The organism is Streptomyces sp. H39-C1 (assembly GCF_027158125.1).
In the GTDB taxonomy this organism is placed as follows: Bacteria; Actinomycetota; Actinomycetes; order Streptomycetales; family Streptomycetaceae; genus Actinacidiphila; species Actinacidiphila fildesensis.
This window is the reverse complement of record NZ_JAPVLS010000002.1, coordinates 217,597-270,299: the sequence shown is the minus strand read 5'-3', so window position 1 is coordinate 270,299 and position 52,703 is coordinate 217,597. Positions and strand designations below refer to the sequence as shown.

General features: G+C 69.8%; 50 protein-coding genes and 1 pseudogene (1 of these 51 running past the window's edge). 25 read left to right on the top strand and 26 right to left on the bottom strand.

Translation table 11 applies throughout. The features are described from left to right. Positions 1-185: 185 nt before the first annotated feature. The 5 genes from O3W51_RS02725 to mmsB all read left to right on the top strand — a co-directional run bounded on the left by O3W51_RS02725 (position 186) and on the right by mmsB (position 6,031). Complete coding sequence (locus tag O3W51_RS02725) at positions 186-710, top strand: SigE family RNA polymerase sigma factor (RefSeq protein ID WP_138351577.1); 525 nt, start codon at positions 186-188, stop codon at positions 708-710. Then, positions 710-1,555 (top strand): hypothetical protein, encoded by an 846-nt coding sequence (locus O3W51_RS02720; RefSeq protein WP_269283446.1) that lies wholly within the window; start codon positions 710-712, stop codon positions 1,553-1,555. Before O3W51_RS02725 ends, O3W51_RS02720 begins: the two co-directional genes overlap by 1 nt. Before the next feature lie 494 nt (positions 1,556-2,049). Then, the gene (gene chvE, locus O3W51_RS02715; RefSeq protein WP_443048235.1) at positions 2,050-3,147 is read left to right on the top strand and encodes a multiple monosaccharide ABC transporter substrate-binding protein; all 1,098 of its coding nucleotides are present in this window, start codon (positions 2,050-2,052) and stop codon (positions 3,145-3,147) included. A 79-nt stretch (positions 3,148-3,226) separates the two neighbouring features. Further along, positions 3,227-4,774, top strand: a complete 1,548-nt coding sequence (gene mmsA, locus O3W51_RS02710; RefSeq protein WP_164292544.1) for a multiple monosaccharide ABC transporter ATP-binding protein — start codon at positions 3,227-3,229, stop codon at positions 4,772-4,774. 3 nt (positions 4,775-4,777) lie between these two features. Next, complete coding sequence (gene mmsB / locus O3W51_RS02705) at positions 4,778-6,031, top strand: multiple monosaccharide ABC transporter permease (RefSeq protein WP_269283440.1); 1,254 nt, start codon at positions 4,778-4,780, stop codon at positions 6,029-6,031. A gap of 91 nt (positions 6,032-6,122) precedes the next feature. On the opposite strand, the gene O3W51_RS02700 is transcribed toward mmsB, so the two are convergent. Then, positions 6,123-7,178 carry a LacI family DNA-binding transcriptional regulator gene (locus O3W51_RS02700; protein ID WP_138351573.1) on the bottom strand — a complete coding sequence of 352 codons (1,056 nt, stop codon included), beginning with the start codon at positions 7,176-7,178 and terminating at the stop codon, positions 6,123-6,125. Positions 7,179-7,257: 79 nt separating this feature from the next. Between O3W51_RS02700 and O3W51_RS02695 the strand changes: the two genes are divergently transcribed. Next, on the top strand, positions 7,258-8,529 hold the full coding sequence (locus tag O3W51_RS02695) for an FAD-binding protein (RefSeq protein WP_138351572.1): 1,272 nt from the start codon (positions 7,258-7,260) through the stop codon (positions 8,527-8,529). A gap of 57 nt (positions 8,530-8,586) precedes the next feature. On the opposite strand, the gene O3W51_RS02690 is transcribed toward O3W51_RS02695, so the two are convergent. The 4 genes from O3W51_RS02690 to O3W51_RS02675 all read right to left on the bottom strand — a co-directional run bounded on the left by O3W51_RS02690 (position 8,587) and on the right by O3W51_RS02675 (position 12,454). Beyond that, the gene (locus O3W51_RS02690; RefSeq protein WP_232485352.1) at positions 8,587-9,603 is read right to left on the bottom strand and encodes a LacI family DNA-binding transcriptional regulator; all 1,017 of its coding nucleotides are present in this window, start codon (positions 9,601-9,603) and stop codon (positions 8,587-8,589) included. 175 nt (positions 9,604-9,778) lie between these two features. Next, positions 9,779-10,291, bottom strand: a complete 513-nt coding sequence (locus O3W51_RS02685; protein WP_269283435.1) for a DinB family protein — start codon at positions 10,289-10,291, stop codon at positions 9,779-9,781. A 320-nt stretch (positions 10,292-10,611) separates the two neighbouring features. Next, entirely contained in the window at positions 10,612-11,310 is a 699-nt protein-coding gene (locus tag O3W51_RS02680; RefSeq protein ID WP_138351570.1) for a hypothetical protein, read from the bottom strand. Next, positions 11,288-12,454 (bottom strand): hypothetical protein, encoded by a 1,167-nt coding sequence (locus O3W51_RS02675; RefSeq protein ID WP_138351569.1) that lies wholly within the window; start codon positions 12,452-12,454, stop codon positions 11,288-11,290. Before O3W51_RS02675 ends, O3W51_RS02680 begins: the two co-directional genes overlap by 23 nt. A 204-nt stretch (positions 12,455-12,658) precedes the next feature. On the opposite strand from O3W51_RS02675, the gene O3W51_RS02670 reads away from it, so the two are divergent. Continuing rightward, the gene (locus O3W51_RS02670) at positions 12,659-13,120 is read left to right on the top strand and encodes a hypothetical protein (protein WP_269283429.1); all 462 of its coding nucleotides are present in this window, start codon (positions 12,659-12,661) and stop codon (positions 13,118-13,120) included. Positions 13,121-13,279: 159 nt separating this feature from the next. Here O3W51_RS02670 and O3W51_RS02665 read toward each other — a convergent pair whose 3' ends face one another. Beyond that, a complete protein-coding gene (locus O3W51_RS02665; protein WP_198357848.1) occupies positions 13,280-14,704 on the bottom strand; it encodes a SufS family cysteine desulfurase in 1,425 nt (474 codons plus the stop codon). Further along, complete coding sequence (locus O3W51_RS02660; protein ID WP_138351566.1) at positions 14,691-16,073, bottom strand: family 2B encapsulin nanocompartment shell protein; 1,383 nt, start codon at positions 16,071-16,073, stop codon at positions 14,691-14,693. The genes O3W51_RS02665 and O3W51_RS02660 overlap by 14 nt, the downstream gene beginning before the upstream one ends. A gap of 365 nt (positions 16,074-16,438) precedes the next feature. Between O3W51_RS02660 and O3W51_RS02655 the strand changes: the two genes are divergently transcribed. After that, positions 16,439-16,714 carry a hypothetical protein gene (locus O3W51_RS02655; protein ID WP_138351565.1) on the top strand — a complete coding sequence of 92 codons (276 nt, stop codon included), beginning with the start codon at positions 16,439-16,441 and terminating at the stop codon, positions 16,712-16,714. Positions 16,715-16,992: 278 nt separating this feature from the next. On the opposite strand, the gene O3W51_RS02650 is transcribed toward O3W51_RS02655, so the two are convergent. Next, a complete protein-coding gene (locus O3W51_RS02650) occupies positions 16,993-17,175 on the bottom strand; it encodes a hypothetical protein (RefSeq protein ID WP_198357851.1) in 183 nt (60 codons plus the stop codon). A gap of 98 nt (positions 17,176-17,273) precedes the next feature. Continuing rightward, a complete protein-coding gene (locus tag O3W51_RS02645; RefSeq protein ID WP_138351564.1) occupies positions 17,274-17,711 on the bottom strand; it encodes a MarR family winged helix-turn-helix transcriptional regulator in 438 nt (145 codons plus the stop codon). Between the two features lie 323 nt (positions 17,712-18,034). Here O3W51_RS02645 and O3W51_RS02640 point away from each other — a divergent pair, with 323 nt between their 5' ends. Both O3W51_RS02640 and O3W51_RS02635 read left to right on the top strand, forming a co-directional pair. Beyond that, positions 18,035-20,125: a hypothetical protein gene (locus O3W51_RS02640; RefSeq protein WP_269283420.1), complete on the top strand. Its 2,091-nt coding sequence runs from the start codon at positions 18,035-18,037 to the stop codon at positions 20,123-20,125. Next, a complete protein-coding gene (locus O3W51_RS02635; protein WP_138351562.1) occupies positions 20,122-21,666 on the top strand; it encodes an ABC transporter substrate-binding protein in 1,545 nt (514 codons plus the stop codon). Before O3W51_RS02640 ends, O3W51_RS02635 begins: the two co-directional genes overlap by 4 nt. A gap of 56 nt (positions 21,667-21,722) precedes the next feature. Here the strand turns inward: O3W51_RS02635 and O3W51_RS02630 are convergent, their stop codons facing one another. Next, complete coding sequence (locus O3W51_RS02630; RefSeq protein WP_269283416.1) at positions 21,723-22,655, bottom strand: GNAT family N-acetyltransferase; 933 nt, start codon at positions 22,653-22,655, stop codon at positions 21,723-21,725. 155 nt (positions 22,656-22,810) lie between these two features. Here O3W51_RS02630 and O3W51_RS02625 point away from each other — a divergent pair, with 155 nt between their 5' ends. Together O3W51_RS02625 and O3W51_RS02620 are read left to right on the top strand one after the other, a co-directional pair. Then, complete coding sequence (locus O3W51_RS02625; RefSeq protein ID WP_138351560.1) at positions 22,811-23,278, top strand: PaaI family thioesterase; 468 nt, start codon at positions 22,811-22,813, stop codon at positions 23,276-23,278. A 9-nt stretch (positions 23,279-23,287) separates the two neighbouring features. Further along, positions 23,288-23,509: a hypothetical protein gene (locus tag O3W51_RS02620; protein ID WP_138351559.1), complete on the top strand. Its 222-nt coding sequence runs from the start codon at positions 23,288-23,290 to the stop codon at positions 23,507-23,509. 58 nt (positions 23,510-23,567) lie between these two features. Here O3W51_RS02620 and O3W51_RS02615 read toward each other — a convergent pair whose 3' ends face one another. The 3 genes from O3W51_RS02615 to O3W51_RS02605 all read right to left on the bottom strand — a co-directional run bounded on the left by O3W51_RS02615 (position 23,568) and on the right by O3W51_RS02605 (position 25,789). Continuing rightward, entirely contained in the window at positions 23,568-24,185 is a 618-nt protein-coding gene (locus O3W51_RS02615; protein ID WP_138351558.1) for a hypothetical protein, read from the bottom strand. Between the two features lie 69 nt (positions 24,186-24,254). Continuing rightward, positions 24,255-25,073, bottom strand: a complete 819-nt coding sequence (locus O3W51_RS02610; protein WP_138351629.1) for a PaaX family transcriptional regulator C-terminal domain-containing protein — start codon at positions 25,071-25,073, stop codon at positions 24,255-24,257. Positions 25,074-25,162: 89 nt separating this feature from the next. After that, on the bottom strand, positions 25,163-25,789 hold the full coding sequence (locus tag O3W51_RS02605) for a GNAT family N-acetyltransferase (RefSeq protein WP_138351557.1): 627 nt from the start codon (positions 25,787-25,789) through the stop codon (positions 25,163-25,165). 116 nt (positions 25,790-25,905) lie between these two features. Here O3W51_RS02605 and O3W51_RS02600 point away from each other — a divergent pair, with 116 nt between their 5' ends. Further along, complete coding sequence (locus O3W51_RS02600; RefSeq protein ID WP_138351556.1) at positions 25,906-26,967, top strand: alpha/beta hydrolase family protein; 1,062 nt, start codon at positions 25,906-25,908, stop codon at positions 26,965-26,967. Between the two features lie 30 nt (positions 26,968-26,997). Here O3W51_RS02600 and O3W51_RS02595 read toward each other — a convergent pair whose 3' ends face one another. Further along, positions 26,998-27,891 carry an MBL fold metallo-hydrolase gene (locus O3W51_RS02595; protein WP_138351555.1) on the bottom strand — a complete coding sequence of 298 codons (894 nt, stop codon included), beginning with the start codon at positions 27,889-27,891 and terminating at the stop codon, positions 26,998-27,000. A gap of 175 nt (positions 27,892-28,066) precedes the next feature. Between O3W51_RS02595 and O3W51_RS02590 the strand changes: the two genes are divergently transcribed. Next, positions 28,067-28,933, top strand: a complete 867-nt coding sequence (locus O3W51_RS02590; protein WP_138351554.1) for a LysR substrate-binding domain-containing protein — start codon at positions 28,067-28,069, stop codon at positions 28,931-28,933. 281 nt (positions 28,934-29,214) lie between these two features. Beyond that, entirely contained in the window at positions 29,215-29,580 is a 366-nt protein-coding gene (locus O3W51_RS02585) for a chaplin (RefSeq protein ID WP_138351553.1), read from the top strand. A gap of 195 nt (positions 29,581-29,775) precedes the next feature. Here the strand turns inward: O3W51_RS02585 and O3W51_RS02580 are convergent, their stop codons facing one another. Further along, positions 29,776-32,295, bottom strand: coding sequence for an FtsX-like permease family protein (locus O3W51_RS02580; protein ID WP_187144721.1), 2,520 nt, complete (start codon positions 32,293-32,295; stop codon positions 29,776-29,778). Positions 32,296-32,421: 126 nt separating this feature from the next. Next, complete coding sequence (locus O3W51_RS02575; protein ID WP_138351551.1) at positions 32,422-33,408, bottom strand: NAD-dependent epimerase/dehydratase family protein; 987 nt, start codon at positions 33,406-33,408, stop codon at positions 32,422-32,424. A gap of 266 nt (positions 33,409-33,674) precedes the next feature. Here O3W51_RS02575 and O3W51_RS02570 point away from each other — a divergent pair, with 266 nt between their 5' ends. Beyond that, on the top strand, positions 33,675-34,082 hold the full coding sequence (locus O3W51_RS02570) for a DUF2690 domain-containing protein (RefSeq protein WP_138351550.1): 408 nt from the start codon (positions 33,675-33,677) through the stop codon (positions 34,080-34,082). A 28-nt stretch (positions 34,083-34,110) separates the two neighbouring features. On the opposite strand, the gene O3W51_RS02565 is transcribed toward O3W51_RS02570, so the two are convergent. Continuing rightward, the gene (locus O3W51_RS02565; protein WP_138351549.1) at positions 34,111-35,145 is read right to left on the bottom strand and encodes a cation diffusion facilitator family transporter; all 1,035 of its coding nucleotides are present in this window, start codon (positions 35,143-35,145) and stop codon (positions 34,111-34,113) included. 124 nt (positions 35,146-35,269) lie between these two features. Beyond that, positions 35,270-36,514, bottom strand: coding sequence for a helix-turn-helix domain-containing protein (locus O3W51_RS02560; RefSeq protein WP_203218420.1), 1,245 nt, complete (start codon positions 36,512-36,514; stop codon positions 35,270-35,272). Positions 36,515-36,764: 250 nt separating this feature from the next. Here O3W51_RS02560 and O3W51_RS02555 point away from each other — a divergent pair, with 250 nt between their 5' ends. Continuing rightward, positions 36,765-38,021: a YncE family protein gene (locus O3W51_RS02555; protein WP_138351547.1), complete on the top strand. Its 1,257-nt coding sequence runs from the start codon at positions 36,765-36,767 to the stop codon at positions 38,019-38,021. Positions 38,022-38,065: 44 nt separating this feature from the next. On the opposite strand, the gene O3W51_RS02550 is transcribed toward O3W51_RS02555, so the two are convergent. Together O3W51_RS02550 and O3W51_RS02545 are read right to left on the bottom strand one after the other, a co-directional pair. Continuing rightward, positions 38,066-38,794 (bottom strand): DUF6585 family protein, encoded by a 729-nt coding sequence (locus O3W51_RS02550; RefSeq protein WP_138351546.1) that lies wholly within the window; start codon positions 38,792-38,794, stop codon positions 38,066-38,068. 26 nt (positions 38,795-38,820) lie between these two features. Next, positions 38,821-39,929, bottom strand: a pseudogene (locus O3W51_RS02545) (M20 family metallopeptidase). Between the two features lie 218 nt (positions 39,930-40,147). On the opposite strand from O3W51_RS02545, the gene O3W51_RS02540 reads away from it, so the two are divergent. Next, a complete protein-coding gene (locus tag O3W51_RS02540) occupies positions 40,148-41,047 on the top strand; it encodes a LysR family transcriptional regulator (protein WP_138351545.1) in 900 nt (299 codons plus the stop codon). Between the two features lie 45 nt (positions 41,048-41,092). Here O3W51_RS02540 and O3W51_RS02535 read toward each other — a convergent pair whose 3' ends face one another. Together O3W51_RS02535 and O3W51_RS02530 are read right to left on the bottom strand one after the other, a co-directional pair. Next, positions 41,093-42,181, bottom strand: coding sequence for a hypothetical protein (locus O3W51_RS02535; protein WP_244808962.1), 1,089 nt, complete (start codon positions 42,179-42,181; stop codon positions 41,093-41,095). Positions 42,182-42,336: 155 nt separating this feature from the next. Next, positions 42,337-43,137, bottom strand: a complete 801-nt coding sequence (locus O3W51_RS02530; protein ID WP_138351544.1) for a hypothetical protein — start codon at positions 43,135-43,137, stop codon at positions 42,337-42,339. A gap of 237 nt (positions 43,138-43,374) precedes the next feature. Here O3W51_RS02530 and O3W51_RS02525 point away from each other — a divergent pair, with 237 nt between their 5' ends. The 5 genes from O3W51_RS02525 (at position 43,375) to O3W51_RS02505 (ending at position 48,120) form a co-directional block, all read left to right on the top strand. Next, positions 43,375-44,190, top strand: a complete 816-nt coding sequence (locus tag O3W51_RS02525; protein WP_138351627.1) for an NPP1 family protein — start codon at positions 43,375-43,377, stop codon at positions 44,188-44,190. A gap of 357 nt (positions 44,191-44,547) precedes the next feature. After that, on the top strand, positions 44,548-45,132 hold the full coding sequence (locus O3W51_RS02520) for a TetR/AcrR family transcriptional regulator (RefSeq protein ID WP_244808963.1): 585 nt from the start codon (positions 44,548-44,550) through the stop codon (positions 45,130-45,132). Further along, positions 45,129-46,043 carry an SDR family oxidoreductase gene (locus O3W51_RS02515; RefSeq protein ID WP_138351542.1) on the top strand — a complete coding sequence of 305 codons (915 nt, stop codon included), beginning with the start codon at positions 45,129-45,131 and terminating at the stop codon, positions 46,041-46,043. Before O3W51_RS02520 ends, O3W51_RS02515 begins: the two co-directional genes overlap by 4 nt. Before the next feature lie 292 nt (positions 46,044-46,335). Continuing rightward, positions 46,336-47,112 carry a polysaccharide lyase family 7 protein gene (locus O3W51_RS02510; protein ID WP_138351541.1) on the top strand — a complete coding sequence of 259 codons (777 nt, stop codon included), beginning with the start codon at positions 46,336-46,338 and terminating at the stop codon, positions 47,110-47,112. Positions 47,113-47,307: 195 nt separating this feature from the next. Continuing rightward, positions 47,308-48,120: an RICIN domain-containing protein gene (locus O3W51_RS02505; protein WP_138351540.1), complete on the top strand. Its 813-nt coding sequence runs from the start codon at positions 47,308-47,310 to the stop codon at positions 48,118-48,120. 4 nt (positions 48,121-48,124) lie between these two features. On the opposite strand, the gene O3W51_RS02500 is transcribed toward O3W51_RS02505, so the two are convergent. Then, on the bottom strand, positions 48,125-48,994 hold the full coding sequence (locus O3W51_RS02500) for an LLM class flavin-dependent oxidoreductase (RefSeq protein WP_138351539.1): 870 nt from the start codon (positions 48,992-48,994) through the stop codon (positions 48,125-48,127). Positions 48,995-49,052: 58 nt separating this feature from the next. Next, positions 49,053-49,652, bottom strand: coding sequence for an isochorismatase family protein (locus O3W51_RS02495; protein ID WP_138351538.1), 600 nt, complete (start codon positions 49,650-49,652; stop codon positions 49,053-49,055). A 126-nt stretch (positions 49,653-49,778) separates the two neighbouring features. Here O3W51_RS02495 and O3W51_RS02490 point away from each other — a divergent pair, with 126 nt between their 5' ends. Continuing rightward, complete coding sequence (locus O3W51_RS02490; RefSeq protein ID WP_269283386.1) at positions 49,779-51,029, top strand: GDSL-type esterase/lipase family protein; 1,251 nt, start codon at positions 49,779-49,781, stop codon at positions 51,027-51,029. Between the two features lie 101 nt (positions 51,030-51,130). After that, on the top strand, positions 51,131-51,706 hold the full coding sequence (locus tag O3W51_RS02485; RefSeq protein ID WP_138351536.1) for a GNAT family N-acetyltransferase: 576 nt from the start codon (positions 51,131-51,133) through the stop codon (positions 51,704-51,706). Between the two features lie 96 nt (positions 51,707-51,802). Here the strand turns inward: O3W51_RS02485 and hypB are convergent, their stop codons facing one another. Together hypB and O3W51_RS02475 are read right to left on the bottom strand one after the other, a co-directional pair. After that, positions 51,803-52,453 (bottom strand): hydrogenase nickel incorporation protein HypB, encoded by a 651-nt coding sequence (hypB, locus tag O3W51_RS02480; protein WP_244808964.1) that lies wholly within the window; start codon positions 52,451-52,453, stop codon positions 51,803-51,805. A 63-nt stretch (positions 52,454-52,516) separates the two neighbouring features. Continuing rightward, on the bottom strand, positions 52,517-52,703 hold the 3' portion of the coding sequence (locus O3W51_RS02475) for a hydrogenase maturation nickel metallochaperone HypA/HybF (RefSeq protein WP_138351534.1). It continues 143 nt past the right edge of the window; 187 of the gene's 330 nt are visible here — the last part of the coding sequence; its start codon lies off the right edge, out of view — the gene reads right to left on this strand; its stop codon occupies positions 52,517-52,519.

Here is a 52,703-nt window from a genome sequence, read left to right as displayed (position 1 = left end):
CCCACGCCACCGAACTCGCGACAACCCAACTCAACGCCCGCGCCAAACCCTGGATCTGGGGCAGACCCGCCCCACCCACCCGACACCTACGCCGACGCTACGTCTACTGCCTTTGAGGAATTCAGCACTAAGCTGCCGCCTCCCTGTATGTGAACGCTCACATTCCTGGAGAGGTCGCAACGGACATGCTTCTCGAGGACGCATCTGCCGAGTTCCACGACTTCTTCGAGCGCCACTACGCCGAGCTCGCCCGCCTCGCCCATCTCCTGACGGGCGAGGCGGACGCGGCGGACGACCTCGCCGCGGACGCGCTGACCGCGCTCTGGCACCGCTGGGACCGCGTGCGACAGGCCGACCACCCCGTCGCCTACGCCCGGGGTGTGGTGTCGAACATGGCGCGCAACCGCATCCGCGGCGCGGTCCGTGAGCGCCGCCGCGTCGCGTTGTTCTGGAGCCGGCACGGCGACGGTGCGGAGGACCCGGACGTCGCGGCCGTCCTGGACGTCCGCACGGCGCTCGGCCGGCTCCCCTTCCGCAAACGCGCGTGCGTGGTGCTGCGGCACGCCTTCGACCTCTCGGAGAAGGACACCGCGCTCGCCCTGGGGATATCGGTCGGTACGGTGAAGAGCCAGACCTCCAAGGGCCTGGCGGAGCTGGAACGCACCCTCAGCGGACAGGCCGCCGAGGAACTCGCGGGGAGGAGGAACTGATGGACGACATAGGCAACCAGCTGCGGCGGGCCGCCGCTGCCCATCAACCGGATCGCGCGCGCATGCTCGCCCGCGTTCAGCGCGGCATGCTCTCCTCGTCCGCCACCGATACCGCCGACTTCGACTCTCCCGGTGCCCGCACCGCACGGCACCGCAACCGGATCGCCCAGTCCTGGCCGAAGGTCGTGCTCACCACACTCGCGACCGCCGCGACCCTGGCCGTCGGAGGGTTCGCCGTCGGTGCCGTCGTCCACGGTCATGAACCGCGGCAGGAGTCCGCCGCAGGCCCCGGGACAACGCTGGCACCCGGTTCCCCGTCCCCGCACGCCGCCGGCCCCGGTCAGCAGGACCCCACCACACCGCCGCCCGCCGGGACCGGCCGCCCATCGGCGCCGCCCACCACACCCGGACCCGGCCACACGTCCGCAACGCCGCCGAGCCGTCCGCACACCGAGGACGGACCCCTGTGGGCGGACGGATCCGTCGATCCCCACAGCAACAGCTTCTGGGCCCAGAGCAACGTCACCCTCAAGGCGCGGAAGCCCCTCACCGCGCTGAGCGTGGAGCTCCGCATCGCCCAGACCGGCGGTGTCCACAGCGCCGGCAGCTGGCAGACGCTGCCCGCCGCCGACTTCACCCTCTCCGTACGGGAGGAGGGCGACGCGCTCATCTACCGCTGGACCCTCAGAGCGGGCAGAACCGTCCCCGCGGGACAGCACGTCTTCGCCGGCCAGTACGACCACACCGCGGGGGGTCGGAACGCCAGGGCCGACAGCTACCGGGTGAACGCCGGCACGTCGGACGCGAAACCCGCGGTCTGGGGCGACTTCGCCCGCAGCACCTGAGCGGCAGCGGGAGGCAAGAGAGCCCGTCGGCGGGACGCCCGCCCTCGGGGCGGCATCCGCGCCTTAGAAGGCGCGGCAACCTTTTCGCCTGCGGTGGTGACTGGTGGGTGCGACAACCACCAACCGCCCCCAGGTAGATGAGGTCACGAAAACCACTCAGCACACAACACGCCACCGCCGGCGCCGGGGCGCCGTACAGGCGGCGGCCGCCCCCGCGGCGCCCTGCGATGCGAAACGGTGACCCTCGGGCCCTTGACGCCCATTCTGTTAGCGTTAACACTCTTGTAACGCCAGGCCAGCGACATGGTCGGGCCGGGCACCGGCGGGCTTGTCAGCAGCCACCGGGCCCCTGTCGGCCGAGCCCGATCCGTGCGCGACCCCCGCGCCGTCATCGCACCCCGCCATCCACGGGGACTCGACCGGTCCGAGGACACCGGGGTCACGCGGAGGCCGTACGCGAATCTCGCTGACCGCGGCACATCACTGGAGGAAGTGTGCGGAAAATATCGACAGGCCTCGCCCTGGTTGCGCTAACAATGGTGTTGGCCGCCTGCGGACAAGCCGCCAACGGCGTCGGCCCCCACGCAAAACACGCTGATGCCAAGGGCGGCCTGGTGGGTATCGCGATGCCCACCAAATCCTCGGAACGCTGGATCAACGACGGCGCCAACATGGTGAAGCAGTTCCAGGCCAAGGGGTACAAGACCGATCTCCAGTACGGCGACAACGTCGTGGAGAACCAGGTGTCCCAGATCGAGAACATGATCACCAAGGGCGCCCGGCTGCTGGTCATCGCCGCGGTCGACGGCTCGTCGCTCACCGATGTGCTGCAGAAGGCCGCCGACGCCGACATCCCGGTGATCTCCTACGACCGGCTCATCCTCGGCACCAAGAACGTCGACTACTACGCGACCTTCGACAACTACAAGGTCGGTGTCCTCCAGGGCACCTATATCGCCGACAAGCTCGGCCTCAAGGACGGCAAGGGGCCGTTCAACGTCGAGCTGTTCGGCGGCTCACCGGACGACAACAACTCCCCGTTCTTCTTCCAGGGCGCGATGAGTGTGCTCAAGCCGTACATGGCCGACAAGAAGCTCGTCGTCCGCAGCGGCCAGACCAACTTCAACCAGGTCGCCACCCTGCGCTGGGACGGCGGACTCGCGCAGTCCCGGATGGACAACCTGCTCAGCAAGTCCTACACGACGGCCCGGGTCGACGCTGTGCTCTCCCCCTACGACGGCATCTCGATCGGTATCCTCTCCTCGCTCAAGGGCGTCGGTTACGGCGAGCCGGGTAAGGAACTGCCCATCGTCACCGGGCAGGACGCCGAGCTGGCGTCGGTGAAGTCCATCCTGGCCGGCGAGCAGACCCAGACCGTGTCCAAGGACACCCGCGCCCTCGCCAAGGTGGCCGTGCAGATGGGCGACGCGCTGCTCAGCGGCGGCAAGCCCCAGGTCAACGACACCAAGCAGTACAACAACGGCGCCAAGGTCGTGCCGGCCTTCCTGCTGCAGCCGGTCAGTGTCGACAAGGACAACTACCGCAAGGTGCTGGTCGACAGCGGGCAGCTTTCCGCCGCTCAGCTCAAGTAGGGCGCCCTGGGCCGCTGTTTCCCACCGGCCGCCGAACTTCCCCGACCCGACCCGTCCCCGACCCGAACGGATGCCCATCATGGCCGGACCCGTCCTGGAGATGCGTTCGATCAGCAAGTCCTTCCCCGGCGTCAAAGCGCTCTCCGACGTCAATCTGAGCGTCGCACCCGGCGAAGTCCACGCCGTCTGCGGCGAGAACGGCGCCGGCAAGTCCACTCTGATGAAGGTGCTCAGCGGGGTGTACCCGCACGGCACGTACGAGGGCGACATCCTCTTCGAGGGTGAGCCGTGCGCGTTCAAGGACATCCGGGCGAGCGAGCAGCACGGCATCGTGATCATCCACCAGGAACTCGCCCTGGTGCCCTACCTCTCCATCGCGGAGAACATCTTCCTCGGCAACGAGCACGCCTCGCGCGGCATCATCAGCTGGCACCGCACCCTCACCCACGCGAAGAAGCTCCTCCAGCGGGTCGGTCTGCACGAGAACCCGCAGACCCGGATCGCGGACATCGGGGTGGGCAAACAGCAGTTGGTCGAAATCGCGAAGGCGCTCGCCAAGGAGGTGAAACTGCTGATCCTGGACGAGCCGACGGCCGCGCTGAACGACGAGGACAGCCGCAAGCTGCTCGACCTCATCCTCGAACTCAAGGCGCAGGGAATCTCCTGCATCATCATCTCGCACAAGCTCAACGAGATCGCCCGCGTCGCCGACTCCGTCACCATCCTGCGGGACGGCCGGACCATCGAGACCGTCGCCGTCGGCACCGAGGGCATCTCCGAGGACCGCATCATCCGGGGCATGGTCGGCCGCGACCTCGACCACCGCTACCCTGAGCGCACTCCCGACATCGGCGACGTCGCCTTCGCCATCGAGGACTGGACCGTCCTCCATCCGATCGACCACCAGCGCAAGGTGGTCGACGACGTCTCGGTTCATGTGCGGCGCGGCGAGATCGTGGGCGTCGCCGGCCTGATGGGCGCAGGCCGCACCGAGCTCGCGATGAGCGTCTTCGGCCGCTCCTACGGCCGCTACACCGGCGGCCGGGTGCTGTTGAACGGGGTGGAGATCAGGACGCGTACGGTTCCGGAGGCTATCGGGCACGGCCTCGCGTACGTCACCGAGGACCGCAAGCAGCTCGGGCTCAACCTGACCGAGGACATCAGCCGCAACATCTCGCTGAGCGCGCTCGGCAAGGTCTCCCGGCACGGCTGGGTCAACGAGCACGAGGAGATGCGGGTCGCGGAGAAGTTCCGCGCGTCGATGAACATCAAGGCGCCCTCGGTCTTCGCGGAGACCGGCAAGCTCAGCGGCGGCAACCAGCAGAAGGTCGTCCTCAGCAAGTGGATCTTCTCCGAGCCCGACGTGCTGATCCTCGACGAGCCCACCCGCGGCATCGACGTCGGCGCGAAGGCCGAGATCTACTCGGTGATCGCCGAGCTGGCCGCTCAGGGCAAGGCGGTGCTGGTCATCTCCTCGGAACTGCCCGAGCTGCTCGGCCTGTGCGACCGCATCTACACGATGGCCGAGGGCCGGCTCACCGGCGAGGTGGACCGCACCGACGCCACCCAGGAATCACTCATGCGCCTCATGACCGTGAGCGCGGCAACCCAGAACGAGCAGGTGTGACGCATGGCCCAGACACAGACCTCCGGTATCGAGGCGAGCACACCCACCGACGGTAAGCCGAGCGGCCCCACGGGCTCCGGCGGCGGGGTGGGACAGCAGCTGGTCCAGGCTCTGCGCGGCAACATCCGCCAGTACGGCATGCTGGTCGCGCTGGCGCTGATCATCCTGCTCTTCCAGATCTGGACCGACGGCACGCTCCTCAAGCCGCTCAACGTCACCAACCTGATCCAGCAGAACAGCTACATCCTGATCCTGGCCATCGGCATGATGATCGTCATCATCGCGGGCCACATCGACCTGTCGGTCGGCTCGCTCGCCGCCTTCGTCGGCGCGGCGGCCGCGGTGATGATGGTCAAACACCAGGTGCCCTGGCCGGTGGCGCTCGTCGCCGCACTGCTGATCGGCGCGGTCGCCGGCGCCTGGCAGGGGTTCTGGATCGCCTACGTGGGCATCCCGTCCTTCATCGTCACGCTGGCAGGCATGCTGCTGTTCCGCGGCGGCACGCAGATCCTGCTCCAGGGCCAGTCGGTGGCCCCGTTCCCGCGCGGTTTCCAGAAGATCAGCAGCGGTTTCATGCCGGAGGTCGGCCCGTACACCGACTACCACAACCTGACGCTGCTGCTCGGCATCGGTGTGCTCGCGATCGCGGTGCTCCAGGAGGTCCGCGGCCGCCGCCAGGCCGCGGGCTTCGGGCTCGAACTGCTGCCGCTGGGCTTCTTCCTCGCCAAGCTGACGGCCATCGCCGCCGCGGTGACCGTGTTCACCCTGCTGCTCGCCAGCTATCACGGCTTCCCGATCGTCCTGCTCATCCTGGGCGTCCTGCTGGTCGGCTTCGGCTATCTGATGCGCAACTCGATCCTCGGCCGGCACACCTACGCGATCGGCGGGAACGAGCCGGCCGCCCGGCTGTCAGGAGTGAAGAGCAAGCGCGTCGTCTTCCTGGCCTTCGTGAACATGGGCGTCCTGGCCGCGCTGGCAGGTCTGGTCTTCGCGGCCCGGCTCAACGCCGGTACGCCGCAGGCCGGTATCAACTTCGAACTGGAGGCGATCGCGGCGGCCTTCATCGGCGGCGCCTCGGCCGCCGGCGGCGTCGGCACCGTCCTCGGGGCGATCATCGGCGGTCTGGTGCTCGGCGTGCTCAACAACGGCATGTCGCTGGTGGGCATAGGCACCGACTACCAGCAGGTCATCAAGGGCCTGGTGCTGTTGGCGGCCGTCGGCTTCGACGTCTACAACAAGCGCAAGGTCGGCTCCTGACCCGACCCCTTCGCCCCGCGGTACGCCGCCGGCCCCCGGAGCTGATCCCGGGGCCGGCGGCGTATCGGGGTCGGCCGGGTGGCCGGGCCGTTCAGACCACCGGGGTCGTCGTGCTGCCGCGCACGATGAGCTGCGGTTCGATCACATGGTGCGGGATGGCCGTACGGTCGCGGTCGCCGCCCTCGATCCGGTCCAGGAGCAGCCGGATGCTGGCCCGGCCGACCGCGGCGAAGTCCTGCCGGACGGTGGTCAGCGGAGGTGCGAAGAACTCCGCCTCGGGGATGTCGTCGAATCCGGCGATCGCCACGTCCACGGGGATCCGCACTCCGGCCTCCCGGAAGGCGCGCATGATGCCCAGTGCCATCTGGTCGTTGGCGGCGAACACCGCCGTCAGGTCGGAGCCGCTGGCTCCCCGGCGCCCGACGCGGCCGGCGAGTTCCTGGCCGGCACGGTAGCCGGAGAGCGGGCTCCAGTCGCCGATCAGCGGCGGTGGCACGTCGGCGCCCGCCTCGTGCAGGGCCGCACGCCAGCCCGCCATGCGGGCCGCCGCCTCCAGCCAGTCCTGCGGTCCGGCCACGTGCCAGACGGTGCGATGGCCGCACCCCAGCAGATGGTCGGTGACCAGCCGGGCACCGAGGTTCTGGTCCACCGACACACTGGGAATCTCCAGGTCGTGGCCGCCCTCGACGGTCACCACCGGGAAGGGGTGCCGCAGCTCGAAGAGCGCGGCCGCCGCCTCGCGCTGCGGGGTGATGACCACGGCCCCCTCGACGCCCCATTCACCGAGGTGCTTCAGCGCCTCGGTGAGGCTGAGCCGGCTGAGCGCCCGCCCGCTCACCGTCGAGACCATGTACCCCTCGGCCCGGGCCGACTCCGCCAGCCCCGCGACCGTGCTGGCCGGGCCGAACAGCGTGGTGTCCGCCGCGACCACGCCGAGCGTGCGGGTGCGACGGGTGGCCAGGGCCCGCGCGGTGGAGTTACGGCGGTACCCCAGCTCGTCGATCGCCTTCTGCACCCCCGCCCGCGTCACCTCGCGCACGTTCGGATGGCCGCTGAGCACCCGGGAGACGGTCTGGTGCGAGACCCCCGCCAGTTGGGCGACGTCCGCCATGGTGGGGAGACGGGTCTCTTCGGCAGGCCGCGGCACAGACCCTCCTGGAGCTGACACGATACGAGCGGGTGTAATTGTTAACGATAACAAAGTTGTCGGATCAGGAAGACAAGCGATGACGACAAGCACGCCGACCAACTGGGCCGGCAATGTCACTTTCACGGCCCGCCAGGTGCACAGCCCGACCTCGGTCGAGGAGCTGCGGCACCTCGTGGCCTCGGCGGAGAGCATCCGCGCGCTCGGGACCGGACACTCCTTCAACCTCGTCGCGGACACCGACGGTGATCTCGTGCGCCTGGACGGCCTGCCGCCACGGATCGACATCGACCGCCGCGCGTCGACCGTGACCGTCGCGGGCGGACTACGGTACGCGCAGGTCGCCCAGCGGCTGCACCAGGAGGGCTTCGCCCTGGCGAACATGGCGTCGCTGCCGCAGATCTCGGTCGCGGGCGCCGTCGCCACCGGCACGCACGGCTCGGGCAACGGCCTGCGCGGCCTGGCCTCGGCGGTGGCAGGGCTGCGCCTGGTCGGTCCCGGCGGCCGGCTGACCGAGCTGCGCCGGGAGAATCCGCGGGACCGGCTGCCCGGCGCCGTGATCGGGCTGGGCGCCCTCGGCATCGTCACCGATGTCACCCTGGACATCGAGCCGACCTACGACGTCGCGCAGTGGGTCTACGACGGGCTCTCGCTGGAACGGCTGTCGGACGGTTTCGACGAGGTCTCCGGCGCCGGCCACAGCGTCAGCGTGTTCACCGACTGGCACGCGGACACCGCCCAGGTCTGGCTCAAAACGCGGACGGACCAGCCGGGCGCCGGGCACCCCGGCGAGCGGTGGCTGGGAGCCCGGCACGCCGACGGCCCGCGCCACCCGATCCCCACCATGCCGGGCACCTGGTGCACCGTGCAGTCGGGCGTCCCCGGACCCTGGCATGAACGGCTCCCCCACTTCCGTCCCGACTTCACGCCGAGCAGCGGCGCGGAGCTGCAGTCCGAGCTGATCCTCCCCCGCGCGGCGGCCCGCGAAGCCTTCGCGGCGCTGCGCGACCTCGGCAACCGCATACGGCCCTGCCTGCAGATCGCGGAGGTCCGCACCGTCGCGGCGGACGATCTCTGGCTCAGCCCCGCCTATCGGCAGGACTCGGTCGCCCTGCACTTCACCTGGCACGAGGAGACAGCGGCGATCCTGCCGGTCCTGGCCGCCGTCGAGAACCGGCTCGTACCGCTCGGTGCCCGGCCCCACTGGGGGAAACTGACCACCCTCGCACCGGAGGACGTCATCGCCCGCTACGAACGGGCCGCTGATTTCGAACGGTTGATGGCCCTGCACGATCCCGCCGGGGTCTTCCGCAACACCTTCGTGGACGACCTGTTCCCCCGCCGGTCGTAGCCCGCTCCGCCCTCCCCCGGGCGAGCCGTGGCGCCCGGCGGGAAGGGGGGGTCCGATTCAGCGGGACGGGGCCGGGCCCGTGCTCCGGCGCAGCACCATTTCCGGTGGCACCAGGATGTGGTGCCGGGAGTGGCCGGCGCCGGTCAGCTCCTCCACCAGAAGCTCCAGCGCGCGGCGGCCCAGCTCGCCGAAGTCCTGGCGCACGGTGGTCAGGGGCGGGGAGAAGTAGGCGGCCTCGGAGATGTCGTCGAACCCGACGACGCTGATGTCGCCGGGGATCGCGCGGCCCGACTCGTGGAGCGCTCGGAGCAGCCCCAGTGCCATGTGGTCGTTGGCGCAGAACACCGCCGTGACCGCGGGGTCCGCCGCGAGCCCCAGCCCCGCCTCGTATCCCGAGCGGGCACTCCAGTCCCCGCTCCGCACCGGAGGCACCGGCGCTCCCGCCGCCTTGAGCGCCTTGCGCCAGCCGTCCTGGCGGGCCGTGGTCTCCAACCAGCCGGGCGGGCCCGCGACATGGTGCACCGTGGTGTGCCCGAGGTCGAGCAGGTGCCGGGTGGCGGCCAGCGCGCCGGACTCGTTGTCGATCGCCACCACCGGTACGCGGGACTCGCTGCCGGACCCGACCGCGACCACCGGCACAACGGTCGACAGCTTCCCGATCGCGCTCACCGCCGACGTCTGCGGCGCGATCACCGCGATGCCCTCCACGCCCTGGTCACGAAGCCGGTCCACCGCTTCCTGCACCGAGCGGCTGTCCAGGGACCGCAGACTCGCCACACTGACGAAGTAGCCCGCGCTGCGCGCCGCCTGCTCGATCCCGTCCAGCATCGAGGCCGGGCCGTAGAGCACACTGCCGAAACTCACGACACCGAGCGTCTGGGAGCGCCGGGTGACCAGGGCCCGCGCCGCCGAATTGGGCCGGTAGTCCAGCTGCCGGATCGCGGCGAGCACCCGGTCCCGGGTCTCCTCGCGTACGTGCGAGGCCCCATTGAGGACCCGCGACACGGTCTGATGGGACACGCCCGCGACCCGCGCCACATCCGCCATCACCGGCGGACGCGCATCAGGATCCATCCGTCCGCTTCCCACGTGTCGGCCCTCTCATCGGCGAGTACCTGCGGCTGCACGCCCTGGGGCGACCTTCGCACGGGCATGGGGAAGAGTCTATTTGTTCACGATCACAGAACAAGGCACGGCCCGTCGGCGGCCCCAGAGTGACGGCCTGCTTCGTCGGCCGCTGCGCAACGGCCTAGGTCAGGACCATCCAGCGGCGGCCGTCCAGCAGTTCTCGGGCCGCGTCGAGGTGGCCGGCGTGGCAGGCGGTTTCTGTGATGACGTGCAGCAGGACGTCCCGGAGGGTGTGGAGGTGGGGTTCGCCGAAGAGGTGGTGGGGCCACCAGGCCAGGGGTGCGTCCGCGGCCGTGCCGGTGATGACCGCGTTCGCGAGGTCCGTCTCCCGGCGGTACTGCTGGAGGACGTCGGCGGCCGCGGTGTCGGGTCCCACCACCCACGCGTCGTCGATCTCGTCCAGCCTGCGGATGACGTCCTTGTCCCCGGTGAGGACGGCACGGAACCAGAATCGCTCGACGTCCAGGGCGAGATGTTGGACGAGCCCCAGGCAGTTCCATCCCGACGGCAGCACGACGCGGCGCAGCGCGTCCGCGTCCAGCCCGTCGAGGATTCCCAGAACGTGCCGTCGCTGTCCGTCCAGGGACGTCAGGAGTGCCCTGATCTCGGCATCCGGTGTCGGTTCCTGAGTCACTGCGCTCTCTCCCGGATATGGCCGCCGGTCCCGGTGGCCGCCGGTCCCGGCAGCTTCTGTCGGTTACAGCTCCAGAGGATCTCCGAAGCGGCGGTGCCGTGTACAGGGGGTGGCGGCAGACGTGACGAAGCTGCCGCGCCCGGACTCCGCTGTGCTCCGCTCGCGCGGCCTCAGGGCGGCAGCCCGATGGGCGATCGCCCGGCTGCGGCGCGCGGCACCTCGCGACACCTCCCCCGCATAGAGACACGAGAGCAGACACGGAGCCGGCAGGCCAGCAGATTCGGTGGCTGCGGCGGCCGGCCGCTCTCCTACCGGCGGACTCAGTGGTGCGAGCGGCTGACCGCCCAGCCCGCGAGGCCGGCAGCCAGGCTCAGCGCGGCGCCGACCGTCAGCCTCCGGGGCCAGCGGACAGTGCCACCCGGCGACTCACCCGACTCCCCCGGCTCCGCCTCGCGCTCGCCGGCCCCGCCGTCCCCTTCGAAAGGTGAGTCGGTCGACGTCAGCCGGGCCACCACGTACTCCGGGAGCGCTTCCCAGCGCACCGCACCGCCCTGCGTCCGCGCGGCGGCGAACGCCGCCGACGGGTGGGGCGCCCGCGAGCCGTCGCCGCTCTCCCAGAACTCCCGGAACCGCTGCCGGCAGCGGCGGCGGCCCTCGTCCAGCACGCCGGCACCCGTCGTCGGATCGAAGCGCCGGACGCGCTCCACCACCCCGTCGATCACGGGAATCCGCCGGCCGTGCTCGTCCCGTAGCGGTGCTCCAGGCTGTCCCGCGCTGCCCTCCAACTCGCCCAGCTGGACCCGGAACATCAGCACGAAGTCACCGGCGGCCGTGCCGCGCACGACCCGGTATCTGCCATGGCCCGGCGGTGTGGGTTCACCCCCCGCAAGGTCGTACAACAGGCCCGCCAGATCGGCCTCGCAGAGGAACTGCGGGGCCACGACCACCCGGTAGGTCGTCACGTGGCCGCGGCTGATCAGGAACGGCCAGAACTCCTCAGCTGAGGACCGTGCCGTCATTCTCCGGACTCCTCTCGAAGGCCTGCAGCTCCTCGACGAGCCGGTGCAGGACGAACTGCGCCGCGGCGGCGTCATCGGTGACCGCGTTGACGCTCCGCTTGCGGAAGGACCTCTGCAGACGGCGGGCCTTGCGCAGTTCACTGGGCGGAATGTTCACGGCGTTCGCGACCGCGCCCGTGCCGGAGGACAGGAAAGCGGCGATCAGGTGCACGGGCACCTGGATGCCACGGGTCGCCAGCACCGTCGACACGGGGGCCGCCACCGTCGAGGCGACGACCCGGGTGAAGTCGGCGAACCAACCCCGCCACTGACCCCGCGCCTCCCGCCGCGCCCGCTCCTGATCCGCTTTCGCGGCATCGTAGGCGCGCGCGACGAGGTCGGGAAGCACCGCCGCGAAGGCCACGTCCACGTTGAGCGGCCTCGGCCGGGCGTTGGCCCGCTTGTGCATCCCGCCGTCGGCGCCGAGGACCGCGAACTCACGGCCCACGGAGCTGACGGGTATCAGCCGCATCCGGCCCGGCGGGACCGGCATCCCCCTGATGTGCCAGTCGCTCCTGCTCGTGGCCAGCACCGCGAAGTCCGGGTGCTCCATGAGGCGTTCGCGGATCTGTCGCAGCGAGTAGTGACCCGCCAGCAGATCCCACTTGGTGATGACGAAGTGGATCGGGCCGTCGCAGTCCTGCATGAGCGAGAACACCTGCGTCATGTCCCGGTCCAGGAACTCCCCGTTGCCGCGCATGAGCTTCAGGACCTTGCGCCCGTCCAGCAGGCCCAGCAGGGCATCGGCGTTCCGCAGCGTCTCCTCCAGCCGGTCCTGCTCGGTGCTCCCCGACTGGGGATCGGTGAGCCGGTCGCCGGCGTAGTCGATGTAGCGGACCTTCAACGCGGTGTACGTGCCGTGCTGGCTCTTCACCTTGCACGAGAACGTCCACTCGGGAAAGACGTTGCCGTCGGTGGGAAGCGGCCACTCCCCCGGGCCCGCGACCTCGTTGTAGATCTGGCCGAGCTTGTACTCCTGCTGCCGGCTCTCCGGCTTCAAATAGCATTTGAGCCGCGGATGTTCGAGCTTCAGCATGTGCCACAGCGCCGCGAGATAGACCGTCTTGCCCGCCCCTGACGGCCCCAGCGTGACAATCGTGTACATCGTCGGCTCTTCCATCGCATCCCCCGAAAGCCTTGTGCCGGGCGCCGCCTTCCCCGGACCGCGTCCCCGGACCGCGTCCTCAGCCTTCCCTCGGGACCCTGCTGTGACACCGGTTGCACCGATTGCACCGCTCCGCGCGACAGCGGGCCCAGTGCCGCTACCATGATCATCTCGGATCAACCGAGCTCAATCTCTGGGGGAATCTTGCGTTTCCAGCACACCATCGTGGCGGGCGCCGCGGCTCTCGCCGCCCTGATCGTCCCGCTCGCCGCGACGCCCGCCGCAGCCGCCACGCCGACCACCTCGGACACCGTGGGCGACAACTCGTTCTCCGGGCGCATGGACATCGGGTGGCGGATCCAGCCGTACCGACTGGACCCCATTCAGATCACCTTGAAGGACACGGCGACGGACGGCTACGCCATCGGCACCCGGCTGATCACGTACGGTGAGAACGGCAAGATCACCTGGAAGATGCGGACCATCCCGTCGGGCCAGGACACCGCCTCCTGGACGACGTACGCCGCTCCGGGCGGTTACATCAACTACGCCTACTTCGAGGTCTGCAAGATCCAGGTGAGCACGGGTGTCATCTCGTCCTGCTGGTCCTCGAAGGTGATGAACGCCCCCTTCGACGACTCCTCGATGAGTCACTTCCAGGGCTGAGCAGCGCGACTGCCATCACGGCGGAGGGGGCACCCGATCATCCGGGCGCCCCCTCCGCCGCCCCTGCGGGCGTCAGTTCACCGCACAGGAGACGCCGTCCCTCCGCCCGCGAACCCGGGTGACGGCGGCCGTACGCCCCGGCCTGCTATGGACGCTTCCTCATGACGGCGCGCTGTCGGTGAGCCTGCGCAGGGAGGCCACCAGTTGGTCCACCTCCTCGGATGTGTTGTAGAGCGCGAGTGAAGCGCGCGCCGCGGTTTCGAGGCCGTAGTGGGCCAGCGCGGGCTGAGCGCAGTGGTGGCCCGCGCGGATGGCGATACCGTCGCGGTCCAACCAGTCGGCCACCGTGGCCGGGTCCTGGCCCGCGAGCGTGAAGGTCAGGACGGCGATCCTGTCGGGTGCGGCGCCCACCGTCTCGAGGCCGGGGACCATGGACAGAGCCTGTTGCGCGTAGGACATCAGCCCTTGCTCGTAGGCGGCGACCGCGCCCCGGTCGAAGGAGGTCAGCCAGTTCAGCGCGGCCAACAGCCCGACCACCCCGGAGATGTGGCCGGTGCCGGCCTCCAGCCGTTGCGGAACGGGCGCGTAGGTGGTGTGGGCGAAGCTGACCGAGTCGATCATGTTGCCGCCGCCCTGCCACGGCGGCATGCTCTCCAGCACTTCCGGCTTCCCGTACAGCACCCCGATGCCCGTGGGAGCGAAGATCTTGTGGCCGGAGAACACATAGAAGTCGGCATCCATCTCCTGGACGTCGACCGGGAAATGGGCGACCGCCTGTGCCCCGTCCACCAGCACCTTGGCGCCGTAGCGGTGTGCCAGCGCCGTCATCTCCCGCACCGGCGGAACGGTACCCAGTACGTTCGACGCATGGCTGATCGCCACGAGCTGGGTCCGCGACGAGAGCAGGTCGGCATAGGCGGTCCGGTCGATCTGCCCGTCAGGTCCGAGGGGGACCGGAACCACTCGGGCCCGGGTCTCCTTGGCGATGAGCTGCCAGGGCACGATGTCCGAGTGGTGCTCCAGGACCGGCACCAGGATGTCGTCCCCCGGCCCGAGGTTGGCTCGCCCCCAGCTCTGCGCGACGAGGTTGATCGCCTCAGTGGTGCCGCGGACGAACACGATGTTCTCCGGAGAGGCCGCACCCAGGAACTCGGCGACCGCGGCCCGGCCCGCCTCGTACGCCTCGGTGGCCTCGCGCGCCAGGGTGTGCGCACCGCGGTGGATGTTGGAGTTGGTCGCGCTGTAGTAGGCGGCGAGGGCTTCGATCACCTGGCGCGGTTTCTGCGTCGTGGCGGCGTTGTCGAGCCAGACCAGCGGATGGCCGTTGACGAGACGCTGCAGTATCGGGAAGTCCTTCCGAGCCGTCTCGGGAGAGAAGCCACCGCTCTGCCGGCCCATTGACGATCCCGGAGCCGCTCCCGGAACCAGAGCCGGAGCCGGAGCGGTAGATGCGCCAGGGACCACGCTCGGGGTTGAGCCCGGGGCCATGTTCGGGACCGCGTTCGGGGTGAGGCCACCCGGGGTGAGGCCGCCCGGGGTGAGGCCGCCCGGGGCCGCGCGCTCCGTAACGTCAGGAGTAGTCATGGTAGTTGTGCGCCTCGACGTTCCGGAGGACGGCGGTGGCGTCCTCCACCAGCACCGCGGTGTTGAAGTAGGCCGTCATCAGATACGAGGTGATGCCCTTCTGGTCGACGCCCATGTTCCGCATGGACAGCGCCGGTTCGACCTCGTCCTGCACCTTCGTCGGCCGCAGCCCCACCACGCCCTGCTCGGCCTCGCCCACCCGCATCAGCAGGATCGAGGTGGTGCTGGCGCCGTTGTGACCCGTGAACCCCACCTTGTCGGAGGGGAGCAGCGGTACTCCCCGCCACGTCAGCAGGGGGCTGCCGAATCTGCTGTCCGTCACCGGGGGCACACCCCGCCGCGTACATTCCCGTCCGAAGGCGGCTATCGCCCTGGGGTGCGCGACGAAGAAGCCGGGCTGCTTCCAGACCTTCGCCAGCAGCTCGTCCAGGTCATCGGGTGTCGGCGATCCGGTCCGCGACTGCACCCGCTGCCCCGGTGCGACCGTGTTGAGCAGCCCGAACTCCGGGTGGTTCAGCATCGACGACTCCTGGCGCTCCCGCAGCGCCTGGATGGTCAGATTGGCCTGGGCGCGGGTCTGGTCGATGGGCCCGTTGTAGAGATCGGCGACGCGGGTGTGCACCCGCAGCACCGTCTGCGCGAGGCTCATGTGGTACTCCCGCGGAGTGTCCTCGTAGTCGACGAACGTGCCCGGGAGTTCCGGTTCTCCGACGTGGCCGGAGGTGAGATCCACCGGCACCTCGGAGCCCGGCACCGGCATGTCCCCGGCGAGGTAAGCGTCGAGTGCCGTCTGCAGGTCTTCGCTGCGGGTGGTCAGTCCGGCCAGCGCGCTGCGGTCGGCGCAGAGCGCGACCCCGGGGGTGAGGGCCTTGACCCGGTAGGGCATCGGCTCGGCACGGGTCCAGGCGTCGAGGTCGAAGAGCTGGCCGTCCCCGATCACTTCGAGCAGTGCGTCCTCGCCGTATCGGCCCGTCACGCGCTTCTCGGCCCGGCCCTCGACGAGCACCCATATCTGATCGGAGGCATCGCCCTCCGAGGCCAGTAACTGTCCGGACTCGAAGCCGACCTCGGTGAAGGCGGCGGCCAGTTCGGTGAGGAGCGCTTCGTCGGTGTCGCGCAGGTACGGCACCTCCCGCAGGTCCTCCGGGACGATGTGGTGGGTGCCGTCCTCGCTGTAGCTGCTGATCAGGTCGTCGCCCAGGACGAAGGTCCGACGGCGGTTGACCCGGTAGACACCCGATTCGACGTCCACCCAGGGCAGTGCGCGCAGCAGATAGCGCGGGGTGATGCCGCGCATCTGCGGGCTGGTCTTGGTGGCGGTGGCCAGCTGCCGTGCCGCGTCCGGACCGAGACTGAGTCGATCGTTCACAAAAACCTCCTCGAAGACGGGCGTCATATCCGGGATGTGGCCAGTGATGACGCCGGAACGAGGTGATCGTGGTCTCCGGCATCCGCTGAGAACAAGGCGGCATTGTTCGTATCAGGCCAGAAATATGCGACTCACGAAACGTGCACCCTCGCGGCCTCGGAAATCCCAGCTGAGCGCACGGTTCCGGCGCCCATACATGACGTAATTTTTTCCCTTATTGAAGCTTTGTGATACCCAAAGAAGCACTTGGGGGGAATTTCGCTCACTTGGGTGCCTAGGGGGCTCTGGCGATGGCTCTACGGGGCCTCCGGCGGACACCCTGTCTCCCGCTCGCCGGGATCCGCCGGAAGTGTGACAGTGGAGAGATGAGCTGGGCGTCATGGACAACCACAGGTGTCTTCGCCGGGCGTGGCGGGGTGCGCACCGACGAGGTCGGAATCCTGACGGGCGACCTCACCGTGCACACCACCTGGACCGGTGGTGAGGCACGTGTCGCCGTGCAGTACAGCGGCTCATCGGACTGGTTCACGATGACCGGCAGCCCCATCCCCTGCCCGTCGGAGGCAGAGAGCCGGACCCTGCACGAGGAAGTGGTCCACGCGGTGCGTGCGGGCACGGCCGCCACCGTTCCACCCCACTGAACGCCGGTCTCCGCAACACGGACGCGCGCCTCTCCGGAAGCCGACGGGAGACGGGGGCGGGACCGGCCGTCGGCCAGACCCCGGCGCGCCGAGGGCCGGCGCCGCGATCCGGACCGGTGGGCGTGTCCACGTCGCGGTCGGACGGTTGCTCATGCCCGGCCGGCGTACGGTCCCGCACCCGGCCCTGCGCCATGACGGTGCGGTCGGTGACCACGATGAGCAGCCGCAGGGCGCTGACGATGACCATGATCAGGGCGATCACGTGCAGACCGTGATCGTCAACGTTGGTGTGGCTTCCCGCCCACCGGCTGGGCGATCGCGCTGGCGAGGTACAGCATGGAGACCAGGACCTCGGTCCGCCCCACCGAGACGTGGACGGCGGCCGCGATCGGCACCAGCGCGGTCGCGATGAGCGAGCTGTTGATCGCGTTGATCGCCGATCCCGTGTACAGCGGCGTCACGAACCGCCAGGAGAACGCGTTCGCGGTGCGGGAAGCGTCCCCCGGCGAACGCCTTGAACCTGGCGCGTCCTCCGAGCCCGGCGCACTCTGCGCGGGAATCACAGACTCTCGCCCAACCGCTCGATCAGCGGCGCCGCCGCCATCAGGGTCTTCAACTCCGCCCGGGTGAACCCACCGGCGACGAGTGCCTTCGCCAGTTGCTCGGACCGGGCGCTGCGCCTGTCCCGGAGCGACCGCTGCCCGGCCTTGGTCATCGACATGACCACGCGGCGCCCGTCGGAGGGATCGGGGCGCCGCTCCACCAGGTCGCGCTCCTCGAGCCCGGCGAGCGTGACTCCCATCGCCTGCGGAGTGATCTGCTCGACCCTGGCCAGGTCGCTCGTCGTGGCCGATCCGGCCCGCTCCAGGCGCGACAGGGCCGACACTTCGGGAAGGGTGAGTTCGCCCTGGACGGGCTGACGTAGCCGTCGCACTAACAGACCGAGGCTCATCTGCAACGCCGAACCGACCGCACTCACATCAAGATCATTCACCATAGTAGGAAGTCTAACTTTCACAGTTGAGACTTTCAATCCAGCTTTCATAAATAGCCGGAACCCGGACAGACGACCTCCTCGCGAAGCGGCGTTTCGCCGCGTACGGCGGTACATCGGGCAACCAGCGCGCATCGCCGCTATTCGATTCGGAAACGCTGCACTCCCCGCTGCCCCACGCGTCACAAATGGATAACTGATCGTGCGTCAATACCCATACGAACTACGGGCCTTGGCCAGGTCGCCTATTCTCCTGTCAATGCTGCTGCGCACCATTGAGGCGGGCGACCGGGGGGATCATGTCGAGGCTGTACGGGGGGACGGTCTTGCTGGAAACCGTGGTGCCCTCGCTGGTCGGGCTCAAGCCGAGCGGCACGGGGCGCATCGACCCACCACGCCGGGGTCATCCGCTGCTGATCAGATGCGTCGGCGGGCGGGGCTCGGGCAAGAGCGCCACTCTTGCGGCCCTCGCGGAACAGTACGCACAGCGCATACCCCAGGCACACGCGGATCTCGCGGCGATCGATTTCGGCCAACCGGGACTCGCCGCATTGGCCGAGGACACCACGGCGAATGCCTCCCGTACGTCTGATCTGCTCTTCTATCTCAATTTCCGGCTGAGCCGGAAACCCGCGGAATTCGGCAAGAAGATGTCTTTCCCCCGGCTGACGCAGGGACTCCTCGCGGTGAGCGGGTGGCAGGCGGAGAGCGCCGACAACCCCGGGCACGCGGTACGGCCGGAGGAACTGGCCGCAGCGAAGCGGCGGCTCGCGGAACTGCTCAGAGCGAGCCAGCCCGACCAGCAAAGGCGCAGGGACAAGGCCGCGGCCTGGGTCGACGAGGTCATCCAGGCGGTCGGCCCGCTGCCGCTGCCCGCGGGGATGGACGCGATGGTGCGGGCCCTGCTGCGGATCGTCGCCGCCGAGCTGTTCAGCCCGCGCGCGCACCGGGGCGGTCTGACGTGGTGGGCGAGCCGACAGGTGGCGCAGCAGGGCGATGCCCACGACCAGCTGACGGAACTGGCGATGAAGTTCCGCGGTGACGCGGAGGACCGGCAGCTGGCCGAACGGTTCCTGATCGCCGCGCTGCTTGCGGACATCGCGGACCACTACGGCTTCCTGCAGGTGGCCAACGGCGTGCCGCGTCCGCTGCTGCTCCTGGACAACGTCCACAGCCCGCTGGGCCGGGTGTTCCTGGACGAGCTGGTGCGGGTGTGGCACGAGGAGGCGGCCGGGTCCCGCAGGGTGATGCGGCCGGTCGTCGTCGCCACGGCGTTGCAGGAGGTCGCGCCGGTGCGGGACGACGACACAGCGCCGTCGACACGGCGCGTGATCCGGTCCTTCTGGCAGGAGGACCGGCCGAACGCGGCGGCCGACTGGATCGTGCCGCTGCGGCTGGCGCAACTGGATCTCGACGAGGTCAAGGACATGTTCGAGGAGGACCACCCGCCACCGGGTGCCGCCCGGCTCATCCTGCGCCTCAGCGGCGGGCGGGCGGGCGTCGCCCACCGTCTGGTCCAGGCCGTCGCGCGACGTGTCCGGCTGCGCGAGGACATCAGCCTCGTGGGGCTCCTCGACATTCCGGCCGCCGCCGACCCGGGACCGTCCGTGAACGGCAGGCTGCTGGAGGGGTTGATCCCGGACGAGGTGGCCCGCGAGCGGCTCACCTACTACGCGCCGGCGCTGGACGACACGGCCGCGTACCGGCTCAGCACGGTCTACCCGCCGCAGGACCCGGGCGGTGTCCCGGTCCAGGAGGCGCTGGCCCATCTGCGCGACAACCAGTGGTCCCACGTGCCCTGGGCCGGTGTCGAGGGACCGTTCGTCGGCGACGCCCCCCTGCGGCTTCTGCTGCTGCACGAACTGAGTGCCCGCACCGGCCGGGTCCCCGGCGCCGAGCCGTGGAAGACCATCCACCGGCGCTGCCGGTCCCTGTACGACCCGTACGACCAGGGCGGTGCCGCCCATCGCCCCGACACGCGCTATCTGCACCACTCGCTCGCGCTGGGCGAGACGGACCTCGTCGTGCGCTGTCTGCACCGGCGGTTCACCGAGCAGGACGCCACGGGGTGGCTGTCCGCCCTGAACCTCGTCTGCGCGGCACCCGCTCCCCCGGACACCCTGCCCGCCCCCGCCGACGACACCGTGCCGTGTCCGGGCTGCGCGGCCGAAGCCGATCATCCCGTCCACCAGGCCGTCCGGCTCCTCGTGAACCAGCTGTGGCACCTGTCCCAGCCGCTGTCGATCCCCACGGCTGCCGCGATCAACAGCATCGGGCTGCAACTGCTCACCGTCGCCCAGAACAGCGGGCCGGAGGCTCAGAAGATCTTCTTCCGTGCCCATGAGGAGTGGCCGCAAGAACTGCACCACTGGACCCAGGCGCCCAACCTGCAGACCTACGGAGTGTCCGGCACATGAAGCTACTGCCCGACGGAAGGCTCTACCGCGCCCTGGTACTCGGTGCCGCGGCCGTCGTACTCGGCCTGGGCGGCTACTTCCTCGTGGCCTGGCTGGTGACGGATGACACGGGTTGCGCGCACGGCGTCGAGAAGCGCGGCACGAAGAGCGAATGCACCGGGGTCACCGACGGAGGCTTCCACTTCACCGAAGCGCTGGCTCCGGTCTTCGGGCGCATCAAGGCCGAGAACGACAGCATCGCCGACAAGTCGCCGGCCACCGTCGCCCTGATGATCCCGATGATCTCCGACAACCCGGCCGAGCAGCACGAGTTCACCGAGCAGGTCCAGGGCGCCTATCTCGCCCAGTACCGCGCCAACCACCAGGCCAACGGGCAGCGGCCGCCCATCCGGCTGCTGCTCGCGAACCCGGGCCGCAACTACGAGTTCTGGGAGCCGGTGGCCCAGCAGCTCGCCGACGCCGCCGCCTCACCGACCGAGAACCTCCGCGCCGTCACGGGCATCAACATCAGCCTCAAGGAGACCGAGAAGGCCATCGCCTTCCTCACCGCGGGCAAGGGCATTCCGGTGGTCGCCGGGCCCATGACCGCGGACGACATCATGAACAGCGCCGCCCGCCCGCACGCCTACCCCGGCCTGGCCCGCGTGGCGCCCAGCAACTCCGACCAGGCAGCCGCCCTGGGCTCCTTCGGATCGGACATCAAACCCGCCGAGACCATGGTGGTGGAGGACGTCCGGCAGGACGACAACTACCTCACGACCCTGCGCCAGGCCTTCGAGAAGCTCGCCAAGGGCGCACCGCACGCTCCGGAGACCTTCCGGTCACCCGCCGACTTCAACGACGAGGGCAACCTCTCCAACGACTTCCACCAGATGGTCCCGGACATCTGCTCCTCCGACGCCAAGACCATCTACTTCGCCGGGCGTCCGGTGCAGCTGCGGCAGTTCCTCATCGAGCTCGGACGCCGCAACTGCGCCAAGCACTACACGGTCATCAGCGGTTCGCACGCCTCCACCCTGACCGTGGACACCAAGTTCCAGGACCAGTGGGGCTCGCTCACCGCGGGCTCCGGAATCACCGTCCGCTATGCCGCCCTCGCGCACCCCGACTCCTGGAGCGGCGACGGTCCCGAGACGCCGGGCGGCTCCAGGAGGGCGTACAAGGAACTCGCCGATCTCGCCACGCTGTTCGGCAACACCTCGGCCACCGGCATCGGCCGGACCTCGCTTTCGGACTCGCGCACCATCATCACGTACGACTCCGTCACCACGGCCATCAGCGGCATCCGCAACGACACCGTGGGCAAGGTGGAGATGCCCACCCTGGACGAGGTGGCCAACAGCTGGCTCCGGCTGCACGGCGGCAACCGCGTCAACGGCGCCGGCGGCTGGATCTGCCTGGACCAGTACGGCAACCCCTACAACAAGGCGGTCGCCATCGTGCATCTGGACCCGGTGACCAAGTCCGCCGCCTTCGACCGGCTGGCCTGGCCCGCCGGTCGCGCCCCGGACGCCAACTGCTCGATCCGCACCGGCGGCTGAGCGGTCCTGCCGAGCAGTCCACGGCTCCGGGCGGGGGCCGTGAGCGCCATGCGGGATCAGAGCGCGCGGCTGAACTCCAGCCGGCCTGCGAAGTTCTCGTACCCGGCGCTCCGGAACGCCTTGGCCATGGCCACATTGGCCCGGTCGCAGTCGCCACGGATCTCGGTCGCGCCGTTCGCCGCGAGAATGCGGGTGCTCCGGTTGACGACCGAGGCCGCGTACCCCTTGCCCCGGTGGGCCGGTGTGACGCCGACGAATCCGATCACCGGCACGCTGGGGTTCTCGGCCGGCAGGCTGACCACGGCAGGAGTGCCGTCCGCGGCGTAGCCGACCTCCCACCACTCCGGTTCGTGCCGCAGCCCGGAGGTCTCCTCGAAGAGCAGCTCGGCCGCGGGCCGCAGCCCGTGTTTCGCCACGTCGGCTGCCAGGCGCGCATCAGCGGTGTCCGCGAGGAGCTCCTCCAGTGCGTCGATGAACGGCTCCCGGCCGATGACGGCGAGCGAACGGAAGTCCAGCCGGTCGTCATCCGCGGGCAGCTCCCCGGAAAGCGTGCGGCGAAAGCGCAGCCCGTCACGGATGAGCTCGAACCCCGCGCCCCGCAGGAGCTCCTCCCGGCGCTGGGGGTCGCGCTGGAACTGCGGGGCCTGGGCGGGCGAGTCCAGGACGTGTTCCAGTTCGGTCGCTCCGAGCTCCCTGGCCTGCGCGGCCACCGCGTCGAGCAGTGCCGTGCCTGTCTCGGGTGAGCCCTCAGGCGCTTCGAACAGCACCATCGCGAGGGGGACGTCGTGGCCCGGTATGGTCCACAGCACCGCGCTGCCGGCCGGCTGCCCGTCGCCGCCCTCGGCGACCAGGCACCACTGCGGCCGCGTGCACCCGCTGTCGAGGAGCCCGCCGAGATACTCGCGGGTCGCGGCGTTACGCTCGGCATCACCGGGATGCTCGACCAGGGCGGGGAGTTCATCGGCGCGGGCGATGCGAATGAGCGTCACAGGGAGCCTTGTCCGTTCGGGGGCGCGGTGGGCGGCGCGGTGATCGATGCCGCCCGGCGAACCTATAGCGCGCAACCGGTCCCGGACCACCTTCTTTCGCGCGATGTTGGGGCTGCGGCCACTCCCGCGTTCACCCGCGCTGTCACGCTGCGCCCGTGGACGTCACGACATTGGCTCGCGCGCTGCTGGAACCGATACCGGCCCACCGGGCGGCGGGGCTCGAAGTCCTGCGCGCCGCCGACGGCGCCGCCGAGGTCGCCATGGTGACGCTGCCGGAGATGACGAGCGTCATCGGTTCCCTGCACTCCAGCGGTCTCATCACGCTCGTCGACGCCGCGGGGCTGGCGGCGATCATCGCCGCGTGCGAGGCCGCGGACGATTTCCAGCACGTCGTTCCGCTCGGGGCGACCGCGTCACTCGACTTCCGGGCGCCGGCCCGCGGCAAGCTCCTGGCGTCCTGCCGGCTCGACGCCGAGGCCCGCCGTGTGCTGCGACCGGTGCTGTCGGGCAAGGCGACCCGGGCCCGCATCACCACCGTCGCCGACGTCACCGATGCGGCGGGAACCCTGGTGTGCCGGGGCACGTTCAGCTGGAGCATCCGCCGCAGTCCCACAACGGGCTGACAGGGATCGGTGACTCCGACCCGGGCCGCCCGGCCCGGCAGCGCTCCGCCACCCGCCGCCGCGCACGGCTTCGCCTACGACATCCGCACCAGGGTCTGGACCGACCTCGGCGACCACTTGATCGCCCACCTCCAGGTCAGCGGACACACCGCCGCCGGCACGGACGGCCACACCGCCGACCAGCTCGCCGTGCTCGCCAAGCACCGCTGGCAGCGCAGCTTCTACGCCTGACGACCGGTGACCGACAGGTCCTGTCGGGCGATGCTCCCGGTGGTGGGGGCGCCCGGCCCTATTCGCTGAGCCCCACCACGCCCCAGCCCCGCCGGGCGGCCTCGGCGAGGACGCGGCCCCAGTCCTCCAACAGGTCGGTGAACGCGTCGAAGTCGCCGACCCAGGCCTCGGGAGCGGCGGCATGCTCGGAGAAGGCCGCGCGCAACCCGCCGAGCCGGGGCCGTACCTGCTCCCAGGTCACGGCCAGCTCCCGCACGCTCTCCGGTGACCGGGCGAGCAGCAGGCCATAGGTGATGCCCGGGTCGTCGGGGAAGAACCCCGGATCCGTGTGCTGCGCCGCACCGTCCGGCCCCTCCCAGATCAAGCCGAGCAGCAGGGCGTCCAACCCGGTCCGCAGCAGTGGATCGGCATGGTCACGCACGGACTCCCACCGCTGCCCCGCCCAGAAGTGCGCCTTGAACGAGCCGCAGGTGCGCCGGAACTCATGGACGGCGAAGAAGGCAGCGTCGGGCCCGCCCGGCCGCACCCAGTCGCCCTCGACCGCCGGCGCCCCGTGGTCCCACAGCCCTGTCTCGTCGGCGTACCAGCCATCCCTCAACCGCGACAACCGCTCCTGGGGCGGCGCCTCCCCCAGCCATGACCAGGCGGCGATCATCACGTTGATGTCCAGTCCCATACCGGGCGAGACTACCGATCGCACGTACCCGGGCCGCCCTGCCGGCACTCAGCAACGCGCCTGAAGCTCTCAGGTGACGTCCCCGTAGAGCCGGAAGATCCGCGGCCCGGCCTCGCCGCGGTCCCGTTCACGGAGCAACGACCAGCAGCGGGCGACGAGTTCTCTGGCCTGGCTGCCGGCCCAAGGCTGCGGCAACAGCTCCGGTGGGAGCAGCGGGTCGGGTTCCATGGCGCGGGTGAACTCCGCGGCGATCTCCACCGCGATGGTGAGCAGTTCGGGTGCGGTGAGTTCCACCGGGTCGTTGAGACGCTCCAGCCGGGGCCTGGCCACCGCGCCGAGGCGGTGGTAGCGGTCGGCGATGGTCTGCTGGGGCCAGAGTTCACGGGCGAGTGCGACGGGTTCCCGCAGGTCGCCCCTGCGCAGGTCGTTCGAGGTGAGAAAGGTGACGCGGTCGAGCACGCCGAGGCGGCGGGCTTCGTCCTCGACGTAGGGCTCCCACGCGTTCGCGCTGACGTACAGGCCGCCCTGCAGGACCGCTCCGCCCAGGCGCAGGAGCGCTTCCCGCAGGGCGTCCCTGGCCGTACGGGACGCTTCGGGTACCGCGAAGGCGGCCAGGTGCCAGGTGCCGCCCCAGGGCGCGAGCCCGGCGTCCTGCTGGAAGGCGTAGCGGACGAACTCGATGTCGGGTGCGATCGCGCGGACGGTGTCGGCGGTGGCCCGCAGCAGTGCCTTGCGGCCACGGCCTTCGTGGGTGAAGGCGCCCTCGGCGACGAGCCGCTTGATGCACAGCCGTACCTGTTGGTCGCTCATGGCGAGTGCGCCGGCGACGTCGTACAGTTCGCCGGCGTCCACGGTGCCGTCCTCGCGGAGCAACGCGTCGACGAGCATGCGGGTCGGGACCTCGACGGGTCCGGCCGCCCCGGCGTCGGGCGGGGGCCCGGTGCGGTGCGACGGGGACGGCGGCGGCTGATGATCGGTCACGGTGTCCCATCCTGACAGGCCGGGACGGCGCGCAGCATGGTGGCCACGGAGCCGAAGCCGAGGAGCGAGCGCAAGTAGGGTGTGTGTTCGGTCCGGACGACCGAGAAGCTCCGCCGCTCGTACAGTTCCCTGGCGCGCGGATTGGTGTCGATCACGTCCAGCCTGATCTCGCGGCAGCCGCGCTCCGCCGCCACTGCGGCCACCTCCTCGATGAGGAGGCTGCCGACGCCCCGGCTTCTGACCTGGGAGTCCACGGCGATGCCGTCCATGACGAGCTGACCGGAGTCCGTGGGCCGGCGTTCGAACAGGGCGAGGATCAGCACCCCCCTGAGGCCCTTGAGGACGCCGTATGCGCGCAGGACGTCCCAGGCCGTTCCCCCGGTGAGCGCCCGGCCGCCGTGCTGATAGCCGGCGAGACCCACGAGCCGCCCGTCGAGGTACGCGCACACGGCACGGTCGGCGTTCAGGTGGTCCGCGATGAACCGCACCGCCCGGTCCTGCGGGTTCAGCGCGGGGCCGAGCTTGCGGCCGAACGCTTCCCAGTACAGCTCGGCCGCCCGCCGCTCCGAGCCGGCGGCAACCCCCCGCCGGACCACGATTCCTGTCCGCGCATCAGCTCCCATGTCGTCCCCGCACCCCTGTCGTCATCGTCATCGCCGACCCTCTGTATCTATCATCCTTCTCACGATCGTATCTTATGCGATAGTTATGATCTCGTTCGATACCCAGGAGGCAATTCATGCGGTCAGGGAACACGCCCCCACGTCGACGGCTGCGCGCAGCCGTCTGGTCGCTCGTCGCGGTGCTGCTGGTGGCCGCGGGTCTCGGCGGCGTGGTGCTGTGGCAGAACTCCTACGACATGGACGAGCACCGTGTCGTCGTCCGCCAGGGCGGCCATACGCTCAGCGGCGTCCTCAGCACGCCCCGGGACGGCCGCACCCGGCACGGGCTGGTCGTGTTCGTCCACGGCGACGGTCCCGTCGATGCCACCCACGAAGGCGGGTACGAACCCCTGTGGGAGGCGTACGCGCGCAGCGGCTACGCCTCCCTGTCCTGGGACAAGCCCGGCGTCGGCGGCACGCCCGGGGACTGGCTCGGCCAGTCGATGGACGACCGGGCGGACGAGGCCGCGGCCGCCATCGCCTGGGCCCGCTCCCGTCCGGACATCGACACCGGGCGGATCGGGCTGTGGGGTGCCAGCCAGGCCGGCTGGGTGCTCCCGAAGATCGCCGCGCGGACAGCCGTGGCCTTCGTCATCGCCCTCTCCCCCGCGATCAACTGGCTGCGGCAGGGCCGCTTCAACCTCCTCGCCGAACTGCGCGCGGAAGGCGCCACCCCCGCGCGCATCCAGCGGGAGACCGTCAGGAGCGACACCACACGCCGCCTGCTGGAACGGCGGGCGACCTTCGAGGAGTACGTGCGGACCATGGGCGGCCCGGACGCGATGACCGCCGGCCGCTGGGGGTTCATCACCAGGAACTACACCTCGGACGCGACAGCCGATCTGCCCGCACTGCGCGGCATACCGGTGCTGCTCGCCCTCGCGGGCCAGGACGTCAATGTGGACACCGCCGACACGGAGTCCGTCTACCGCGCCGTGCTGGCGCCCGCCGGCCGGCTCACCGTCCAGCACTACGCCGACGCGAATCACTCGCTGGTCAAGCACTCCGTCGAGGAGTCGGACCTCAGGATCACCCTCACCGCCCTCTTCGCCCCGCGATCCCTCTTCGCGGACGGCTTCCTCGACGACCAACGGCAGTTCCTGCGGGAGCTCCGCGCCCCCGGCGGGACGGCCCGGTGATCCGCGCCTCCCGCCGGTCGCGGCCGTGTCTCACGCGGGATGTTCCGAGCAGAGGCAGCTGACGCCCTTCTCGATCCACTCCTGACCGGCCCAGTCCGGGTGCCGCTCGATCATCAGCGCCGATATCTCGTCGATGATCGTCTGCTCGCCGACGGCGGAATCGCGGCGGATCCACGTCTCGTCGCGCAGGAGCCGCAGATAGTCGCGGACGTCCGCCAGCAGTTGCGGCCCGCCGACGTCACCGTGACCGGGAACCACGACCTTCGCGCCCTCGGCGGCCAGCCGCTGCATCACGGCAAGCCAGCGGGTGCCCGAGACGTCGGCGTCGTACGGCGGGAACCACGGGAAGATGGCGAACTGGCCGGCCTCCACGAGGTCGCCCGTGAACAGGACATCGGCGTCCGGCACTCTCACCACCTGATCCCCCTTGCTGTGCGCCCGCCCGGTGGCCCGCAGCTGGACCACCCGGCCTCCCAGGTCCAGGTCGTACGCCTCGTCGTAGACGACATCGGGTTCCACCGGTTCGACTCCCCGCAGCCGGCGCGCCACCGGCTCCCCGAGCCCCTTGAACATCTCCAGATAGCCGGCGCCCTTCACCTTCAGGTCCTCGGCCTGGGCCCGGTTGACCAGGAACGTCGCCTCGCCGGCGAAGACCTGTGCCCCGAAGGAGTGCTCGGGGTGGAAGTGCGTCGTGGTCAGGAACAGCCGGCGGCCCCTGGCGTAGTCCGCCGCGAACTCCAGCACCTTCGCGGCATTGGCGGGGCCCAGGCCCGTCTCGACGACCAGAACGGATTCCTGACCGCCGATGATGCCGATGTTCGGGACGAGCTGGACCCGCCGATCCGGGATGACCACCAGGTCACGGGCGAGTTCCCGCACCTCCGTGACCTGTACGACGGGGTCCTGCAGGACGTGTTCGGCCATCGTGGCTCCTGGGTCTTGTCGGCGATCGAACCGAGCCGGCAGTGCCGTGACGACACCCGGCGGTCCGTCCGGTGCCTGTCGTGGCAGGCCCCGTGGTCCCAGTCAGCCGCGGGATGCGCCAGGTGTCCAAGACCGATTCCTGCCCGCCGATACTGAGCGGGTATCGTTGCTGTTCATGGACTTGCGGACGCTGCGCTACTTCGTGGCGGTCGCCGAAGAGCTCCACTTCGGCCGGGCCGCCGCACGACTGCACATGACCCAGCCACCCCTGAGCCGGGCCGTCCAGCAACTGGAGTCCGATCTCGGCTGCGCACTGCTGCACCGCACCCCCACCGGTGTCTCGCTCACCGACGCCGGGGCCGTGCTCTACGACGAGACACGCACCCTGCTGTCCCAGGTCGAACAGCTCCGTAACCGGGTAGCGGCCGCGGGCGGCACCGCCACCCTCACCATCGGGACCCTCGCCGACAGCGCCGAACAGGTCGACACCCGGCTGGCCGCCGCCTACCGGAAACGCCACCCCAGCGCCCGGGTCCGCATCCGCGAGGCCGACTTCACCGACCCGACCGCCGGACTGCGGGCCGGCCTGGTGGACGTGGCCCTGACCCGGGCACCCTTCGACGACACCGGCATCACGGTCCGCGTGCTGCGCTCCGACCCTGTCGGCGTGGTCCTGCGAACCGACGACCCGCTCGCCGACCGTGAGAGCCTGCGACCGGACGATCTCGCGGACCGGCGATGGTTCCAGCTGCCCGAAGGGACCGATCCCGCGTGGCGGGCCTTCTGGAACGGCCCGCCGGCCACCGCCCACCGACGGGACGGGACGGTCGTGCGCACCGTGCACGAGTGCCTGCAGTCCGTCCTGTGGGACGGCGCCGTGGGACTGGCGCCACTCGCCCACGCCCTCCCCGAGGGCCTGACCTCCGTGCCCTTGATCGACATGCCGTCCAGCGATCTCGTCATCGCCTGGAACAGCAGCGACACCAACCCGTTGATCCGCTCCTTCGTCCACCTCGCCGCAACCGTCTACCGACCGGCCTGAACCGCAAACTGCCGTCGGCAGGCAACTCGGCCCGGCTACTCCCGGCCGCTCCCTTGATCGATCGCGAACGCGATGATCATGCAGCGGGCTTTCGCTTGCGTCCCCCATGGAACGTGCTGGTCTTCCGGCAACGGCGGGGGTCGCGTGCTCCGTTGCGGTGAGATGCCGTTCTCGTCCGTGCAAAGTCGGCGTGTTGGGGCGGTTTTCGTGGTGAATGTGTGGTGTTGATCGTGGGGTATGTGCCGCAACCCGTGCGGCACTTCCTCCACAAGGAGTTGTTGATGTCGCGTTTCACCAAGGCCACTACGGTCATCGCCGTCATGGGATCCGCCCTGTTCGCCGGTGCGGGCATGGCCTCCGCCGACGCGGGTGCGCACGGGGCGGCCGTCGGTTCGCCCGGTGTCCTGTCCGGCAATCTGATCCAGGTGCCCGTGCACATCCCGGTCAACCTCTGTGGCAACACGGTCAACGTGATCGGTCTGCTGAACCCCGCGTTCGGCAACACCTGTGAGAACTCCTCGGATCACCACATGACCGGCGACGACGGCCGCGGCGGCGACACCCACGGCCGCCCGCAGGGCACCCACCACGAGAGCGGACAGCAGGGCAGCAAGGGTCACGGCGGCAAGGACGACTGCGACCACTGATTCGCGGCCTGCTCGACGGTGTGCCGGACATCCCCCCGAGGAAGGTTCGGCTCGCCACAGGGCACACGCTGATCAGAAGATGCCGATGGGCCCGCCGGACGACCGCCGGACCCATCGGCATCGGCATTCCCGCGCATCCTCTGCATGAGGCGCTGTCCGCCGCGGCTCCCCAAAAAAGCGACGTCGGCACGGAAATCAGGCGTCCGCCAACGCCGCCACCACCGACGCACGCGCGGCACGGCTGCCCGGCAGCAGGGCCGCACACAGGCTCGCCCCCGTGGCGATCAGCGCATACGCGACCAGCTTCGCGATCGGGACGCTGAGTACGGCGCCGCCCTGGCTGTGGCCGATGAGATGCTCGAACGCCCCGGCGAACGACACCCCGAGCAGCAGCCCGATGAGGGTGCCCAGCAGGGCCGTCAGCACGGCCTCCACCCAGAGCATCTTCATCATCCCGCCGCGCGAGAGCCCCAGGGCGCGCAGCAGTGCGGACTCCCGGGAGCGTTCCACGGCTGACAGGGAAAGGGTGTTGGCGATGCCGAGGACGGCTATCACGATCGCCATGGCCAGCATCACGGTGAACAGGGTCAGGGTCGACTGCGCACTGCCGGACAGGTCCGATTTCTTCTCCGCGAGACTGCCGATGTGGAGCAGCTGGAGCGCGGAGACGACGTCCTGGACGGCCGTGCGCGATTCGACGATGTTCACGCCTTCCCTGGCCAGGATCCGCACTTGGCTGTCACCGGCGGGTGCGAAGCCGCGGAGGAAGTCGTCGCGGGGCAGGAGGACGTCGAACCAGTCGATTCCGTGCCCGGTGTAGACCTGGTAGATCAGGGTGAGCCGGGCCGCGACCGTGCCGGCCCGCGGGGTCGCGACCTTCACCGTGTCACCGAGCTTCAGGTGCAGCGTGGCGGCGAGCTCGTTGGAGACGGCGGCCGTGCCGGCGGTGAAGTCGGCGAGGGAGCCGTTGCGCACGTTCGGCCGGAAGAGCGAGCCGTAGGCGCTCGATTCGACGGCACCCACATCCGACGGCCGCCCGTTCACATCGGTCTTCGTACCGTCGACCGCGGCGACATGGGCCAGTTGAGGTTTCTTGCGCAGCTCCGCCGCCACGGCGAACGGCACACTCTGGTCGGAACCGGCGAGCGGGTCGACCGAGTAGTCGTAAGGATTGTGGGACTCGATCCACTGCGACTGGGTGACCATGGCCGAATCCTGGATCACGGTGAACAGACTCATCAGCATGACGCCGACGGAGAGCGCCGCCATCGTCGTCGCGGTCCGCCGCGGGTTGCGCCGCGCATTGGCGGCCGCCAGTTTCGCCGGGGTGCCGAGCAATTTGGCCGGCAGCCAGCCCAGGATCCGCGTCAGTGGTCCCACGACGTCCGGCCCGATCGCCAGGACCGCGAGGAAGACCAACGCGCACCCCGTACCGATCACCTTGATGCCGGCGTAAAGATCCGTCGAGCGGGTGCCGATCGCGATGACGGCCATCCCTGTGAAGCCCAGCACGGTCGCCGTCCAGAGCCGCAACGCGCCGACCCGGCCGTGGGAAGCAGTCGTGTCCGGCTGTTGGCGTACGGCGGATATCGGCGCCACCGTCGTCGCGGCGCGCGCCGGTACCGCCGCGGCGACCACCGTCACGACGATCCCGGCTGTCAGGGCGGCGACAACCGTGGTGCTGTGCACCACGACACCGCCCGCGGGCACCGTGGCGGTGGACAGGGCACTGACCACGGACCGCAGCCCCGCCGCTATGCCGATCCCCGCGAAGAGTCCCGCCACCGAGGCGAGCAACCCGACCACCGCCGCCTCCAGCAGGGTGCTGACGAACACCTGGTTCCGGGTCGCGCCCACACAGCGCAGCAACGCCAGTTGCCGCATCCGCTGGGTGACCAGGATCGTGAACGTGTTGTAGATGACGAACGCCGCGACGAGCAGGGCCGTGACGCTGAAGACCAGGAGGATCTGCGGGAGGTTTCCGGCGATCTTCGCGCGGTGCAGCAGCGTGGCCCGGGTGAACTGCTGCCCGGTCAGGACCGAGAGGTCGGCGGACGGACCGAGCACCGCACGGATGCGCTCTGCCAGTTGGGACTGCGAGACCCCGGCGGCGGCACGTACATCGATCTGGTCGTAGCCGGTATGCCCGGTGACGGACAATGCCACGCCGGGCTGCAGGCCCACGACCGTGAAGCCGTTGGCCCGGTTGTCCACCCCGAACTCCATGACCCCGACCAGCCGGAACCGCCGCACCTGCTGATCGTGCGCGACGACCTGAACATCCTGACCGATCGTCAGATGCCGTTCCGCGACGGTGTCCTTGTCGACCACCGCCTCATCGGGCCGGTGCGGCGGTGTTCCCTCGACGACCGTGCCGCCGCTGAGTGCGACGTCGTCCGGGATCGCCAGCGCGCTGCCGGCGATCCCGTCGGTCGTCATCACCTGCCCGTCGATGTCCCGCATCGGTGCCGGCGCCTTGAGCCGCCCGGCCACCGCGGCCACCCCGTCGACACGGCGCACGGCGTTCAGCACTTCCGGGGTGAGGACCGTGACACCGGGCTGTGCCGCGAGCCGCTGCTTCGCGGCGTCCGACGGTTGCACGGCCGCGTCCACGTTCTCCGCGGCACGGGCGTAGCTGTGGTCGAAAACCTGATGGATCGAGTCGGTCATCATGAACGTGCCCGCGATGAACGCGACCCCGAGCACTATCGACACCGATGACAGCAACAGCCGTACTTTGTACGCCCTGAGTCCGGCCAACGTCACACGCAGCACAGCTACCCACCCCCGTGGTTCGGGAGCGTCGGCCGCTCCCGTCCCACCAGGGTAACCGGGCCCCACTCACCCCAGAGCGTCGAGCAGTTCCCGCTCCCGCTCGCTGCTCAACCCGGCCCGGCGCGGCCGGTCCAGACCCTCCTGGCGCTCCCAGCGCAAGGTGTCCGCCAGCAGCTCGGCCCGAGGCCGGTGTCGCAGGCCGGCCGCGCTCGCCGCGTCGCCGTTGCGAGCGCTGAAGCCGAGCCAGTCCTGGTCGGTCATCCACATCGCGAGTGACTCCGGACCCATGAACTCGCCGACCTTCTGCGCGAGCAGCCAGCCGGGATCGGCTTTCACCACCCGGCCGGTGTGCCCGCCGATCTCCCGTGACAGCGCGATCCACTCCCCGAAGGGCACGATCGGTCCGACCGCGTTGTACGTCCCGGTCGTCCTCTTCTCCGCGCAGTCGAGCAGCCATGCCGCGAGGTCCCGGGCGTCGACCGCCTGCGTCGGGATCCCGGGGGAATCGGGTACGAGCATCGGAGCCAACGGTTCGCGGGCCGCCCGCCCGACCCAGTACCCGGTGCGGCCGCTGTGGTCACCGGGGCCGCCGATCAGTCCTGCCCGGGCGATGAGGAGCCGGCCCCCCACCGCGGCCGTCGAGGCCTGCTCGCACGCCACCTTGGCTTCCCCGTACTCCTCACGCCCGACTTCGTCCCCCTCGGCAGCCGGGAGCAACTCGGCCGACTCGTCCGCGTCCGGCTGCGCATGCGACGCGTACGCACTGACCGACGACACGTACGACCAGTGCCCCGCCCGCTCGCCGAGTGCCGTCAGCGCCCCACGGACGAAGCCCGGCTGCCAGGACACCTCGACCACGGCGTCCCAGTCCTGGCCCGCCAGAATCTCGTAGGCCGACGCGTCGCGCCGGTCCGCGGCCACCAGGGTCGCGCCCTCGGCGACTTGGCCGCTCTCCCCGCGGGCCAGGCACGTCACCCGGTGCCCACGCTCCAGCGCCAGTCGCGAGACCTCGCGCCCCAGCCATGCCGTTCCACCCAATACCAGGATCTCCATCCGCCCACTCAAACACCGACGGCGACCCCGCGCGCCCCCACTTCACCGACAGCTGAGAGGTTCGCCGAGAGCGGAGCGGCCCTCGTAGCGAGGTCCCGGGCGGGGCGGAGTCCGCTGTGGCTCGGGCGGGTGACACGCGGCGCAATCACCGCGCAACAAGCTCCCGATAGGAGAGGCTTATCCCGTTCGTCCCCTGTTGCGGGGGTCATCACTGTGGGATCCGGGCTGTGCCGGCCTGATCCGACAACCTGTCGAGAGGACCGCGGATGTCAGTGTTCAAGCGCCGGATCGCCGCCGGAATCGGTGCCATCGCCCTCATCGGGGGCGGGTTGCTCACCCTGGCCCCCGCCGCCGACGCGGCATCGAGCGCACCGGTGGTGTGCGACACGAGCAGCGCGGTGAGCAAGAAGACCGCACACAACGGAAACATGATCATCGAGCTGCGCTACAACGCGTCCACCCGCTGCGCGTGGGGTCGGATCAGCCGGTCGAAGCTGGGCAACCAGGTGTGGGTGGACCGGTCGTCCAACGGCGGAGCGACGTGGACGGGCCCGATGGGGATGACGTACCTGCGGTCCGGCACAGGCACGTTCACACCCGCCTTCAACGACGCCGGTTACGTCATGAGGGCCTGCGGCTACAACGGCACGGTCATCTGCACCGGCTGGTACTAGGGCACCGGACTGGAGTCCCCCGGGCCCCTCAGTGACCTGCGGGGTGTTCCGTGGCCGCCCCGTCGAGGATCTCCCGGTCCCGGCCGGCCCGGGAGCGGTCCTGGTCCGAGGCGTGGGTGATGTCGAGGAAGACGTGGTCGGCCGTCGGCCACTTCTCCCGCATCTCGCTCTTGATCCGCCCGGAGATCTCCTCGACCTCCTCGCTGTCCAGCCCGCCCACCAGGTCCACCCGCGCGGCGACCAGTGTGGAGTCCATGCCCAGCCGCATGGTCAGCAGCGAGGTGACGGCGTCGATCTCGGGCTGTTCTGCCAGGAAGGACCGTATCCGCAGTTGCAGCCCGGGATCGACGGCCTCACCGATCAGCTGCCCTCGGGCGTCCTTGCCGAGCCGGTAGGCGACGTAGATGAGCAGAACGCCGATGGCCAGGGACGCGCCGGCCTCCCACTGCACCTGCCCGGTGGCCATGTGCAGCGCCATTCCGGCGATGGCCAGCAACACACCGATCACGGCGGTGCCGTCCTCGGCCATGACTGTCCGCAGCGCCGGATCGTCGGCCACCCGGATCTGCTGCAGCAGGCCCCGGCCCGCCTCGCGGGCCTGCCCGCGCACCTGCAGCAGCGCCTTCGCCAGCGACGCCCCCTCGGCGAGCAGCGCGACGACCAGGACGCCGAGTCCCACCAGATAGCCGGAACGGCTCTCCTCACCGCTCGAATGCAGCGCTTCGACACCCTGGAAGACCGAGAAGCAGCCACCCATCGTGAAGATTCCGACCGCGGCGAGCAGCGACCAGAAGAACCGGTCCTTGCCGTAGCCGAACGGGTGCTCGTTGTCCGGGGCACGCTTGCTGCGCTTGAGCGAGGCCAGCAGGAAGACCTCGTTCATGCTGTCCGCCACCGAGTGGGCGGCCTCGGACAGCAGGGCGGGAGATCCCGCGAAGAGCCCTCCGACGGCCTTGGCGACGGCGATGACCAGATTGGCACCGAGCGCCATGATGATCGTGACCTTGGTTTTGCTGTCCTCTTCCGACCGGGACCCGGCCGCTTTCTCGGACTGCTGTGTCATCAGCGGACTGCCCTCCCGATCGCTACTGTCGGCTTCGCCTACCCGTACCGACCGATGGAACACCCGCACACCCGGCTCCGTCCGGTGACGCGCCGTCACCGGTCGGAGACCCACGGGAGCCGCGTCAGGGCGGTCCGAGCCAGGTCCGCAGCGCCCACCACCAGTGCAGGGTGTCCATGACGGCCGCCCGGCTCTCCACGGTGACGGCCTCCAGCGACGTCCCGACGGTTTCCTCGAAGCGGGTGAGCCGGTAGCGGATGGTGTTCGGGTGGACGTGCAGGGCCGTCGCGGTGCGGTCGAAGCGCTGCCCGTGATCGAGGTAGGCGAGCACGGTCGCCGCGAGTTGCCGGTGGAAGGAATCCGCCGGGTCGAGGGCTCCGAGGAGGGTCCGGCTCAGTAGGTCCGCCATGGCCGGCTGGGTGGACAGCGCGCTCTGCCCGGCGAGGTCGGTGACGTGGTGCAGGCCGCGCAGGCCGAGCTCTTCCGCGGCTCCAAGAGCGTTCAGGCACAGTGCGTACAGGGGGCGGATCCGGTCCAGCGGGGCCTGCGGTGCGACCACCACCAGCGCCTGGGCGTCGGGCGGTCCGGACGCGGGGAGCCGGCCGGCGATTCCGGTCAGCTTGCCGTCGACCAGGCCGAACAGGCCGGGGTTGGTCGCGAGCTGCCGCTCCATAGCGCGGGCGCGCAGCGGGTCGGTCACATCCGACACGACACAGTGGTACTGCCCGTGCGGTTGCAGCCCGGTCTCGGCCAGCTCGTCGGCGGTCAGCGTGCGGGCGTCGTCGAGCAGCAGCCGGCGCAACACCTGGGTGCGGGCGTCGCGCGCCGTACGGGCCAGCTCCAACTCGGCATCGTGGTAGCCGGTGATGACGTGAATCTCCAGCGCGCCGGTGTAGCGGTCCGACTCCAGCAGAACCTCCAGCATGAGCTCCGCGGGCACGCCTGCCGCCCGGGCCCGTTCCATGGCGATCTGCACCGCGCGGCTGCGGCCCGCCTGGACGCCGCGCAGCAGGGCGGTGATCGGCACGCCCTGCGCGGCCCGGTCGGCACCCAGCAGGGCGGCCGCCTCGAAGTCCGGATCGACATCCGGCCGGACCTGGGGGTGGATCTCGGGGCCGGAGTCGGGTCCGAGCTCCGGTCCGCGTTCCGGTCCGCGTTCCGGATCGCCGGGTTGCCCGGGTCGTACGAATGCGGCCAGCCCGGCAGCCAGCATCACCTCGACGTGCCGCCGGTTCTCCGCGGGCGGAAGCCTGGCCACCTCAGCGGACTCGGCACGCGCCGCCGCGACGACCTCGTCGACGACGGCCGGGTCGCCTGCCATGGCCCGGAACACCGCGGTGAGAGCGCTACGACCCGGTTCAGCCACCACGTCTTACCGCCTCCGCCCGGTATCCAGGGACGCTTGGTGCCGATTCACAACCGAAGGCCAGGTCATTGGGGACCGCTGCCTATCGGTGGTGCGAGCCGCCTTGGTTTCCTTTGGACTACCGAAAAGTAACACCGGTGTGCCGTGCTGGAGACCCCGCCGTCCGGCACGGCGCCGCGCCGTCTCCGCCCGGGCCGCTGTGAACTCCCGGTCATCCAGCCCCCGTTCGATGCATCCGACCCCCGGAGTTTCCATGACCGCAGTCAAGCGCCCGAGGACTTCCCTCGTGCTGCTCGCCGCAACCCTGGCCCTCGCCGCCCTGTGCACCGCTCCGGCCGGCGCCGAGCCCAGAGCCGCCGACCCCCTCAAGGAGGTGCTGTTCGTCGGCAACAACTGGGACGGCACCGCCGATGTGGTCCGCTCCACCGGCACGTTCGCGAAGGTCGGGCACATCAACGTGATCCCCGACAAGGTCCAGCGGCTCACCGAGATCTACCTCAACCCGGTACGGCTCGCCATCTACCTCGCCATCCAGCAAGGCCCCGGCGAGGGCCACGACCAGTACGTCGACGACATGTACACAACGCCGGACGGAAAGTCCGTGGTCGTCTCCCGACCCAGCTTCGGGGACGTGGTCTCGCTCGACCTCGCCACGGGGAAGGTCAACTGGCGCTACGGGGTCGCTGGTTACCGATCCGACCACATGGCGCTCTCCCCCGACGGCCGCCGCGTCGTCGTCTCCGCCTCCCTGGCGAACGCAGCCTTTGTGATCGACATCCAGACCGGCCGGCAGCTCGGCTCGTTCCCGACCGGCGACAAGCCGCACGAGAACGTCTTCACCGAGGACGGAAAGTATCTGTGGAACATGTCGATCGGTGAGGTCCAGACGAACCTCGACGCCCCACTGTGGGACTGGACCAAGGGCGACCGGCACATCACCGTCGTCGACGGCGCCACCTACCGGCCGATCCGGACCATCGACATGCGGGCCCGCCTCAACGCGTTCGGCCGCTCGGACCTCTCCAATGCCGTCCGCCCGGTGGCGTTCTCCCCGGACTGGTCGAAGCTGTACTTCCAGGTGTCCTTCTTCAACGGCTTCGTCGAGTACTCGGTCGCCACGGACACGATCACCCGGGTCAAGACCCTGCCGGAGAACCCGGCCACCGATCCGGACCGGACCACCTGGCCCAACGACTCCCGCGACCACGGCCTGTCGATGAGTCCGGACGGTGCCAAGCTCTGCGTCGCCGGCACCGTGGACGACTACGCGACGGTCGTCGACCGGACGACACTGCAGGAGGGCCCGCTCATTCCGGCGTCGAAACCGTACTGGGCCACGCTGAGCGGGGACGGCAAGTCCTGCATCATCTCCGAGAGCGGAGCGAACCAGATCACCGCGATCGACTTCGCCACCGGACAGAAGATCCTCTCCGTCCCCGTCGGCTACCACCCGCAGCGCGTCCGCCTCGGCCACGTGGCCGCCGACTGGACCGGACCGGCCACCGGCTGACGGTACGGGACGACGATGCGGCGGAGGTGGCTGCCGCGGGTCGGTCACTCCGGGGCGAGGTTGGCGGCGAGGGTGAGGAAGAGGTGGAGGTTCGCGACGTCGCCGACCGGGTCACTGGACCAGGGGGTGGCTGCTCCCGTCCTCATGACATGAACCCTGCCTGCGGTGACGCGGCATTCCTGGACATGGGACCAGGGCAGCTGGCCCTTGGCACGGGCGCCCAGGCCCGTGCGGGAGAGCGTGAACGAACCGAAGTTCACGGTCCCGCCCTCGAGGACCGCTTCGAGGGCTGCCTGGCCCTGGGCGCGGACCACGGCGTTCTGCATCCACGGCCCCCAGGTCTGGGGGCCGTCGTAGAACTCGGTGATCGTCGCGCTCGTCCTGCCCGGGCCGACCGCGGAGTAGGTGTAGGTGGTGGGGCCGGGAACACCGTTGATGAACGTCTGGGTGATGTTCTGGTAGAGCCGGACGGACTCCCAGCGGAGGGCGACGATGCCGTCGCCGAACTGCGGGTGGACGATGAGTCCGTGCTCGAACAAGTGCAGACGCTTCGCCGCCTGTCTGCGGCTGAAGTTCGGCAGCCGGCTCAACCACCAGTAGTACAGCAGGCCCGGGATCACGAACATCGCCAGGAGGTTGACGGTCGCGAAGAGGTGGAGCGCAACGAGCCCCTTGCCGATCGGCTTGGGGGTGAACGAGCCCTGCAGCGCGCCGAGATGATGCTGCGCTGCCAGTTCGCGGGCTTCGGGCGGCAGAGTGTTCGCTGCTGTCATGGACGTCTTCTTCGATCGCTCAGGGATCATCGCTGTTTCCGCGCGATCAGTTGGGCCAGCAGCCGGGTGCGGGGAATGATCCGGTCGACCACGACGTGTTCGGAGTCCGCGTGGGCGCCGCTGCCGACACCGCCGAGGCCGTCCAGCGTGGGGCAGCCCACGCCCGCGGTGTAATTGCCGTCCGACGCACCGCCGACGGCGATCCCCCGCAGTGGCTCCTGACCCAGTTCCGTGGTGACTCTCGCGGCGAGGGCGAACAGCTCGGCTGACGACTCCGGTTCCATGGGTGGTCGTCTCCTGCCGCCCAGCACCTCCAGCCGCGCCCCGTCCGTTCTGGCGGTCAGCCCCCGCATCAGAGCGTCCGTCCGGTCCTGCGCCTCCGGACTCGGCACCCGGACGTCCACCGATATCTTCGCGAGCGCGGGCACCGTGTTCAGGGTGCTGCCGGCCGAGAGGAGCGTGGGCGTGATGGTCGCGGCTCCCAGGGCGGAGCCGGCATTACTCACGCCGGACCCATTGACGGAGGCCGCCAAGTCAGCGATGGCCAGGACCTGGTGGGCCGCCTCGACCGCGGCGTTGACTCCCTTGTGCGGCTCCCGACCGGCGTGCGCGGCCTTGCCGTGCACCACCACCTCGTAGCGTGACGTGCCCTTGCGGGCCGTCTTCAGCGCACCCTGTTCCTTCGCGGAAGCCTCCAGGACGAACGCGGCCGCGCACCCACGCGCGGACTGCTCGATCAGCTCCCGCGAGGTCGGCGATCCCACTTCCTCGTCGCCGTTGACCAGCACGCACACACCCTCCAGGGACGGCAGCGACGCCAATGCGTGGAACATCTGCACCAGCCCTGCCTTCATGTCCAGGACCCCCGGCCCCTGGCCAACCCGTCCACCACCGACCAGGGATGGCTTCGCAGCGACCCCGTCGGCCACACCGTGTCGTGATGCCCCACCAGCAGCACCCGCGGCGTGCCGAACACCCATCGCAGGTGTGTCACGCCCTCGATCACGATCCGCTCCGGCTCGACGCCCAGCAGCCGTGCGCCCAGCGCGCCGACCACTTCGGCGCTGCGGGCCAGAGCCGCATGGTCGGCGGAGAAGGACTCACAGACGACGAGTTCCTCCAGGTCGGCCAGCATCGCCGTCAGCTCGGTCACCGCTCCCGCGGTCACCGGCCCGGCTCCATCTCGACCCGCAGTAACAACAGCACGCTGCCTCCTCGGATGTGATCTCAGGAGTGGCGGTATCGCTGCGTTCCGGTCCGACGGACGCGACCACGGCCACGGATGTGACGTTAGGACGGGGCAAGGCATTCCACCAGCGACTACAATGCATCGCAGCCATGCATGGGGGGAATGTGTTTGAGATCGACGCACTGCGTCTGCTTGTCACCGTCGCCGACACGGGGTCGTTCACCCAGGCCGCGGTCCGGCTCAGCTACACACAATCCGCGGTGTCCCGCCGGATCGCCACGCTCGAACAGCGGGCGGGCGGGCCGCTGTTCGAGCGGCTCCCCCGTGGTGTACGGCTGAACCCCGCAGGCCACGCGCTGCATCGCCACGCAGTGGACGTGCTCGATCGCCTGGCGCGGGCGGAACGGGAGGTCGCCGCCATCCACGCGGGGCACGGCGGGACGCTGCGTGTTGGTGCGTTCGCGACCGCGAACATCTCCCTGGTGCCCGCCGCCCTGCGGGCGTTCCATCAGGCACGGCCCGACATCGAAGTCATCGCCGTGGAAGGCCGCAGCAACGCGTTGGTGCAGCGCCTCGCGGACGGAGCTCTCGACCTTGCCGTGGTCAGCGACTACCCGTCCGGCCTCCCGACGGCCGAGGGCGTTACGACGACCCAACTGCTGCAGGACGAGCTGCTCGTCGTTCTCCCCCGCGAGCACCGGCTGGCCGCGACCGCGACGATCGACCTGCGCGACCTGCGCGACGAGACGTGGCTCCAGGACCCACCCGCCGGCCGGCCCACCCTCCTCGACGACGCCTGTGCCCGGGCGGGTTTCACTCCCCGGAAGCTCATCAGAATCGCCGAGTGGACCGGGAAGTTCGGCTACGCCGCCGCCGGCCTGGGCGTCGCGCTGGTCCCTGCGCTGGCCGCGTGGGCAGTCCCGGCCGAACTCGTACTGCGCCCGCTCGACAGCCCTCTCCCCCGCCGGACCATCCACACCGCGCTACCCGCCGCCCCGCTGCCCGCGGCGCTCACCCTGCGGGATCAGCTGCACGAGATCGCGGGCGGAGCCGCCACCCGCTGAGAGCCGCCCGACCGGACGTCGGAGGCCCCGCGTCAGAGCCCCTGGTCAGCGGCCGCCGCGCTGGGTGACCCGGCCCAGCGCGTCCGCGAGCAGGAAGGCCGACCGGTGAGCGTCCGTTACCGTCACACGGATGAGCAACGCCTTGGTCTTCGGGTCGTGGTCGACATCGATGTGCCAGGTGCCGGCGTCGCTGATCCCGAGCGTGGTGCGCGCCTCGTGGACCAGGCCGGGGAGCCGTTCGTACGGCAGGGTCCGCAGGTCGATGGGTGGGTGAGCAGCGGTCGCATCAGCCGGGCCGACGCCGCGGGCCGACATCCGGTGGTCCTCGATGGTGAATTCGACGGCCATCGGCGAGTGGGCCGCGATCATCGCGTCGGCGGTACGGCGCATCCGTCCGTCCTGCAGCATCGACTCCGAGGTCTGTGCGGTCGTCGTGCTCGACGAGGAGGTGGTCGTGGAGGACGAAGAGCTGCCCGTTCCAGCGGACTTCACCCCGTCCCCGCCCTCATCGCGGAACAGTTCCGCGCGGAACAGCAGAACGACGATCGCCGCACCGATGAGAATCCCCGCGACGCCGATCAGGCAGCACGAACCCCACTTGGTCGGATCCTTCACCAGACTGGACTCGGGCGCGGAGTCGAGCAACGCCTCCGCCGCCCTGGCCGCCCACTCCTGGTCCGGTTCGGTGATGATCCTGACAGCCCATGGTTCGTCGGCGGGGTATTCGACCACCACGATGCCGCGCGGCCGGTAGTCGGGAACGTCGACCAGGTTGATCGGCTGGGAGAACTCGACCCGGTAGGCGGCCCGGTCGTCCGGCGCCACCGTCAGGACGAACCTGATCGGAACGTCCGCCGACTCACCGCTGGTGGCGCGCCGGCTCTCGATCATGGCCAGCGCCCGGCGCTTCTCCTGAGGTGGCGTCCGCGCACGCTTCAACCGCCCCGCGACGGTCATGACCACGACCGTCAGAACGAGGAGCCCGCCGCCGACACACCACAGGGCCACGTTCCCGATCACGATCCCGACGACGACGCACGCCACCGCGGCACCGGCCACCCCGGCGGCCAGGAATCCGCGGACCAGGGCGACCGGTCCTGCGCGATGGGGACCGGGGGTTTCAGTGATCGTCACGGAGCGATTGTGCCGTGAACCGGCATACACCGAAAGATCTTTCCGCGGACCGCCGGCAGAACAGTCGATTTCCTCCCGGCAACCGCATCGACCGCATCGAACGAATCGGCCGCATCGACGGTACCGACCGCACGGCAACGCAGCGAACGGAAAGGCTAGGCAAGCGTGAGGACATGGCGCGTGGAGAATTCCGCACAGATTCCCTCGCCGTCCGGGCCGTACACGAACTCGGCCAGAAAGGGATTGCGGTTGGCGGTGGCCAGCGGCAGCCACGCCAACAGGTTGCCATAGCCCCCGCAGACCGCCTCCCCGCCGTCACCACCGTGAACGGCGGTCACATCACTGCTCAGTTCCGTGCGGTAGACGTCGTAGGCGATGCGCAGCCCGAAGGCGCTCAGCTCATGCTGGGGTCCGGTGCCGTCCTCGTACGGCGTCCGGTCGAGGGAGCACTCGTCGCCCCACCGGAACAGCGTGGCCGCCCCTGCTCCGCAGGCGTACTCCCACTCGTCGGCGCTCGGCATCCGCGCACCGCTCTCCGCGAGCAGGGCCGGCATGTCGGCAGGCAGCTCGGTGAGATCCACGTCCTCGACGCTCATGAGCACCGTGGCCAACGTGACGGTCCGCCGCGGACCGACCAGCTCGGCGAGATGCGCCTTCAGGTCCGATCCGTAGCCGAAGCCCTCTTCCAAGCTCTCCGCGTAGTCGGCGAGTTGCCCCGCAGTCGGCTGCCAGGCGTCGACGTCGAATCCGAGCGTCACTTCGCCGCCGGGTATCAGGGCGAACTCCCGCCCGTCCTTCTCGATGCGGGCGCGGTGCCACGGCGCGCCAAGGTGCTCGACGGCGCCGACCAGGGACACGCGGCCGCCGACCCGGTCGGCGGCCAGCTGCGCGAAACATCGGGCGGCCGGCAGGTCGAGCGACCGCCACTGGTCAAGAGTGAGATCGGCGAGAGACATGTGACGCAGTCTCACACGGACCACTGACACAGCCCCCGCCAGGCCGGCCGGACCCCCGTTGCGCTGCTGATTCCGCATCGTTCAGTAGGTTCGCAATTCATGTCCGGGACACCGGACCTTTCGTCCGGAGACTTCTGCGGCCGACGTCACCGTCGTAGAGTTGCCCAATTCCCAGCCAGGAATCCGGGCGAGGATTTCTCACCCCATATGCATTGCTATGGAGTTGATGTGCGCAGCATGCTGTCGTCGACGACAATCCCCGGGAAAGCGGCGATCCGCCGTCCGACGCGTCCGGGAAGGTTCCGCCGGTCCGCGCTCGCAAGTGTCCTCAGCGCGGCGGCTCTGGTGATGATGGTCCCCACCGACGCGAGCGCCTCCATCCTCCAGTCGCTGCCGCAGAACGCCGACGGTCTCGAGCAGTCCTTCTCCCCGGCCTTCGACTACGACGGGGACGGCTGCTACGCGACCGCCGCCATCGGCACCGACGGCACCCTCAACCCCGGCCTGAAACCGGGCGGGGATGTGAACGGCCACTGCCACGACTACCCCCAGCTGGCGAACTCCAACACGTACTCGCGCGAGAAGTGCAACAACGGCTGGTGCGCGGTCGTGTACGCCGGCTACTTCGAGAAGGACCAGGCCACCCTCGGACCCGCGGCCATCGGACACCGGCACGACTGGGAACACGTCGTGGTGTGGATCAACGACAACCAGGTCCAGTACGTCTCGACGTCGCAGCACAGCGGCTGGAAGTGGTATCCGCGCTCGTCGGTGCGCTTCGACGGCACCCACCCGAAGGTCGTCTACAACAAGGACGGCGCCTCGACCCACTTCTACCGCCTCGCGAACAACAACGACGAGCCGCCGGAGAACGTCACCGGTGGCTGGTTCTATCCGCGCCTCGTCGGCTGGAACGGCTACCCGACGGGTCTGCGCGACAAGCTCATGAACGCGAACTTCGGCGCTGCCACGATCAAGATTTCGGACAGCACCTTCAACGACGCCCTCAACAACTCCAAGCCTGCCGGCATCCCGTTCGACCCCTACGCCTGACATCGATCGGCCGTCCGGTGGCGTAGGTCCGACGGCTGCGCGCGCTGCGCAGGTGTTCGACTCTTTTCGGTTGATTCTCGGCCACATTCCCCCGGCACGGTAGCCGTGCGTAGAGCGCTCGCGTACGTTCAGTTCTCGTTGCACATGGCCAGCAGCGACAGCGGGGGTCCGGCCGTCGTCCCGTGGGGGGAACGACGGCTGGACCTCCGGTTCTCTCTTCGCGCCCACCCGCCTCTCCGGCGACGGTCCCACGCCACGCTTGCGGCGCGGACGACCAGGCGCTTTAATAAATGAACGTGCATTTACTAACTGGAGGGGGTCATGGTGACAGGACGCCCTCGCGGAGTGGATGACGCGGTGATCCTTCGTACGACGGCCGAGGTGGTCGGCCGGGTGGGTCCCGCGGGGCTCACTCTGGCGGTCGTGGCCCGGGAGGTGGGGATGGTCCCCGCCACGCTCGTGCAGCGGTTCGGTTCCAAGCGCGGTCTGCTGCTGGCGCTCGCCGAGCAGTCCGCGAAGGACGCCGGAGCACTCTTCGGACGCACGCGATCCGAGCACGAGCCGGCCCTCGATGCCCTCGTGACGCTGACGGTGGAGTCGATGGCCCCCATGGCCTCGCCCGAGATGTACGCCAACCACCTGGCCTTTCTGTGCATCGACCTGACCGATCCGCAGTTCCACCAGCACGCCCTGGCCGTTCACCAGGCCCAGGGGCAGGCGGTGGAGAGCCTGCTGGCGGAAGCGGTGTCCACCGGCGCGCTGCGCGCGGGAACGGACACCGTCGCTCTGGCCCGGTCCGTACAGGCAGCCACCGCCGGCACGGGCCTGATGTGGGCGCTCGACCGCCAGGGCACCCTCGCCCAGCGGCTCCGGCAAGGGATCGACGCCGCGCTCTCGCCCCACCTCCAGCCACCCGACCGGTCAATCCTGGAGAAGCAGTGAACAACGATGAGATCCGGCCACTGACCGGCAAAGTGGCCCTGGTCGCCGGAGGCACCCGGGGCGGTGGGCGGGGTGTCGCCGTCGCCCTCGGCGCCGCGGGCGCGACGGTGTACGTCACCGGCCGCAGCAGCGCGGCCGGACCCTCCGACCTGGACCGGCCGGAGACCATCGAGGCCACCGCGCAGGCGGTCACCGCCGCCGGAGGCCTCGGCATCCCGGTGCGCACCGACCACAGCCGGCCGGCGGAGGTCCGCGCCCTGGTCGACCGGATCGCGGCCGAGCAGAGCGGGCAGTTGGACATCCTGGTCAACTCCGTGTGGGGCGGCGATCCGCTCACCGACTGGGAACACCCGCTGTGGGAGCAGGACCTGGACACCGGGATCCGGCTGCTGCGGCAGGCGGTCGAGACGCACGTGATCACCAGCCGTTTCGCCCTGCCGCTGATGGTCGCCCGCAAGAGCGGCCTGGTGGTGGAAGTCACCGACGGCAACACCGCCCGCTATCGCGGATCGTTCTTCTACGATCTGGCGAAGTCCTCCGTGATCCGCCTCGCCGTCGCGCAGGCGGCCGAACTGAAACCGCACGGCGTCGCCGCGGTCGCGATCACGCCCGGCTTCCTGCGCTCGGAGGCCATGCTGGAGACCTTCGGCGTCACCGAGGACAACTGGCGCGACGGGGTGGCCAAGGACCCGAACTTCGCACACTCCGAGACCCCGGCCTATCTGGGACGGGCGATCGCCGCACTGGCCGCCGACCCCGGCATCATGACCAAGAGCGGTCGGGCGCTGGCCACCTGGGGCCTGTACGAGGAGTACGGATTCACCGACGCGGACGGCACACAGCCGGACTTCGCCGCCCACTGGGCCGCGTCCCTGGAGAAGGAGTACGGGCCGCTCGGAGAGCCGCTCTGACAGCACCGGGTGGCCATAACGGCGTCCGCCGAGCAGTTCTCCGTCCATGGATATGAACTCCGTGCGATACGCGGCGAGTTCATACGGCCGCGAAGCAGTCCGGCCGAAACCGGGGGAAGCACAGCTCCCGGCACGCTTCTCTTCTCCAATGATGAAGCCCTGAACTGCAGCGATGAACTCTACGCGCGGAGACTGTCGTTGACGGCGCAACGAGGCCGTGCTATTCAGATCTGGCGCCACGTTGGACTAGACCTAGTTCACGTTCTTGAACAAGCGCTGGAAGGCCCCCCACATGAAACTTCGTTCCAAAGTCCTCGCTCTGGCGACCGCAGCGGGCATAGCCGGCACGCTCGGCCTGCTGGGCGCCAACGCCGACGCGGCGTCCCCCTCCGTCGCGCCCGGTGGCAACTTCAACCTGTCCGTATGGCAGTTGCAGGAGCCGGTCGGCTCCCCCGGCTCGCCGACCACCATCTCGTCGTCCCGGCTCCAGGGCCCGAACGGGTTCCAGGACTCGTACTTCTACACCGACACCCGCGACGGGGCCATGACCTTCTGGGCGCCGGAGAAGGGCGTCACCACCCCCAACTCCAACTACGCCCGCTCCGAACTCCGTGAGATGAACGCCAACGGCAGCTCCGCGAACTGGTCGCTCAGCGGCGCCCACAAGCTCAACGCGACGCTGCGCGTGGTGTCCGTGACGTCGAACGTCTGCGTCGGACAGATCCACCTCGGCACCGGCGGATCCTCCACGAAGCCGCTGATCGAGCTCTACTACCACTCCAACGGCGACATCGTCGCGGGCCTCGAGAACTCGCCCTCCGGCGGCCAGACGCCGCACACCGTCGGCCACGTGGCGGTCGGCAAGACGTGGAGCTACACGATCGCCGTCTCCGGCGGTCACACGATCGACCTGACGGTCAACGGCAGCACGACGCACTACGCGATCCCGTCGTCCTTCAACCCGTACAAGCAGTACTTCAAGGCCGGCTCGTACAACCAGTCGTCCTCCGACAGCACCACCAAGGGCGCGCGAGTCGCCTTCTACGGGCTGACCGTCTCCCACAGCTGAGCGGTCCCCGCAGAGCACACGGAAGGCCCGGTGCCCAGGCGCATTCCCCTGGGTCGTTGCCCCACGCAACGCGGCACCGGGCCTTTCGCGGGTGCACGGAGGCGGGCCTGACCGGATCACGCCGCTCGGCCCGCGGCACCGTGGACGGGCAATCCCGCGCTCACCTACGGTAGCGACGACACCGGGGAGGGCGACGTGACGGTCAGGATCATCCGCGGCGCGGGCAGGTACGCCTGTCCGGAGGACTACTGGGCGCTGTACGACGACGCCGGCTTCAACGAGGGGAACAGATCCGGCGAGATCCTGATCTCCGACCAGAGCATCGCCGATCTCCAGGACCACGGCTTCAACGACCGCGCCTCGTCGATCGTGAACCACACGCGGTACTACGTCGGCTGCTTCGACCATGCGGACTACGGGGGCCGGGAGATCGGCCTGGACCCGGGGCAGGGCCTGACCGGTGTCAGGAGAAGCGGGTCAAGGGGTGCGGGCCTCCTCGACGACTGTCCGATCGAGGACCTGAACGACGCGGTCTCCTCTGTGCGGCTCGAGGAACCCGCCCCGCAGCTCGCCTCGCTCACCGCCGGGATCTACACCCTGGCCAACGTCAACAGCGGCAAGGCACTCGACGTGGTGAACGCCGCCTCGGCCTCCGGCGCCAACGTCCAGCAGTACCAACCCAACGGTTCCAAGGCCCAGTTGTGGCGGATCAACCCGCTCGGCGATGGCGTCCACATCGTGATCAGCGCCAACAGCGGCAAGGCTCTGGACGTGAGCGGCGCCGGCACGCACAACGGCGCCAACGTCCAGCAGTGGGAGGCCAACGGCTCCAACGCCCAGAAGTGGCTGATCCACCGACTGGCGTGCGGCAGCTACACCCTGACGAACGTCAACAGCGGCAAGGTCCTCGACGTCGACAACGCCAGCACGGCCAACCACGCCAACGTCCAGCAGTGGGAGAGCAACCAGACCGACGCCCAGAAGTGGCTGCTGAACAGGGTCGGCTGACGGCCTAGAAGGCCGGCGGACCCTGTTCGATGCGGCGCAGCACCGGTGCGAGCCGGTCGAGTTCATCGCTGGTCTGGAGCTGACGTTCGTCCCACCAGGTGGCACCGGCGTCGAGCAGCGGCCCGATCAGGTCGTGCGCCTTGGCGCTGTCGGCGGGGCTGGCGCCACCGAGGACGAACTCGAAGGGCACCTCGTGCCGGTCCTCGCGATGCCGCCGGACATAGGCGACCAGGTCCACGACCTCCTCGACATGCGGTACGTGGCCGTGTTTGGCGGAGGTGAACAGCGGAACCGCGCCGTCCCAGCGGGCGGCCCGCCGCATCGGCGGACGGTTCGGCCAGAATCCGGCGATCCAGACGGGCGGGCGGGGGCGTTGCACCGTGGCGGGGAGCAGGGTCACGTCCCGCACTTCGTAGTGCTTCCCGTGATGGTTCACCGGGTCGCCCGACCAGTAGCGCCCCAGCAGGTCCAGTCCCTCGTCCAGCCGCTCGGCCAGCACGACCGGGTCGGTCGGCTCGCCGAAGCTGCCGTACTCGTCCTCGATCGGCCCGCCCAGTCCCGCACCGAAGATCACCCGTCCGCCGCTGAGTGCGTCCAGGGTGGCCACCTGACGGGCGAGCTGCTGGGGACGCCGGCGCGCCACCGGAGTGACCAGCGTGCCCAGTTTGATCCGGGAGGTCGCCAACGCCGCGGCGGTGAGCAGCATCCATGGATCCCCGAAGGCCTGGCCGCGTCGCTGGATCTTGTCGTGGACCACGTGATCCCAGACGAACAGCCCGTCCCAGCCCGCCTGCTCAGCCGCTGCGGCAACCGTCGCCACCGCCCTTGCGTCGGCGAAGTCCCCGAAGTTCGGAATGTTGATCGAGAAGCGCATCCCCGCATCCTGCCCCCTCGCGGCAGGCGCGGCAATCATGCCGCCCGAGGTCTCACGATCAGTCGCGGGTGGGATCGGCGGGCCGCGGGAGCGGGGGCGCGAAGGTCACATCCGAGGCGTGGGCGATGACCTCGGCCTCGTTGCCGAGGGCCCATTCGGCGACCCGTGACACCGTGGCGGCCGGGATCCCGTCGCTGATTCCGGGTGCCGCCGGGATGTCCTGCGTCGCGTGGGCGTCGTGCGGCAGAACGACCCGGTATCCCAGCGCCAGAGCCGTGCGGGCCGTCGCCTGGACGCACATCTCGGACATCACCCCGCAGACGGCGAGCGCGTGCACCCCCGATGCGGTCAACAGGGTGCCCAGTGACGTTCCGTTGAAGCCATCGTCCTTGGGCTTGCGGATCACGACTTCCGCGGGGCCGGCCTCGATGGGGTGGTGGAGTTCCCAGCCGGGCGTGTGGGGCTCGTCCTCCGCTCCGGCCGGACCGTCGTTCTGGAGATGGACGATGAGCGCACCGCTCTTCCGGGCCCGTGCGATCAGATCCGTCGTCCGGTCCACGAGCCGGTCCGCCGCGGGCACCGCCCCCGCACCGGAGACGAAGGCCGACTGGACGTCGACGACGATCAGGCTCTGGACGGGAGGTACACGATTGCTCATGGCGCCCATCATGACCGGGGACGTTGCGCACCTCCACCGGATTCCGAGCGGCCTGCGGCGCCGGGCTCGGGGCGGCGGACCGGTAAATCATGTGCGGACCCGGTAACCGGTTGACAAGGTGGGATCATGACCTCTCAGCACGACCCCGTCGCCGGCTCCGCCATCCCGTCCCAGGACACGGAGCCCCCGGGCACAGAGCCTCAGGGCACGGACTGGACCACCACGCCCGTCACCGCGGACCTCGTCCGCGGCGCGCTCGAGCTGGAGTTCACCGAGCACGGGGTGCTGCCGCACCGGCTGCCCGCGCGGGCCCGCGCGCAGTGCTCCGACGGGCAGCTGGCCATGGTGGAGGCGCAGCCTTCCGGCGTTCGGCTGGTTTTCCGCACCCGGGCCACCGCGGTCGAGCTGGACACCCTCCGCACCAAGATGGCCTACCAGGGCGCCCCGCCACGTCCGGACGGCGTGTACGACCTGCTCGTCGATGGCCGCCTCGCCGGGCAGGCCGGTGTGACCGGCGGCAATGTGCTGCTGGTGGACATGACCACCGGGTCGGTGGAGAACCGGCCAGGACCGGTCGGCACCGTCCGGTTCCCCGGTCTGCCCGACCGGATGAAGAACGTCGAGATCTGGCTGCCCTACAACGAGATCACCCAGCTGGTGGCGCTGCGCACGGACGCCCCGGTGGAGGCGGCGGAGGAGGACGGCCGTGTGTGGTTGCACCACGGCAGTTCGATCAGCCATGGTTCCGACGCCGCGAGCCCCACCACGACCTGGCCGGCGCTGGCCGCCTCCCTCGGTGGCGTGGCGCTGATCAACCTCGGTCTGGGCGGCAGCGCGCTGCTCGATCCGTTCACCGCCCGCGCCCTGCGGGACACCCCGGCGGACCTCATCAGCGTCAAGATCGGCATCAACCTGGTCAACACCGACGTGATGCGGCTGCGCGCCTTCACCCCGGCCGTGCACGGTTTCCTCGACACCATCCGCGAGGGGCATCCCACCGTTCCGCTGCTGGTCGTCTCCCCCGTCCTGTGCCCCATCCACGAGGACACTCCCGGCCCCAGCGCACCCGACTTCAGCAACCTGAGTGAAGGGAAGATCCGGTTCCTGGCCGCGGGCGACCCGGCGGAACGCGCCGCGGGGAAGCTGACGCTCAACGTCATCCGGGACGAACTGGCCCGTGTCGTGAAGCAGCGGTCGGCCGACGATCCGAACCTGCACTACCTCGACGGCCGTGAACTCTACGGTGAGGCGGACTTCGCCGAGCTGCCGCTGCCCGACCAGCTCCACCCGGACGCGGCCACGCACCGCCGCATGGGCGACCGCTTCGGCGCCCTGGCCTTCGGCGCCGGCCGGCCGTTCGCCGCCGAGCGTGCCTGAGACGTTCGCCCCGCACCGGAGGGTGCACGGGGCAGCAACGGAATGCACGGGTCGCCGTGCGAAGATCCATGGACCGCGCACGATCGCCGAGGAGGACGAGAATGTTCGCGATATCGCTGGGTGACGGAGCCGAACTGCGGCCGCTGGAACCTTGGCGGGCCGAGGAGTTCCTCGCCCACATGGACCGCGGCCGCGAATACATCGGCCAGCACGTCGGGCTCCCCGACGTGACCGCCGACCTCGACTCGGCGCGGAACTGGCTCCAGTCGTACGCGGACAAGACCGCCGCCGACGCCGGACGGCTGTACGGCATCTGGCTCGACGGGCTCCTCGTGGGCGGCGTCCTGTTCCGGGTCTTCGACGCGAAGGCCGAGACCTGCGAGGCCGGTTGCTGGCTGGAGCCGGCCGCCGCCGGCCGCGGGCTGGTCACCCGCGCGGTGCGTGTGATCATCGACTGGGCGGTCGAGGAGCGCGGAATTCACCGGGTGGAGTGGCTGGTGTCCTCGAAGAACACACCGAGCATCAACGTGGCCAAGCGGCTCGGCATGAGCCGGGACGGGGTCCAGCGCGAGAGTTCCCTCTATCGGGGCATCCGGCAGGACACCGAGATCTGGTCGGTGCTCGCCCCCGAGTGGCGTGCCGCGCGTGCCGCCGATCCCTCCCGGTCCCAGGCCTGACGCCGCCGCCCGATCGGGGCCACGACCTGCGTACTGGCCGGGCGGAGAACGCCCGGCCAGTACGTACGCCATCCCGCTACGGACCGGTCGAGCGCCTCAGTACTGCTCCGCCACCCAGTCGTACCAGTCATCCATCCCCTCACCCGTCGTCGCCGACACCGTCAGCACCCGCACCTTCGGATTCACCGACCGCGCGTACTCCGCGCAGCGGTCGACGTCGAAGTCGACGTAGGGCAGCAGATCGATCTTGTTGATGATGACCAGATCCGCGGCGGCGAACATGTACGGGTATTTCAGTGGCTTGTCCGTGCCCTCGGTGACCGAGATGATGACGACCTTGCTGCGCTCACCCAGGTCGAACATCGCGGGACACACCAGGTTGCCCACGTTCTCCACCAGGATCAGCGAACCGGGGGCGGGAGACAGGGACCCGAGGGCGGTGTGCATCATCTCCGCGTCGAGATGGCATCCCGCACCGGTGTTCACCTGAACCACCGCGCATCCGGCCCGCTTGATCCGGTCGGCGTCGAGCGTGGTCTCCTGGTCGCCCTCGATGACCGACACCGCACGTCTGCCCGCGAGATCACCGATCGTTCGTTCCAGCAGCGTGGTCTTTCCGGCTCCCGGTGAACTCATCAGATTCACCGCCACGATCCCCTGGCCGGCCAGCCAGTCGCGGTTGCGCGACGCGACATCCTCGTTCTTGGCGAGCACCCTCTGCTCAAGGGTGATCGTCTCGCCGTTCACCGGATGGCTGTGCCCGCCCCCGGTACCGCCGTCGGCGTGGCAGCCACAAGTACCGCACATACGTCAGCCCACTTTCATCGAGATGATCTGGAGCTCCTGACCCGAGGTGATGTCCACGTCGGCGCTGCCGCACGGACACAGGAGGATCAGATCGGCCAGGGTGAATTCGGTGTCACATGCACGGCAGTGTCCAGCGCCGGCGGGCTGGTCGATCTCGAGGCGCGCGCCCTCGGCCACTGTTCCCGCGGTG

Excerpts from the sequence above, each read along its gene's own strand:
- O3W51_RS02530 (WP_138351544.1), bottom strand. The coding sequence starts at position 43,137 with ATGTCTCTCGCCGATCTCACTCTTGACCAGTGGCGGTCGCTCGACCTG.
- O3W51_RS02485 (WP_138351536.1), top strand. The coding sequence starts at position 51,131 with ATGTTCGCGATATCGCTGGGTGACGGAGCCGAACTGCGGCCGCTGGAA.
- O3W51_RS02695 (WP_138351572.1), top strand. The coding sequence starts at position 7,258 with ATGACGACAAGCACGCCGACCAACTGGGCCGGCAATGTCACTTTCACG.
- O3W51_RS02555 (WP_138351547.1), top strand. The coding sequence starts at position 36,765 with ATGACCGCAGTCAAGCGCCCGAGGACTTCCCTCGTGCTGCTCGCCGCA.
- O3W51_RS02495 (WP_138351538.1), bottom strand. The coding sequence starts at position 49,652 with ATGAGCAATCGTGTACCTCCCGTCCAGAGCCTGATCGTCGTCGACGTC.
- O3W51_RS02610 (WP_138351629.1), bottom strand. The coding sequence starts at position 25,073 with ATGCTCGTCGACGCGTTGCTCCGCGAGGACGGCACCGTGGACGCCGGC.
- O3W51_RS02575 (WP_138351551.1), bottom strand. The coding sequence starts at position 33,408 with ATGGAGATCCTGGTATTGGGTGGAACGGCATGGCTGGGGCGCGAGGTC.
- O3W51_RS02590 (WP_138351554.1), top strand. The coding sequence starts at position 28,067 with ATGGACTTGCGGACGCTGCGCTACTTCGTGGCGGTCGCCGAAGAGCTC.
- O3W51_RS02690 (WP_232485352.1), bottom strand. The coding sequence starts at position 9,603 with ATGGATCCTGATGCGCGTCCGCCGGTGATGGCGGATGTGGCGCGGGTC.
- O3W51_RS02635 (WP_138351562.1), top strand. The coding sequence starts at position 20,122 with ATGAAGCTACTGCCCGACGGAAGGCTCTACCGCGCCCTGGTACTCGGT.
- O3W51_RS02665 (WP_198357848.1), bottom strand. The coding sequence starts at position 14,704 with ATGACTACTCCTGACGTTACGGAGCGCGCGGCCCCGGGCGGCCTCACC.
- O3W51_RS02525 (WP_138351627.1), top strand. The coding sequence starts at position 43,375 with ATGCTGTCGTCGACGACAATCCCCGGGAAAGCGGCGATCCGCCGTCCG.
- O3W51_RS02595 (WP_138351555.1), bottom strand. The coding sequence starts at position 27,891 with ATGGCCGAACACGTCCTGCAGGACCCCGTCGTACAGGTCACGGAGGTG.
- O3W51_RS02615 (WP_138351558.1), bottom strand. The coding sequence starts at position 24,185 with ATGGGACTGGACATCAACGTGATGATCGCCGCCTGGTCATGGCTGGGG.
- O3W51_RS02675 (WP_138351569.1), bottom strand. The coding sequence starts at position 12,454 with ATGTACACGATTGTCACGCTGGGGCCGTCAGGGGCGGGCAAGACGGTC.
- O3W51_RS02680 (WP_138351570.1), bottom strand. The coding sequence starts at position 11,310 with ATGACGGCACGGTCCTCAGCTGAGGAGTTCTGGCCGTTCCTGATCAGC.
- O3W51_RS02500 (WP_138351539.1), bottom strand. The coding sequence starts at position 48,994 with ATGCGCTTCTCGATCAACATTCCGAACTTCGGGGACTTCGCCGACGCA.
- O3W51_RS02720 (WP_269283446.1), top strand. The coding sequence starts at position 710 with ATGGACGACATAGGCAACCAGCTGCGGCGGGCCGCCGCTGCCCATCAA.
- O3W51_RS02655 (WP_138351565.1), top strand. The coding sequence starts at position 16,439 with ATGAGCTGGGCGTCATGGACAACCACAGGTGTCTTCGCCGGGCGTGGC.
- O3W51_RS02600 (WP_138351556.1), top strand. The coding sequence starts at position 25,906 with ATGCGGTCAGGGAACACGCCCCCACGTCGACGGCTGCGCGCAGCCGTC.
- O3W51_RS02725 (WP_138351577.1), top strand. The coding sequence starts at position 186 with ATGCTTCTCGAGGACGCATCTGCCGAGTTCCACGACTTCTTCGAGCGC.
- O3W51_RS02510 (WP_138351541.1), top strand. The coding sequence starts at position 46,336 with ATGAAACTTCGTTCCAAAGTCCTCGCTCTGGCGACCGCAGCGGGCATA.
- mmsA (WP_164292544.1), top strand. The coding sequence starts at position 3,227 with ATGGCCGGACCCGTCCTGGAGATGCGTTCGATCAGCAAGTCCTTCCCC.
- O3W51_RS02490 (WP_269283386.1), top strand. The coding sequence starts at position 49,779 with ATGACCTCTCAGCACGACCCCGTCGCCGGCTCCGCCATCCCGTCCCAG.
- O3W51_RS02585 (WP_138351553.1), top strand. The coding sequence starts at position 29,215 with ATGTCGCGTTTCACCAAGGCCACTACGGTCATCGCCGTCATGGGATCC.
- O3W51_RS02565 (WP_138351549.1), bottom strand. The coding sequence starts at position 35,145 with ATGACACAGCAGTCCGAGAAAGCGGCCGGGTCCCGGTCGGAAGAGGAC.
- mmsB (WP_269283440.1), top strand. The coding sequence starts at position 4,778 with ATGGCCCAGACACAGACCTCCGGTATCGAGGCGAGCACACCCACCGAC.
- O3W51_RS02605 (WP_138351557.1), bottom strand. The coding sequence starts at position 25,789 with ATGGGAGCTGATGCGCGGACAGGAATCGTGGTCCGGCGGGGGGTTGCC.
- O3W51_RS02645 (WP_138351564.1), bottom strand. The coding sequence starts at position 17,711 with ATGGTGAATGATCTTGATGTGAGTGCGGTCGGTTCGGCGTTGCAGATG.
- O3W51_RS02570 (WP_138351550.1), top strand. The coding sequence starts at position 33,675 with ATGTCAGTGTTCAAGCGCCGGATCGCCGCCGGAATCGGTGCCATCGCC.
- O3W51_RS02550 (WP_138351546.1), bottom strand. The coding sequence starts at position 38,794 with ATGACAGCAGCGAACACTCTGCCGCCCGAAGCCCGCGAACTGGCAGCG.